The 44,271-nt window shown below is 66.5% G+C and carries 45 protein-coding genes and 1 riboswitch; of the genes, 34 read left to right on the top strand and 11 right to left on the bottom strand.

Translation table 11 applies throughout. The features are described 5' to 3' along the window. The 3 genes from PMI40_RS10565 to PMI40_RS10555 all read right to left on the bottom strand — a co-directional run. On the bottom strand, positions 1-233 hold a 233-nt coding region (locus PMI40_RS10565), incomplete at its 3' end, for a hypothetical protein (protein WP_008114996.1). After that, on the bottom strand, positions 220-1,908 hold the full coding sequence (locus PMI40_RS10560) for an ATP-dependent DNA ligase (RefSeq protein WP_008114994.1): 1,689 nt from the start codon (positions 1,906-1,908) through the stop codon (positions 220-222). The genes PMI40_RS10565 and PMI40_RS10560, both read right to left, overlap by 14 nt. Further along, on the bottom strand, positions 1,901-2,944 hold the full coding sequence (locus tag PMI40_RS10555; protein ID WP_008114992.1) for a ligase-associated DNA damage response exonuclease: 1,044 nt from the start codon (positions 2,942-2,944) through the stop codon (positions 1,901-1,903). Before PMI40_RS10555 ends, PMI40_RS10560 begins: the two co-directional genes overlap by 8 nt. Positions 2,945-3,168: 224 nt before the next feature. On the opposite strand from PMI40_RS10555, the gene PMI40_RS10550 reads away from it, so the two are divergent. From PMI40_RS10550 to PMI40_RS10540, 3 genes are all read left to right on the top strand, one after another. Then, the gene (locus PMI40_RS10550; RefSeq protein WP_008114990.1) at positions 3,169-4,101 is read left to right on the top strand and encodes an HDOD domain-containing protein; all 933 of its coding nucleotides are present in this window, start codon (positions 3,169-3,171) and stop codon (positions 4,099-4,101) included. Positions 4,102-4,254: 153 nt separating this feature from the next. Further along, complete coding sequence (locus PMI40_RS10545; protein ID WP_008114988.1) at positions 4,255-4,992, top strand: transporter; 738 nt, start codon at positions 4,255-4,257, stop codon at positions 4,990-4,992. Positions 4,993-5,164: 172 nt separating this feature from the next. Then, complete coding sequence (locus tag PMI40_RS10540) at positions 5,165-5,371, top strand: hypothetical protein (protein WP_008114986.1); 207 nt, start codon at positions 5,165-5,167, stop codon at positions 5,369-5,371. Between the two features lie 100 nt (positions 5,372-5,471). Here the strand turns inward: PMI40_RS10540 and prpF are convergent, their stop codons facing one another. From prpF to PMI40_RS10525, 3 genes are read right to left on the bottom strand one after another with little or no spacing between them, the layout of a single operon-like run. Beyond that, positions 5,472-6,662: a 2-methylaconitate cis-trans isomerase PrpF gene (gene prpF, locus PMI40_RS10535; protein WP_008114985.1), complete on the bottom strand. Its 1,191-nt coding sequence runs from the start codon at positions 6,660-6,662 to the stop codon at positions 5,472-5,474. A gap of 26 nt (positions 6,663-6,688) precedes the next feature. Beyond that, the gene (gene acnD, locus PMI40_RS10530; protein WP_008114982.1) at positions 6,689-9,298 is read right to left on the bottom strand and encodes a Fe/S-dependent 2-methylisocitrate dehydratase AcnD; all 2,610 of its coding nucleotides are present in this window, start codon (positions 9,296-9,298) and stop codon (positions 6,689-6,691) included. A 28-nt stretch (positions 9,299-9,326) separates the two neighbouring features. Continuing rightward, positions 9,327-10,034 carry a GntR family transcriptional regulator gene (locus PMI40_RS10525; protein WP_008114980.1) on the bottom strand — a complete coding sequence of 236 codons (708 nt, stop codon included), beginning with the start codon at positions 10,032-10,034 and terminating at the stop codon, positions 9,327-9,329. Between the two features lie 249 nt (positions 10,035-10,283). Here PMI40_RS10525 and PMI40_RS10520 point away from each other — a divergent pair, with 249 nt between their 5' ends. From PMI40_RS10520 to PMI40_RS23805, 11 genes are all read left to right on the top strand, one after another. After that, positions 10,284-11,021, top strand: coding sequence for an IclR family transcriptional regulator (locus PMI40_RS10520; RefSeq protein ID WP_008114978.1), 738 nt, complete (start codon positions 10,284-10,286; stop codon positions 11,019-11,021). A gap of 112 nt (positions 11,022-11,133) precedes the next feature. Beyond that, positions 11,134-11,892, top strand: a complete 759-nt coding sequence (locus tag PMI40_RS10515; protein WP_040501893.1) for a glutamine ABC transporter substrate-binding protein — start codon at positions 11,134-11,136, stop codon at positions 11,890-11,892. Between the two features lie 107 nt (positions 11,893-11,999). Then, a complete protein-coding gene (locus PMI40_RS10510) occupies positions 12,000-12,665 on the top strand; it encodes an amino acid ABC transporter permease (protein WP_008114976.1) in 666 nt (221 codons plus the stop codon). Next, positions 12,665-13,438, top strand: coding sequence for an amino acid ABC transporter ATP-binding protein (locus PMI40_RS10505; protein ID WP_008114975.1), 774 nt, complete (start codon positions 12,665-12,667; stop codon positions 13,436-13,438). The genes PMI40_RS10510 and PMI40_RS10505 overlap by 1 nt, the downstream gene beginning before the upstream one ends. Continuing rightward, positions 13,428-14,021, top strand: coding sequence for a HutD family protein (locus PMI40_RS10500; protein ID WP_008114974.1), 594 nt, complete (start codon positions 13,428-13,430; stop codon positions 14,019-14,021). Before PMI40_RS10505 ends, PMI40_RS10500 begins: the two co-directional genes overlap by 11 nt. Positions 14,022-14,065: 44 nt before the next feature. Next, complete coding sequence (locus tag PMI40_RS10495) at positions 14,066-15,481, top strand: formimidoylglutamate deiminase (RefSeq protein ID WP_008114973.1); 1,416 nt, start codon at positions 14,066-14,068, stop codon at positions 15,479-15,481. A 15-nt stretch (positions 15,482-15,496) separates the two neighbouring features. After that, positions 15,497-16,297 carry an N-formylglutamate deformylase gene (hutG, locus tag PMI40_RS10490; protein ID WP_008114972.1) on the top strand — a complete coding sequence of 267 codons (801 nt, stop codon included), beginning with the start codon at positions 15,497-15,499 and terminating at the stop codon, positions 16,295-16,297. Between the two features lie 285 nt (positions 16,298-16,582). Continuing rightward, positions 16,583-17,020, top strand: coding sequence for a universal stress protein (locus tag PMI40_RS10485; RefSeq protein ID WP_008114971.1), 438 nt, complete (start codon positions 16,583-16,585; stop codon positions 17,018-17,020). A gap of 187 nt (positions 17,021-17,207) precedes the next feature. Then, on the top strand, positions 17,208-18,392 hold the full coding sequence (gene nhaA / locus PMI40_RS10480; RefSeq protein WP_008114970.1) for a Na+/H+ antiporter NhaA: 1,185 nt from the start codon (positions 17,208-17,210) through the stop codon (positions 18,390-18,392). A gap of 419 nt (positions 18,393-18,811) precedes the next feature. Continuing rightward, a complete protein-coding gene (locus tag PMI40_RS24525) occupies positions 18,812-18,940 on the top strand; it encodes a hypothetical protein (RefSeq protein WP_008114969.1) in 129 nt (42 codons plus the stop codon). A 135-nt stretch (positions 18,941-19,075) separates the two neighbouring features. Continuing rightward, positions 19,076-19,252, top strand: coding sequence for a hypothetical protein (locus PMI40_RS23805; protein ID WP_008114967.1), 177 nt, complete (start codon positions 19,076-19,078; stop codon positions 19,250-19,252). A gap of 164 nt (positions 19,253-19,416) precedes the next feature. On the opposite strand, the gene bioB is transcribed toward PMI40_RS23805, so the two are convergent. Next, positions 19,417-20,400 carry a biotin synthase BioB gene (gene bioB, locus PMI40_RS10475; RefSeq protein ID WP_008114964.1) on the bottom strand — a complete coding sequence of 328 codons (984 nt, stop codon included), beginning with the start codon at positions 20,398-20,400 and terminating at the stop codon, positions 19,417-19,419. 144 nt (positions 20,401-20,544) lie between these two features. Between bioB and PMI40_RS10470 the strand changes: the two genes are divergently transcribed. The 13 genes from PMI40_RS10470 to PMI40_RS10410 all read left to right on the top strand — a co-directional run bounded on the left by PMI40_RS10470 (position 20,545) and on the right by PMI40_RS10410 (position 32,550). Next, a complete protein-coding gene (locus PMI40_RS10470; RefSeq protein ID WP_008114962.1) occupies positions 20,545-21,192 on the top strand; it encodes a GntR family transcriptional regulator in 648 nt (215 codons plus the stop codon). Between the two features lie 367 nt (positions 21,193-21,559). Continuing rightward, positions 21,560-22,285 (top strand): GntR family transcriptional regulator, encoded by a 726-nt coding sequence (locus PMI40_RS10465; protein WP_008114961.1) that lies wholly within the window; start codon positions 21,560-21,562, stop codon positions 22,283-22,285. After that, positions 22,282-23,031, top strand: coding sequence for an ABC transporter ATP-binding protein (locus tag PMI40_RS10460; RefSeq protein WP_008114959.1), 750 nt, complete (start codon positions 22,282-22,284; stop codon positions 23,029-23,031). The genes PMI40_RS10465 and PMI40_RS10460 overlap by 4 nt, the downstream gene beginning before the upstream one ends. Beyond that, a complete protein-coding gene (locus PMI40_RS10455; RefSeq protein WP_008114956.1) occupies positions 23,031-23,858 on the top strand; it encodes an ABC transporter permease in 828 nt (275 codons plus the stop codon). The genes PMI40_RS10460 and PMI40_RS10455 overlap by 1 nt, the downstream gene beginning before the upstream one ends. Further along, positions 23,851-24,834, top strand: a complete 984-nt coding sequence (locus PMI40_RS10450; protein WP_008114954.1) for an ABC transporter substrate-binding protein — start codon at positions 23,851-23,853, stop codon at positions 24,832-24,834. Before PMI40_RS10455 ends, PMI40_RS10450 begins: the two co-directional genes overlap by 8 nt. A gap of 36 nt (positions 24,835-24,870) precedes the next feature. Further along, entirely contained in the window at positions 24,871-25,875 is a 1,005-nt protein-coding gene (locus PMI40_RS10445) for a zinc-binding dehydrogenase (RefSeq protein ID WP_157221491.1), read from the top strand. An 18-nt stretch (positions 25,876-25,893) separates the two neighbouring features. Next, a complete protein-coding gene (locus PMI40_RS10440) occupies positions 25,894-26,319 on the top strand; it encodes a PaaI family thioesterase (protein WP_008114950.1) in 426 nt (141 codons plus the stop codon). A gap of 2 nt (positions 26,320-26,321) precedes the next feature. Then, on the top strand, positions 26,322-27,113 hold the full coding sequence (locus tag PMI40_RS10435; protein WP_008114948.1) for a VOC family protein: 792 nt from the start codon (positions 26,322-26,324) through the stop codon (positions 27,111-27,113). After that, complete coding sequence (locus tag PMI40_RS10430) at positions 27,110-28,612, top strand: class I adenylate-forming enzyme family protein (protein ID WP_008114946.1); 1,503 nt, start codon at positions 27,110-27,112, stop codon at positions 28,610-28,612. The genes PMI40_RS10435 and PMI40_RS10430 overlap by 4 nt, the downstream gene beginning before the upstream one ends. A 21-nt stretch (positions 28,613-28,633) precedes the next feature. Next, complete coding sequence (locus PMI40_RS10425) at positions 28,634-29,704, top strand: ABC transporter substrate-binding protein (RefSeq protein WP_008114943.1); 1,071 nt, start codon at positions 28,634-28,636, stop codon at positions 29,702-29,704. Then, positions 29,701-31,008 carry an acyl-CoA thioesterase/bile acid-CoA:amino acid N-acyltransferase family protein gene (locus PMI40_RS10420; protein ID WP_008114941.1) on the top strand — a complete coding sequence of 436 codons (1,308 nt, stop codon included), beginning with the start codon at positions 29,701-29,703 and terminating at the stop codon, positions 31,006-31,008. The genes PMI40_RS10425 and PMI40_RS10420 overlap by 4 nt, the downstream gene beginning before the upstream one ends. Beyond that, positions 31,005-31,775 carry an ABC transporter ATP-binding protein gene (locus tag PMI40_RS10415; protein ID WP_008114939.1) on the top strand — a complete coding sequence of 257 codons (771 nt, stop codon included), beginning with the start codon at positions 31,005-31,007 and terminating at the stop codon, positions 31,773-31,775. Before PMI40_RS10420 ends, PMI40_RS10415 begins: the two co-directional genes overlap by 4 nt. After that, the gene (locus PMI40_RS10410) at positions 31,756-32,550 is read left to right on the top strand and encodes an ABC transporter permease (protein WP_008114938.1); all 795 of its coding nucleotides are present in this window, start codon (positions 31,756-31,758) and stop codon (positions 32,548-32,550) included. The genes PMI40_RS10415 and PMI40_RS10410 overlap by 20 nt, the downstream gene beginning before the upstream one ends. Here PMI40_RS10410 and PMI40_RS10405 read toward each other — a convergent pair. The 3 genes from PMI40_RS10405 to PMI40_RS10395 all read right to left on the bottom strand — a co-directional run bounded on the left by PMI40_RS10405 (position 32,547) and on the right by PMI40_RS10395 (position 36,154). Then, on the bottom strand, positions 32,547-34,409 hold the full coding sequence (locus PMI40_RS10405; RefSeq protein WP_157221490.1) for a hypothetical protein: 1,863 nt from the start codon (positions 34,407-34,409) through the stop codon (positions 32,547-32,549). The genes PMI40_RS10410 and PMI40_RS10405 overlap by 4 nt on opposite strands. Before the next feature lie 296 nt (positions 34,410-34,705). Further along, positions 34,706-35,599 carry a DMT family transporter gene (locus PMI40_RS10400; protein WP_008114934.1) on the bottom strand — a complete coding sequence of 298 codons (894 nt, stop codon included), beginning with the start codon at positions 35,597-35,599 and terminating at the stop codon, positions 34,706-34,708. 24 nt (positions 35,600-35,623) lie between these two features. After that, entirely contained in the window at positions 35,624-36,154 is a 531-nt protein-coding gene (locus PMI40_RS10395; RefSeq protein ID WP_008114933.1) for a GNAT family N-acetyltransferase, read from the bottom strand. A 263-nt stretch (positions 36,155-36,417) separates the two neighbouring features. Beyond that, a riboswitch (yybP-ykoY riboswitch) is annotated at positions 36,418-36,590 on the top strand. Between the two features lie 4 nt (positions 36,591-36,594). On the opposite strand from PMI40_RS10395, the gene mntP reads away from it, so the two are divergent. From mntP to PMI40_RS10375, 4 genes are all read left to right on the top strand, one after another. Further along, positions 36,595-37,158 (top strand): manganese efflux pump MntP, encoded by a 564-nt coding sequence (gene mntP / locus PMI40_RS10390; protein WP_008114932.1) that lies wholly within the window; start codon positions 36,595-36,597, stop codon positions 37,156-37,158. Between the two features lie 246 nt (positions 37,159-37,404). Continuing rightward, a complete protein-coding gene (locus PMI40_RS10385; protein ID WP_008114929.1) occupies positions 37,405-38,592 on the top strand; it encodes an MFS transporter in 1,188 nt (395 codons plus the stop codon). Positions 38,593-38,750: 158 nt separating this feature from the next. Then, positions 38,751-40,013: an MFS transporter gene (locus tag PMI40_RS10380; RefSeq protein WP_008114927.1), complete on the top strand. Its 1,263-nt coding sequence runs from the start codon at positions 38,751-38,753 to the stop codon at positions 40,011-40,013. Beyond that, entirely contained in the window at positions 40,010-41,002 is a 993-nt protein-coding gene (locus PMI40_RS10375; protein ID WP_008114925.1) for a GlxA family transcriptional regulator, read from the top strand. Before PMI40_RS10380 ends, PMI40_RS10375 begins: the two co-directional genes overlap by 4 nt. Before the next feature lie 7 nt (positions 41,003-41,009). Here PMI40_RS10375 and PMI40_RS10370 read toward each other — a convergent pair whose 3' ends face one another. Beyond that, positions 41,010-41,933, bottom strand: coding sequence for a LysR family transcriptional regulator (locus tag PMI40_RS10370; protein WP_040501886.1), 924 nt, complete (start codon positions 41,931-41,933; stop codon positions 41,010-41,012). A 58-nt stretch (positions 41,934-41,991) separates the two neighbouring features. Here PMI40_RS10370 and PMI40_RS10365 point away from each other — a divergent pair, with 58 nt between their 5' ends. From PMI40_RS10365 to PMI40_RS10355, 3 genes are all read left to right on the top strand, one after another. Then, complete coding sequence (locus tag PMI40_RS10365) at positions 41,992-42,630, top strand: LysE family transporter (protein WP_008114921.1); 639 nt, start codon at positions 41,992-41,994, stop codon at positions 42,628-42,630. Between the two features lie 132 nt (positions 42,631-42,762). Continuing rightward, a complete protein-coding gene (locus PMI40_RS10360) occupies positions 42,763-43,710 on the top strand; it encodes a sugar ABC transporter substrate-binding protein (protein WP_008114919.1) in 948 nt (315 codons plus the stop codon). A 64-nt stretch (positions 43,711-43,774) separates the two neighbouring features. Beyond that, the coding region (locus tag PMI40_RS10355) for an ATP-binding cassette domain-containing protein (protein ID WP_008114917.1) at positions 43,775-44,271 on the top strand (497 nt) is incomplete at its 3' end.

Here is a 44,271-nt window from a genome sequence, read left to right as displayed (position 1 = left end):
CCGCCCGGCCGCTTTGGCGGCGGCCCACCGAGCTTGGGTGCGGCACGCAGCAGGGCACCGAACCATACCGCATAGGTCTTGCCGGCGCCGGTGCTGGCATGCAGCAGTCCGCTCTTGCCGGCCGCCGCGGCGCGCCAGACTTCCTGCTGGAACGCGAACGAGGTCCACTGGCGCTGGGCAAACCATTGCTTGACCGCGCTGCGGCCGGTGACGGCTTTTTCAGGACTGTCCACGCTCGCCTCCCGGTGTACGCGCGGCCAGCATGGCGCGCAGCGCCTCGAGCGTGTCGGCCTGGTCGACGCTCTTGTCTGGGCGCATGCGCAGGATGCGCGGAAAACGTACCGCCACGCCCGCCTTGTGGCGCGTCGAGGCCGCGATGCCTTCGAAGCCGATCTCGAACACCAGGCTGGGACGTACGCTGCGCACCGGTCCGAACTTCTCGATGGTGCTGTTGCGGATGATGCGGTCGACCTGCGCGATCTCGGCATCGGTGAGCCCCGAATAGGCCTTGGCAAACGGCACCAGGCGGCGCTGCGTGCCGCTGTCGTCGGGGCTGTCGTCCCACACTGCGAAGGTGTAGTCGGTATAGAGCTGGGCGCGCCGGCCGTGGCCCGACTGCGCGTAGATCAGCACGGCGTCGATGCTGTAGGGATCGATCTTCCACTTCCACCAGACACCGACGTCGCGCGTGCGGCCGACACCGTAATGGGCGTCGGCCGCCTTGAGCATCATGCCTTCGACACCGCGTTGGCGCGACTGTGCGCGCAGGGCCGCCAGGGCATCCCAGTCGGTCGCCGCGATCTGCGGCGCCAGCAGCAGCGAGGCGTTGCCGTGCTCGGCCAGCAGCTGTTCGAGCAGCACGCGTCGTTCGGCCTGGGGCCGTTGGCGCAGGTCGCGGCCGTCGAGCTCGAGCAGGTCATAGGCAATCAACGCCGCCGGCAATTCGGCCAATAGCGCCGCCGACAGCTTGCTGCGGCCGATGCGCTTTTGCAGCAGCGCAAACGAGGCCGGACGCTCGGCGGCATCGACGCCGGCCTCGCGGATGACGATCTCGCCGTCCAGCACCACGCCCTCGGGCAACGCCAGGGCGGCCAGTTCGGGAAAACGTTCGCTGATCAGTTCCTCGCCGCGCGACCAGAGCCAGTTGACGCCGTCGCGTCGCACCAGTTGGGCCCGGATGCCATCGTATTTCCATTCGACCTGCCAATGCGACAGCGGGCCCAGCGTGCGCGGATCGTCCAGCAAGGCGTGCGCCAGGAAGAACGGGTAGGGCTGGCCACCCAGCCGGCGTTGTCCCTCGCCGCCATCCGGGGCCAGCAGCGCCTGCAATCGCGCAGCGTCGGGGCGGGCCCGGTTATCGGTCCAACCGACCAGGCGCTGCGCCAGCAGCTTGGGATCGAGCCCGGCCACCGCGGCCAGGGCGCGCGTGACCAGCAATTTCGACACGCCCACGCGCAGGCTGCCGCCGATCAACTTGGCGTGCAGGAAGCGCCCCTGCCAGTCGAGTTCGTCCCAGGCCCGGAACAGCCCGATACGGATGTCTTCCGGGGCCGCGCCTCGCAACGGCGCAATGCGCTCGGTGACCCATACCGCCAGCCCCAGCTCGGGATGAGGCGTGGCCGGTGGCGGGGCCGGGGGCAAAATATGGGCAATGGTTTCGGCCAGGTCGCCCACGGTGTCATAGCATTCGTCGAACAGCCACTCGTCGATCTGGGCGTATTGCATGGCGCAGTGCCGCAGCCATTTGCTGGGCACTGCCTGGCGCGGCTTGCCACCGGCCAGGAAATACACGGCCCAGGCGGCGTCGTCGGGATTGGCGTGGGCAAAGTATTGCTGCAGCGCGGCCAGCTTGCGGCTGGTCGAGGTGGTGCCATCGAGCTCGGCATAGAGCCGCGAGAACTCACGCATGGGCGCCCTCGGGCACGGCATCGTCCTCGTCGCCGTATTCGGTATTGAAGGCGCCGGCGTCCAGGCCGTTCTGGCGTAGCCAGCGCACCATGGGCGCGACCTGGCCGTGGGTGACGATGACCCGTGGCGCGCCGGTGGCGGCGATGGCCTCTTGCAGCGCCGGCCAGTCGGCGTGGTCCGAGAGCACGAAGCCACGGTCGACGCCGCGTCGGCGGCGCGTGCCGCGCAGGCGCATCCAGCCGCTGGCAAAGGCGTCGCTGTAGTCGCCGAAACGGCGTATCCAGGTCGAGCCGGCGGTCGAGGGCGGCGCCAGTACCAGCGCGCCGGCAAAGGCGGCTGCCCCGCGCCGACCGGCCTGCGCGCCCAGTTCGGTGGCCTGCGCCACGCTCAGCGTGGGGGGCAGGGCCACCCCGGCTTGGCGATACAGCCGGTTGAGCGGTTCGACCGCGCCATGGCAGACGATGGGCCCGATATCGGCGTCGATGCCATGCAGGATGCGCTGCGCCTTGCCGAACGAATAACAGAACAGCACGCTGGCACGCCCGGCGCCGGCATTGGCGCGCCACCAGCGATTGATCTCTTCGAATACCTCGGCTTGCGGCTGCCAGCGGTAGATTGGCATGCCAAAGGTCGATTCGGTGATGAAGGCGTCGCAGCGCACCGGCTCGAACGGGGTGCAGGTGCCGTCGACTTCGAGCTTGTAGTCGCCCGAGGCGACCCACACCCGGCCCTGGTGCTCCATGCGCAACTGGGCCGAGCCCAGCACGTGGCCGGCCGGATGCAGCGACAGGCGCACCCCGTTGTGGGTCACGCCCTGGCCGTAGTCGAGCGTATCGAGCGCGATCTCCTGGCCCAGGCGGGCGCGCAGGATGCCGGCTCCGGGCGTCGCGGCCAGGTAACTGGCGTGGCCGACGCGGGCATGGTCGGCGTGGGCGTGGGTAATGACGGCGCGCGCCACCGGTTGCCACGGATCGATGTAGAAATCGCCCGGGACGCAATACAGTCCCTGCTTACGTACTACTACCATGTCGTCCATGCTGCGGCGGCTCCCAGGCTCGTGATACCGGCCAGCTTAGCGCGGCAGTGGGCCGGCGGCAGTCAGCGCAGGCCGTGTTCATTTGTCAGGAAAACGCTCTTCGAAACGAACGGACGAGTCGAAATTTAATGTTGCGCATCGCAAAAAAAGAAGGGATTAGGTATCCTAGCAACACTTTTGGCGTTTGCCAGCCGACAACCCCCGACCTCCAAGGCGATTCCAGCATGTCGACCTATATCGAAGACAAGACATTCCGTGAGCTGCAGGATTCCGAAGTGCTGCCAGCACCGTCGGGCGTGCGCCTGAACATCATGCAGATGTGCCAGCAGGAAGATATCTCGCTGCCCGAGCTGGTCTCGCAGGTGCAGGGCGACCCGGTACTGGCCGGACGCCTGATCCAGATCGCCAATATCCCCAACATCAACAAGGGCCGCATGGTGGCCGCCGTCAACGTCGAATTGCTGCTGATGGTCGGGCTGCACGCGGTGCGCCAGATGGCGCTGGCGATCTCGCTGACCGAATCGGCCCGTCGCGGCGACTGCAAGGAATTCGACTACGACGCCTTCTGGGCCCGTTCCACCGCCATGGCCTGCGCTGGCCAGGCGCTGGCCGAGATGCTGCAACAGGCGCCGCCGGCCGAGATGTTCACCAACGGCTTGCTGGCCGGAATCGGTCGCCTGGGGCTGGCATCGGCCCGTCCCAAGCGCTATGGCGAGCTGCTGCTCGACAACCCCAGTGGCGAAGTGCTGCTGGAGCGCGAGCAGGCCGCATTCGGCTTCGATCACCTGGCGCTGGCGGCGGCCATGATGGAAGACTGGCACTTTCCCCGGCTGTTCTGCAACGCGGTGCTGTATCACGAGCGACCCACGGCGTCCGGGGTGGAAGAAGGCGACCGCCAGCAGCAGCTGGTGCGCATGCTGGAACTGGCCGGGGCCCTGGCCGACGTCTGCGTGGCCAATGCCGCGGCCAGGCCACAGCGGCTGTCGCGCCTGCTGGCCCTGGCGGCCGACTTCGACTTGCCGTTGTCGAGCGTGGAGTACCTGTGCGGACGGGTTTCATGGGACTGGAGCGACTGGGGCGCCATGCTGCATATCCCGACCCAGGTCTTGCCCGATATCGGCCAGGAGCTTGCCGAGGCCGCGCGCGCATCGGGCTGATACCCGCCGGCGCAGCGAGCCCGGGCTCGCTTTTTAATGCCGCGTTCGAGTCCTGCGCCTTCATTGTTGGATTAACGCCAAAACCCCGTATTTCGTCTTTTGTCCGGGCGGCCCGGATGCTAGTATCCGCCCGGTTTGAGCTATGGGGGATACATGAAAAAGACATCTTGCGCCGCCTGGCTGCTGTGCGCAGCCATCGCCCCGGCCTATGCCGCCCACCCACTGGTGACCGACGACACCGGCGTACAGGGCGAGGGCCATCATCAACTTGAAATGAACACCGACTGGTTGCGTCAATTCGGCCAGTTCAGTCATGTCGGCGCCTTGACCTACACATACGGCGTCACCGACAAGCTGGACCTGTTCGCCAATGTGCCGCAGTTCTTCGCCTCGCCCACCGGTAGCGGCATGGGCGATGCATCGCTGGGCGCCAAGTGGCGCTTCCATGATGCCGACGGCCTGTCGCTGGCGCTCAAGCCGGAGTTCTTCAGCACCAGCGGCAACCCCGAGCGCGGGCATGGTACCGGGCGCAGCAGCGCCGCCCTGGACCTGCTGGGGTCCTACCAGGTCAACGCCTGGACCTGGCACGCCAACCTCGGCATTAACTACAACCGCTACGCCCGGCTGGACGACGAGCATTCGCATCGGCGCACCGTATGGCGTATCTCCGGCGCGGCCTGGTATGCCGTCAATGAACAGTGGAAGCTGGTGGCCGACGTCGGCGTGGCGCAGAACAGCGAACATGCCAACCGCACCTGGCCGGCCTACGGGTTGCTGGGCGTGATCTGGTCGCCCAACGACACGATCGATCTCGACGTCGGCTACAAGGCCGGCTTGAACAAGGCCGAAGTCACCCGCCAGCTGGGCCTGGGGATCACGCTGCATTTCTGATGGCCGTATCCGGGCAGGGCGGGGCAGGGACGCCAGGCCGCGGCGGCGTGCCACTGGGCGCGGGCATTGCGGTCTTGCGCTGCAACATCGGAAATGCTGGCAAGCGCGACCGAATCTGTTATCTTTTCCTTCGGCACAGGGCCATTACCAATGGATATCAAGGAGATAACACATGGATCTGGTGGAAAAATTCGATGCCAAGGGCAAGACCGGCGAACCCTATCACGTCGAGGTGTACCAGACGCAGAAGGATGAAGTCGACGATGTGGCCGCTGCGGACCGACGCAGCTATCGGTTGACCGACGGCCGCAGCGTCGATCCCCTGACCAATGAAAAATTCAGGATCGTGCAGACCGGCGAGAAGATCTACCGGGTATAGGCAACGCCTGGCACCTTGTTCAAGGCCGGCAGTCACTGCGTGACGCCGGCCTTTTTGTATCGTCCCCCAGCGCAGATTCGCCCGCGCCCCGCTGGCCGGGTCAGAACGCGTCGCCCGGTATCCGCACCCAGCCTTCCATCAATACGCGCGCACTGCGGCTCATGATGGCCTTGGTCACCTGCCACTGCTGGCCCTGCTGGCGCGCCTCGGCCCCCACCCGCAGGGTGCCCGAGGGATGCCCGAAGCGTACGCTGTTGCGTTCGCCGCCGCCGGCAGCCAGGTTCACCAGGGTGCCAGGGATGGCCGCTGCGGTGCCGATGGCGACCGCCGCCGTGCCCATCATCGCATGGTGCAACTTGCCCATCGACAGTGCCCGCACCAGCACATCGACATCCTTGTCGGTGACGGCGCGGCCGCTGGACGACACATAGTCGCGGGGCGGCGCCACGAAGGCGACCTTGGGCGTGTGCTGGCGCTGGGCGGCTTGTTCCAGCGCGCCGATCAGGCCCATGCGCATGGCGCCATGGGCGCGAATGGTTTCGAAGCGCTGCAAGGCCTGCGCATCGCCGTTGATGGCTTCCTGCAGCTCGGTGCCGGTGTAGCCGAGCTCATCGGCGTTGAGGAAGATGGTGGGGATGCCGGCATTGATCATGGTCGCCCGGAAGCTGCCCACGCTTGGCACCTCCAGCGTATCGACCAGGTTCCCGGTGGGAAACATGGCGCCGCCACCGCCTTCTTCCTCGGCCGCCGGGTCCATGAATTCAAGCAGTACCTCGGCCGCGGCAAAGGTCACGCCGTCGAGCTCGAAGTCGCCCGTCTCCTGCACCTGGCCGGCGGCCATCGGCACGTGGGCGATGATGGTCTTGCCGATGTTGGCCTGCCAGATCCGCACCTGTGCCACGCCATCATGCGGCACGCGTTCGGCATCGAGCAGGCCGGCGCCGATGGCGAACGGGCCCACGGCGGCCGACAGGTTGCCGCAGTTGCCGCTCCAGTCGACGAAGTCGCTGTCGATGGCGACCTGGCCGAACAGATAGTCGACATCGTGCCCGGCGCGGGTGCTGCGCGAGACGATCACGGTCTTGCTGGTGCTGGAGGTGGCGCCCCCCATGCCATCGATCTGCTTGCCATACGGATCGGGACTGCCGATGACCCGTTGCAACAGCCGGTCGCGCGCGCGGCCGGGCACCTGCGCCGCTGCGGGCAGGTCGTCGAGCTTGAAGAAGACACCCTTGCTGGTGCCGCCGCGCAGGTAGGTGGCGGGGATGCGAATCTGGGGGATGGACGACATGGCGTGCTCCGTTGGACGGGTGTGGGTCAGGCGGCGTGGCCGCGGGGCTTGGACGCTTCCAGGAAATCCTGGGCGAAGCGTTGCAACACACCACCGGCTTCATAGATCGACACCTCTTCGGCCGTATCCAGGCGGCAGGTGACATCGACCTCGATACGCTCGCCGTTCTTGCGCAGTATCACCAGGGTCAGGTCGGCGCGCGCCTGGCGCTGGCCGACCACGTCGAAGGTCTCGCTGCCGTCGATGCCGTAGGTATTGCGGTTCTCGCCCGGCTTGAACTCGAGCGGCAGCACACCCATGCCGATCAGGTTGGTGCGGTGGATGCGTTCGAAGCCCTCGGCTACGATCGCCTCGACCCCGGCCAGGCGCACGCCCTTGGCGGCCCAGTCGCGCGAGGAACCCTGGCCGTAGTCGGCACCGGCGATGATGATCAGCGCCTGCTTGCGTTGCATGTAGGTCTCGATGGCTTCCCACATGCGGGTCACATTGCCCTCGGGCTCGATCCGGGCCAGCGAACCCTGGCGTACGCTGCCATCGGCCTTCCTGACCATCTCATTGAACAGCTTCGGATTGGCGAAGGTGGCGCGCTGCGCCGTCAGGTGGTCGCCCCGGTGGGTGGCGTAGGAATTGAAATCTTCTTCCGGCAGCCCCATCCGGTGCAGGTATTGGCCGGCGGCACTGTCGAGCAGGATGGCATTGGACGGCGAGAGGTGATCGGTGGTGATGTTGTCGCCCAATACCGCCAGCGGCCGCATGCCCGTGAGGGTACGTTGGCCCGCCAGCGCGCCTTCCCAATAGGGAGGACGACGGATATAGGTGCTCTGCGGGCGCCAGTCGTACAGGGGGCTGACGCCGGCATCGCGTTCGACGCGGGCCGCGAACATGGGGGTATAGACATTGCGGAACTGCTGCGGCTTGACTGCCGCCTTGACCACCGCGTCGATCTCTTCGTCGCTCGGCCAGATATCCTTGAGCCGGATCTCGCGGCCGTCGGCGGCCAACCCCAATACGTCCTGCTCGATATCGAAGCGGATCGTGCCGGCAATGGCATAGGCCACCACCAGCGGTGGCGAGGCCAGGAAAGCCTGCTTGGCGTAGGGGTGGATGCGACCATCGAAATTGCGGTTGCCCGACAATACCGCCGTGGTATAGAGATCGCGCTCGATGATCTCTTGCTGGATCGCCGGGTCGAGCGCGCCGGACATGCCATTGCAAGTGGTGCAGGCGAAGGCGACGATGCCAAAACCCAGTTTTTCCAGTTCTCCGGTGAGGCCGGCCTCGTCCAGGTACAGTGCGACCGCCTTGGAGCCGGGCGCCAGCGAACTCTTGACCCACGGCTTGCGGGTCAATGCCAGGCGATTGGCATTGCGCGCCAGCAGCGCTGCGGCAATCACGTTGCGCGGGTTGCTGGTGTTGGTGCAACTGGTGATGGCGGCGATGATGACGGCGCCATCGGGCATCTTGCCCGCTTCGTTCTCGACCACCCCGGCAATGCCCTGTGCGGCCAGTTCGGATACCGGCAGCCGCTTGTGCGGATTGCTGGGCCCGGCCATCGTGCGCACCACGCTCGAGAGGTCGAACCGCAGCACGCGCTCGTACTGCACCCCGGCCAGGCTGTCGGCCCACAGCCCGGCCACCTTGGCATAGGTCTCCACCAGTCGTACCTGCTCGTCCTCGCGCCCGGTCAGCCTGAGGTAGTCGATGGTCTGCTGGTCGATCGAGAACATGGCGGCGGTGGCGCCGTACTCCGGTGCCATGTTGGAGATCGTCGCGCGGTCGCCCAGCGTCAAGCTGGTGGCACCGGCGCCGTAGAACTCGAGGTAGGCGCCCACCACCTTCTGGCGGCGCAGGAACTCGGTCAGCGTCAGGACGATGTCGGTGGCGGTGATGCCGGGCTGGGCGCGCCCGCTCAACTCGACACCGACGATGTCGGGCAGGCGCATCCACGAGGCGCGACCCAGCATCACGTTCTCGGCCTCCAGGCCACCCACGCCGATGGCGATCACGCCCAGTGCATCGACGTGCGGCGTATGACTGTCGGTGCCTACCAGCGTATCGGGAAAGGCCACGCCATCCTTGGCGTGGATCACCGGCGACATCTTCTCGAGATTGATCTGGTGCATGATGCCGTTGCCGGGCGGGATCACCTCCATGTTCTCGAACGCTTGCCGGGTCCAGTCGATGAAGTCGAAGCGGTCTTCGTTGCGGCGGTCCTCGATGGCCCGGTTGCGGGCAAAGGCGTCGGGCATGTCGCCGCCGCACTCCACGGCCAGCGAATGGTCCACGATCAGTTGCACCGGCACCACCGGATTGACCTTGGCCGGGTCGCCGCCCATCTCGGCGATCGCATCGCGCAGCCCGGCCAGGTCCACCAGCGCGGTCTGGCCCAGGATGTCATGGCACACCACGCGCGCCGGAAACCACGGGAAGTCCAGGTCGCGCCGGCGCTCGACCAACTGCCGCAGTGAGTCGGCCAGGCTCGCCGGGTCACAGCGGCGTACCAGGTTTTCGGCCAGCACCCGGGAGGTGTAGGGCAGGCCATCCCAGGCCATGGGCGAGATGGCCTCGACCGCGGCGCGGGCATCGAAATAATCCAGCGCGGTACCGGGCAGTTGCTTGCGATATTGGGTATTCATGGCGGTTGGCTCTTGGGCAAGGGTGGGATCAGGCCTGGTCGCAACGCTGGCCGGCGTGTGCGATCTGGGCTTCGATATTGCGGCGCGAGGCGCCGATATGGCGACGCATCAGCAGGTCGGCCAACTCGCCATCGCCGTCGGCCAGCGCATCGAGGATGCGGTGGTGTTCGGCGAAGGCCTGGCGCGCACGGTTGGGAACGGCGGAATACTGGATGCGATACATGCGTGCCAGCTGGTACAGCTCGCCGCACAGGATGCGGCTCAGGATCTGGTTGCCGCTGGCCTGGATGATCTTGTAGTGAAAGTCGTCGTCGCCTTCCTGCTGGTAATAACCGCGCCCGGCCTGGAAGGCCTCGTCCTTCTCGTGGGTCTCCAGCACCCGGCGCAGTTCGTCGAGTTCGGCCCGCGTCATGCGCTGGGCGGCCAGGCGGCAGGCCATGCCTTCCAGCGATTCGCGGATCTGGAACAGTTCGACCAGGCCATCGAGCGTGAGCGACACCACCCGCGCGCCCACATGCGGCACCCGTACCAGCAGGTTCTGGCCTTCCAGCCGGTGGATCGCCTCGCGCAACGGCCCGCGGCTGATGCCGTAGGTGCGTGCCAGTTCCGGTTCGGAAATCTTGCTGCCCGGCGCGATCTCGCCTTGCACGATGGCGCTTTGGATCTTGCGGAAGACATGTTCGGACAGTGTCCCTGCGTCGCGCATTGCATCGGGTAAGGCGATTAATCGTGTCATGTGTCGACAATCCGGGCGGGTTTGGTGTCGCAATCATAGCACCGGCGTGAAAAAGCAGAATAAGTGTCGACAACTAAATTTTTTGCCGGGTAACCGGTTAAAAAATAGCATGGGAGAAATTCCGCACTAGGTGAGAAAATCTGTCTCTCTCTGAGAAATTTAGAAACAACACTCCATATTTTTCTAATTTATTTCCCAATAAATGAGAAATAAAAACCTAAAATGAGAAAATAACTTTATATTTGACCCATGGACTCTCCTCAAACCTCAACCATCGTCGATCGCGTCCTGCATGTGCTGGCAGGCGTGGCGCGCGCCGGCAAGCCGGTCAGCGCCAAACAGATCGCCGCCATGGTGCAGCAGCCGGTCAGCACCGTTTACCGCCACCTGGCGTCCCTCAAGAAGTGGGGACTGTTGCAGGAGCACATGAATTCCGGCACCTTCGAGCCCGGGCCCACCGGCGTGCAGCTGGCCTGGGGCTTCGACCAGAACTCGAACCTGATCAGCCAGAGCCGCGAAGAGATCAGCAACCTGGTCGAGCGCAGTGGCGAAAGCGTCGGTCTGCTGGTCTATACCAATGGCGAGATGGTCTGCATCGCCATGGAAGAAAGCACGCAGCCGCTGCGCTGTTCGTTCACCAAGGGCCGGGCGCATTCGCTGCACAAGGGAGCGTCGGCCAAGAGCCTGCTGGCGTTCATGCCGCGCAAGTTGCAGCAGAAGCTGCTGGCCGAGCAATTGGCCGATCGCCCGCAGGAAATCGCCGCGCTCGAGGCGCAACTGGACGAAATCCGTCGTCGCGGCTATTCGATCAGCGAAAGCGAAGTCGACCTGGGCGTGTGGGGCGTCTCGGTGCCATTGCTCACGCCCAATGCGCGCCTGGAAGGCACGCTCACGTTGATGGCCCCGGCATTGCGCGTGGGTACGCGCGAGCCGGAATTGATCCGCATGGCGGTCGAGACCGCGCAGCGCATCTGTAATCGTTTCTAAGCGGGCGGCGGGGCGCGCTCGACGCGGCCCGCGCAATGCCTTATCGTCGTCGTCGCCTGAAACTCATCCGGCGTCGTTCCAGTTCGCGTCATCTCTCTTCGAGGAACCCATGATGAAAATGTCCCAATTGCTGCGTACCTGTACGGCAGTGTTCGCCCTCATCACCGCCACCGTCGCCATCACGCCCGCCGCGCATGCAGCCGACGTCATCCGCGTCGGTACCGACGCCACCTTCCCACCGATGGAGTTCGTCAAGGACGGCAAGCGCACCGGTTTCGACATCGAATTGATCGAGGCACTGGCCAAGACCATGGGCAAGAAGGTGCAGTGGGTCGACATCGACTTCAAGGGCCTGATCCCGGGCCTGATCTCCAACCGCTTCGACATCGCCGCCTCGGCCATCTACATGACCGACGAGCGCCGCAAGGTAGTCAATTTCAGCGATCCTTATTACCGCGGTGGCCTGGCCGTGCTGGTGCGTCGTGACGACAACAGCATCAAGCTGCCGGCCGACCTGAACAATGGCAAGAAGGTCTCGGTGCAGGTCGGCACCAAGTCGGTCAGCTTCCTCAAGGAAAGCTACCCCGGCGCCGAGCGGGTCGAGGTCGAGAAGAACCAGGCCATGTTCGACCTGCTGGCCACCGGCCGCGTCAATGCCGCCGTCACCGGCCGTCCGGCCGCCGTCGAATACGCCCGCACCCAGCCGCTGGTGCGCGTGCTCGACAAGGGCCTGACCACCGAACTGTATGGCTACGCCATGCGCAAGGGCGACACCGAACTGGCCGAGCAGCTCAACCGCGCGCTGGCGACCCTGCGCGTCAACGGTACCTATACCGCGCTGACCGACAAGTGGTTCGGCAAGAGCGAGTAACACGTCCTGCCCGCCGCCGGCTCGCCCGGGCCGGCGGTTTTTCCTTCTCCTTCACTGCATGATCGATCGGCCTCGCATCGAGGCCGCATCCGTCTCTGGAGCCCCCTATGGATTTCGACTTTTCGCCCGTCTGGGCTAGCTGGCATGCGCTCGCCACGGGTACCGCCGTCACGGTGGAGATCACCGCCGCGGCGCTGGTGCTGGGATGCCTGCTGGGTTTGCTGGTGGGCCTGGGACGGCTGGCGCCGCAACGCCGCTTCATCTATGGCATATGCACCGTCTACCTGACGCTGGTGCGTGGCACGCCGCTGCTGGTGCAGCTGTTCATCTGGTTCTTCGGCCTGCCGCATTTCGGTATCTTGCTGCCCGCCTATGTGTGCGGCATCCTGGGATTGGGCATCTACAGCGCCGCCTATGTGTCCGAGATCGTGCGCGGCTCGATCCAGTCGATCGAGCGTGGCCAGATGGAAGCGGCGCGCTCGCTGGGCCTGCCCTACAAGCTGGCGATGCGGCGCGTGATCCTGCCGCAGGCCTTCGTGCGGATGATCCCGCCGCTGGGCAACGAATTCATCGCCCTGATCAAGAACTCGGCGCTGGTGTCGCTGCTGACCATTGCCGACCTGATGCACGAAGGCGAGAAGATCATCAGCACCTCGTATCGTTCGCTGGAGGTCTACCTGGTCATCGCCGTCATCTACCTGGTCCTGACCAGCGTGACCACGCTGATTTTGCGTCGTATCGAGAAAGTCCTGCGTTCGGAAGGGAGAGTGTGATGAGCCAAGCCATTATCGACGTCCGTGGCCTGAAGAAATCGTTTGGCCAGCACCAGGTGCTGACCGGCATCGATTTCGCCGTCCAGCCCAGCCAGGTGGTGGTGGTGATCGGCCCCAGCGGCTCGGGCAAGAGCACCTTCCTGCGCTGCCTCAATGGCCTCGAGACGGCCGAGGGCGGCACCATCGTCGCCTGCGGCCATCCGGTGGTGCAGAACGGGCAGATGATGCCCGAGGCCAAGCTGGATACCCTGCGCACCGAGGTCGGCATGGTGTTCCAGTCGTTCAACCTGTTTCCGCACCTGACGGTGCTCGACAACATCACCCTGGCGCCGATCGCGCTACGTGGCCTCAGCCGGCGCCAGGCCGACGAGCAGGGCATGCAATTGCTGGCCAAGGTCGGTCTCGAACACAAGGCCAGGGTCTATCCGGGCACGCTGTCGGGCGGCCAGAAGCAACGCGTGGCGATCGCCCGCGCGCTGGCCATGCAACCCAAGGTGATGTTGTTCGACGAGCCCACCTCGGCGCTCGACCCGGAACTGGTGGGTGAGGTATTGCAGGTGATGAAGAATCTGGCAGGCGAGGGCATGACCATGCTCATCGTCACGCATGAAATGGGCTTTGCCCGCGAGGTGGCCGATGTGGTGGTGGTGATGGACCACGGCAATATCGTCGAGGCCGGTCCGCCATCGCAGATCTTCGGCGCCCCGCGCGAGGCGCGTACCCGCAGCTTCCTGCAGACCATGCTGGCGCGCGAGGTGGCCCATGGCGCCTAGCACCCTGGTGGCTGCCAGTGGCAGCCTGGGTGCGCTGGCGGCGATGCCCTGGAAGAACGGCGGCGGCGCCACCCGCGAGTTGCATGTGGAACCGCCCGGCGCCGATTACGCCGATTTCGTCTGGCGCGCCAGCGTGGCCGATGTGGTGCAGGACGGCGCGTTCTCCAGCTTCGAGGGCATCGATCGCACCATCGTGCTGCTGGGCGGTGCCGGTTTCGTGATGCACGCCGAGGGCCAGCCTTCGCATGACTTGCGCACGCCCTTCGCGCCGCACCGCTTCACCGGCGAAGCGCGGGTGAGCGTGGTATTGGATGGCACCCCCTGCCAGGACTTCAACCTGATGGTGCGGCGCGACCAGGCGCAAGCCGAACTGCAGGTGTTGAGGCAGCAGGACGCGCGCTTGCTGCCGCCCGACACCGTATTGCTGTATGTGGCGCAGGGCCAGGCGCAGCTGTCGGACGCCGGCCGGCAACTCCCGCTGGGCAGCGGTGAATTCGTCCGCCTGCACCAAGGCCAGGCCATGCCCGCGCTGCACTGCGCGGCCGACGCGGTGGTGCTGGCGGTGCGTGTGCAACGCCGCTGACACCATTTCGCAGTGTCCAGCGTAGAACCCGATATAAGACAATCATGACCAATCCGATCCCATTCCAGGCCCCCGGCCATCGTCTCTTTTGCGCCGATGCGCTGCTGGCCGATGGCTGGCGGCGCAACGTGATGTTGCGCTGGGACGCCAGTGGCGAGCTGGTCGAGGTGAGCGCCGACTGCGCCCGCGGCGACGCCCCGGCCGCGGCCGGCCCGGTGATCCCCGGCATGCCCAACCTGCATTCCCACGCCTTCCAGCGCGCCATGGCCGGCCTGACCGAGACCATGGGCAGCCCGACCGACTCGTTCTGGAGCTGGCGCACGCTGATGTACCGCTTTGCCCAGCGCCTGCAGCCGCATCACCTGCAGGCCATCGCCCGCCACCTGTATATCGAGATGCTCAAGGCCGGCTACACCTCGGTATGCGAATTCCATTATTTGCACCATGCCCAGCTCGGCCAGGCCTACGCCGACCCGGCCGAGCTGTCGCTGCGGGTGGCACGCGCGGCGCACGAGGCGGGCATCGGCCTGACCCTGCTGCCGGTGCTGTACCAATATGGCGGTTTTGGCGCCAAGACCCCGCTGCCGCACCAGGCCCGCTTCATCTCGTCGCCGCAATGGATGCTCGACTTGCGCCAGCGGCTGCAGCAGGTCATGCCGGAAGACGCCAGCCGTCGCTATGGGGTGGCGCCGCATTCGCTGCGGGCGGTCGACGCCGCGGGCCTGGCCGAGCTGGTCGGTGGCCTGCGCGCCCAGGCCGGCGGCGACGACGCGCCGATTCACATCCATATTGCCGAGCAGACCGCCGAAGTCGACGATTGCGTGGCCTGGTCGGGCCAGCGTCCGGTGCAGTTGCTGTTGTCGCAGCAATCGCTCGACACCCGCTGGTGCCTGGTGCATGCCACCCATATGTCGGACGACGAATACGCCGCAGTCGCGGCCAGCGGTGCCGTAGTGGGGCTGTGCCCGACCACCGAGGCCAATCTCGGCGACGGCCTGGTCGACGCGCCACGGCTGCTGGCCGATGGCGCCAACTGGGGCATCGGCTCCGACAGCAATATCGCCATCAGCCTGCGGGCCGAGTTGCGCCTGCTCGAATACGGCCAGCGGCTGCATCATCGCCGCCGCAATGTGCTGGCCAGCCAGTCCATGCCGGCGGTTGCCGATCGGCTGTTCGGGCAGGCCGTGGCCGGTGGGGCGCTGGCCACCGGGCGCCGTGTGGCCGGACTGGCGCCCGGGCAGCGGGCCGACTTCGTGGTGCTCGACGGCGACGACGTCAACCTGGCCGATCGCGCCCCGGCGCAGTTGTTGTCGGCGCTGGTATTTTGCGAACACGATGGCCAGCCGATACGCGATGTGTATGTCGGCGGCCGCCTGACGGTCAGCCATGGCCGTCATGAACTCGAACAGCAGGCCGGCGCCGACTATCGCGCCGCCGTGGCCGACCTGCTCAACGACTGACAAGGGAGTAACCCAATGAAACCAGAAGTGTTCAAGCTGCAGCAGGGCACCAGCCCGCTGCTGATCTCGATGCCACACGTGGGCACCCAACTGCCGGATGACCTGAAGCCGGTCTACAGCGACACCGGACTGCAGGTCGACGACACCGACTGGCACATCGCCGAGCTGTACGACTTTGCGCAGTCGTTGGGAGTATCGACCATCCGCCCCGTGTATTCGCGCTACGTGATCGACCTGAACCGGCCGGCCGATGGCCAGAGCCTGTATCCGGGCCAGAACACCACCGGCCTGTGTCCGCTGACCACCTTCGACAACGTGCCGCTGTATCGTCCCGGCATGGAGCCCGATGCCGCCGAGACCGCGCGTCGCCTGCCGCTGTACTGGCACCCGTATCACAACGCGCTGGCCGCCGAGTTGGCGCGCATCAAGGCGATCCACGGCTATGCCTTGCTGTGGGACGCGCACTCGATCCGTTCGCTGATCCCGCACCTTTTCGAGGGCGAGCTGCCGGTGTTCAACTTCGGTTCGGCCAGTGGCGCATCGTGCGCGCCGGGCGTGGCCGAGGCATTGCTGGCGCAGGCGCAGCAGCTGGCGCCACACTATCCGGCGGTATTGAATGGCCGCTTCAAGGGCGGCTACATCACCCGCGCCTACGGCCAGCCAGCCAATGGCGTGCACGCCGTGCAGCTGGAACTGGCGCAACGCAGCTACATGCAGGAGCAGGCACCCTATGCGCTCGACGCCAGCCTGTCGGCGCAATTGAAGCCAGTGCTGGAAGTGCTGATCAAGCAGTTCCTGGCGTTCAAGCCCGCGTAGCCTGCATGCCGGGCCGATAGCGCGCCGCGCGCGTCGGCCCGCAACACCTTTCCCGGCGGCACCCGCAGCGCGATACCGGCATGCCGCCGCGGTACCCGCGCGCCGGTACCATCCCGCACCGGCTGTCGAGCATCGGGCCGGGTCCTGTTGATCCAGCGCAAACCCGCGCCAGCCGTCTCCATCACTCCATCCCCGCTTGACCCACATCAATTTGCGCCACGCGGCGCCGGCCTACGATGAAGCCATCGGATCGCGTGCATCCGAGCACTCAAGGAGGGCTCCATCATGTTCAAGAAAATCCTGCTTGCCACTGACGGCTCCAGGCTGTGCAACGAATCGATGAAGGCCGCCATCGCGCTGGCCGGCCAATGCGGCAGTCGACTGGTCGGCCTGTCGGTGGTCGCCAGGCTGCGCGCCATGTCGGTCACCGAGGCCAATTGCGGGGTCGACCCCCAGCAGCCCGGCCAGGCCGGGCGCGATCGCGCCCTGGCCAGTGTCCGGCTGATTTCGGAATTGGCGCGCCAGCAGGGTGTGCCGTGTACCGTGCAGGTGGCCGAGGGCGGACAACCCTATGAAGAGATCATGCGGGTGGCCGAGCGCGAGCAATGCGATGCCATCTTCATGGCCGCGCCTGCCAGATCGGCATTGCAGCGCGTGCTGCTGGGCAGCCAGACGCAAAAGGTGCTGGCGCAGAGCAGGGTGCCGGTGCTGGTGTTGCGTTAATCCGCAACCGGCCGGCATGCAGCGGGGCCAGGCCGGGGCCCGACGATTTTTTGGCGTGGGTGGGGTCGTTCTCGTGGAGGGGGCGGCCCCTTTTTTTTCGTGACGACAATCCCGCACAAGTTGGAGAAACTCATCGCTGTTGGTACAGTCTGCCGTGGGTCCGATTCATCTCTTCCTGGAGCAGCCATTGAGCAACCAACCAACAACATCCAGAAAAGGCAATGCCTTTGCCCGCTTCTTCGCCCATGAGGCCGCCGGCGGCCTGGTGTTGGCAGCGGCCGCCGTGCTGGCGCTGATCGCCAGCAATTCGGGCTGGCGCGAGCTTTATCAAGCCTTCATCCGCACCCCCGGCACGCTCGATATCGGCGGCCTGCTGGTGCTGAGCAAGCCCTTGCTGGTCTGGGTCAATGACCTGTGGATGGCGGTGTTCTTCTTCCTGGTCGGCCTGGAGATCAAGCGCGAGTTCGTCGAAGGCGAACTGGCCTCGCGCCGCCAGGCCTTGTTGCCGGCGGCCGCGGCGCTGGGCGGGATGATCGTGCCGGCCGTGATCTACGCCCTGGTCAACCTGGACGACGCCCGGGCGCTGCGCGGCTGGGCGATCCCGGCGGCCACCGACATCGCCTTCGCCATCGGCATCGTGATGCTGCTGGGGTCGCGCGTGCCGACTTCGCTCAAGGTGTTCCTGACGGCCGTGGCCATCATTGACGACCTGGGTGCCATCGTCGTGATCGCCCTGTTCTATACCGATAGCCTGGCGCCCGGCATGCTGGCCGCCGCCGGCGGCGCGGCACTGCTGTTGCTGGCGATGAACCGCGCCGGCGTGCGCCGGGCCGATGTCTACCTGCTGGTGGGCCTGGTGATGTGGGTCTGCGTGCTCAAGTCGGGTATCCACGCCACGCTGGCCGGGGTGGTGACGGCGCTGGCGATCCCGCTGCGGCATGCCGATGGCCGGCCATTGGCCGGTCCGCTCGAGCATGGCCTGCATCCCTGGGTCGCATTCCTGGTATTGCCGCTGTTCGCCTTCGCCAACGCCGGGGTGTCATTGCAGGGCATGTCGCTGGCCAGCCTGCTCGACCCGGTGCCGCTGGGGATTGCCGGCGGCCTGGTATTGGGCAAGACCATCGGCGTGTTCGGTGCCAGCTGGCTGATGATACGCAGTGGCCTGGCCAGTGCGCCGGGAGGCGCCAGCACGCGGCAATTCGTGGGTGTGTGCGTGTTGTGCGGCATCGGTTTCACGATGAGCCTGTTCATCGGCGGCCTGGCCTTCGAGGGCCTGGGCGCCGACTTCGAGATTCGGCTCAAGCTTGGGGTCTTGTGCGGATCGGTGCTGGCCGGGTTGCTGGGTACGCTCATCCTGTGGAAACGCGCCTGACGCATGGCCCTGCGTCGCCGGGCGCGACGCAGACGAAACTTTTCGTATTGCGATGCAAGATGGGGTCGGGGGCGCCATGGCAGGTCCGCCAGCTGCAGTTCCGCGAGGAAATTCGTAAATCTTTTATCTGCGCAATAGAATTGTCGAGATACTTTTTCTCGAATAATTGCTGCTTTGCACGATAGTTGGTTCTTTACTTCATCATTTTGCTAGAGCAATATGACTCTGGACCTCAGGTCTGGTGCGGGATTCGGGAAATTCCGTGGCCCATTTCGATGGCGCAAAGAATAACAGGGGAGCCGTTTGTTCAGCGTCGAGCGCTGCAAAGGCGAGAAACATAACAAGACCATTTATTTCTTATTTGATATTCCGGTGTCTCTGCTTTTACTGCGACACATAAAAAATAGGTGGAGACGCTCATGAATCTCATAGAACTCATCATGTCCTACGGGGCCCAGGCCCTCATCTGGTACGTGGCTTACGTGCTGATCGGCAGTTTTGCCTTTGGTGCCTATGTCTGGCGCAGCACGTCCAGCTTCAGTCACTGATCCGGTCTGGCATCCGGCGCACCGGTGGGCGCGCCGGCAGGGGTGATGCCGCGTGTCGTCGCACGCGGCATCGGTTGTGGCCGTCATGCGCCTGGGGCGCGACGTGCGTACAGCCATTATCGAGGGGAGGCAGCCATGAAGATCATCATCGATTGGCTCATCGAGTACGGACCCGGCGCGCTGTTGGCCTACGCCATCTACGTGCTGGTCGCGGGTTGCGCCTTCGGCGTCTACCTGTGGTATCGCATCTGGCACCATGAACACGATCCACGGTTCAAGCCACATGATATCGGCCCTCGAGGGCTCGATTGATCGCGTCATCCGGGCGCCATTGCCGCGATGACCGCTTCCTGTTTCGCAGGTGGCGAATCCGCCGGGTAGTCATCCGACCGCCATGCGCAATTCTCCTGGTCGCCGCGCACCGGGCTTGACCCGATCCCCGCCGACGTCGGGTACATCGATCGACCGCCATCGCCTCAGCGAGCAGGCACGCTCATCGGTCGCAACCCCAGGCGCTCGAACAGGTCGCGGTCACGATCGGCCTGCGGGTTGGGCGTGGTCAGCAACCGCGCCCCGGTAAAGATCGAATTGGCGCCGGCGGCAAAGCACAGTGCCTGCGTCGCATCGTCCATCTCTTGCCGACCGGCCGACAGGCGCACCATGCTATCGGGCATGCAGATGCGGGCAGTGGCCACGGTGCGCACCAATTCGAGCGGATCAAGGGCCGGCGTATCGGCCAGGGGCGTACCGGCAATCGGCACCAGCTGGTTGATCGGCACCGACTCGGGCGCCGGATCGAGGTTGGCCAGTTGCGCAATCAGCCCGGCGCGCTGGCGGCGGCTTTCACCCATGCCGATAATGCCGCCGCAGCACACCCGCATCCCGGCCTGGCGTACTTCGCGCAACGTGGCCAGGCGGTCTTGGTAGCGTCGGCTGGTCACCACGTTGGCGTAGAAATCGGGCGCCGTATCCAGGTTGTGATTGTAGTAATCGAGCCCGGCCGCCTTGAGCGCATCGGCCTGGTCGGCGTCGAGCATGCCCAGCGTCATGCAGGTCTCCAGACCCAGGTCACGCACTTGCGCCACCATCTCGGTCAGCGCCGGCATGTCACGCTGTTTCGGATTGCGCCAGGCCGCGCCCATGCAAAAGCGCGTGGCGCCATCGGCCTTGGCTTGGCGGGCTGCCTGCAACACCTCGGCCGGCGCCATCAGGCGGGTGGCCTCGACGCCGGTGCCAGCATGGCGCGCCGACTGCGAGCAGTAACCGCAGTCTTCCGGACAACCACCGGTCTTGATCGACAATAATGTCGACAATTGCACTTCGTTGGCGGTGAAATGCCGACGATGCGTGCTTTGCGCCTCGAACAGCAAGTCCAGCAACGGACGCGCCATCAATGCCTGCACCGTGGTCGTGGTCCAGCCAGCGGGGGCGGGGCGGGTGACGGGAATTGCTTGATCCAAGTGACATCCTCATGGCGCCATATCGCGCCGAAATTATCTATAAATAAATTGCCAGTCCGGGCCGATGCAGGCAGGGGCGACGTTTTTTATTCTGTAGTTGCCAAAAGATGCAGAACAACACCTAAATTTATAGATAATCTATCGATGCAAGACTTGTCCCAGGCACCGACGACGGCCCCCACCACGGCCGATCGCATCGCAGAGTTGCTGCGGGTGCGCATCGTGCGCGGCGAGATCGAAGGCGGCGCGGCCCTGCGCCAGGACCACATTGCCAGCGAGTTCGGCACCAGTCACGTACCGGTGCGTGAAGCCTTCGCCCGACTGGAGGCAATCGGCCTGGTGGTGAGCCTGCCACGGCGCGGTGTGCGGGTGACCACGCTGAGCCAGGCTGCCATCAAGGAAACGGTGGAAATGCGCGCCGCCCTGGAACCGCTGGCACTGCGCCACAGCGTGCCCCACCTCGGCGCACAGCAGGTGGCGCAACTGGAGCAGGCACATGCGCGCTGTTCGCAGGCCGATTCGCTGGTCGAGTGGGACGCGGCGAACTGCCGCTTTCACGATATCCTGTCCGGCCAGTGCGGCATGCCGCGTCTGCTGGCCAGCCTGAAGCAACTGCAACTGACCAATTCACGCTACCTGTTTGCCGCCGGCTTGCAGCGCGGCTGGCAGCCGCGCTCGGACCAGGATCATCGCCTCATCATCGACGCCCTCAAGGCGGGCGACGCCGAGCGCGCCATGCAATTGCTGGGACGCCATATCGGCACCATGGAGCGCATCGGATTTGCGACCTAGCCGTCGTGCCCTGGCCGCGCCGGCGACATGATGTCGAAGCCATCGGCGCCGCCATCCCTGCACCAGGCTTGGGTCAGGTCGGCGATGTCGGCCAGGCTGCCCCATTAACCGCAAGGCCTCGAGTTTCTCCTGCATGACTGGCGACGCCGCCAGTTGATCGACCCCGCCAAGTCCCCATTTCGTTGCCGTCCCGCCGCCCGGGAGAGCGGGCGGCTGGGCTGCTCACGCTATGCGGTTTGCGAATGTCCTTGCGACAAATGCTTCGTTGACCCACCTGGGTGCGCTCAATAAGCTGACAGGCATGTTCTGGGTGTCGCAAACACCGCCTGTGAGCATCTCACGGGAATTCACTAAGGTTCTTATTCGCATGTCCAACGCTACTGCGTCCGCTGCCGCACCCGATACCGATTCGCTGGCCAACGTCGCCTATGCGGCGATCCGGCGCGACATCCTGTCGTGCCGGCTGTTGCCTGGCGTGACCGTGACCGAACCGGAACTGATGGACCGCTATGCGCTGGGCAAGAGCGGTTGCCGCATCGCGCTGGCGCGACTGGAGCATGAAGGGCTGGTGCGCTCGCGGCCGCGCAAGGGCCACCGGGTCGCGCCCATCGTGGTCAAGGATGTCGAGGAAGTATTCGCCCTGCGCGCGCAGCTCGAACCGATGGCCGCGCGCCTGGCGGTAGGGCGGGTCGATACGGCGTTGCTGCGCCAGCTCGAGGCGGCCTGCCGGGTCGAGCTGGCCGCGCCGCTGCACGAGCGCATCGATGTCTTCATGGACGCCAACAAGCGTTTTCACCTGGCCATCGCCGAGGCCGCCGGCAACGGCCGCCTGCTGCGCACGCTGTCGTCGCTGATGGATGAGATGTCGCGCCTGGTGGCATTGGGCTTCAACGTGCAGCGGGTCAAGCCCGAGATCAAGCACGACCACAATGCGATGATCCAGGCCTTCGACGAGGGCGACGAAAAACGCGCCGAGACCATCGCCCGCCGCCACATCGAGACTTTCCGCGACCAGACCATGGAAAAGGTCTACGCCAGCCTGTCGCAGGCCGGCGCCTACCTGCCGATCGGCACCCTGGAGCGCGGCCAATGAGCGGCGCCATCCTGCAGGCCCAGGGCCTGGTCAAGCGCTATGGCAGCGCCGAGGTGCTGGCCGGCATCGACCTGCAGGCCGAGACCGGGCGCGTGCTGGCCGTGGTCGGTCCGTCCGGTTGCGGCAAGAGCACCTTGCTCAATATCCTGTCGGGCCTGCTGGCACCGGATGGCGGCCAATTGCTGGTCGATGGCGTGCCGGCACGCCGCTTCGGCCAATGGCAGCGCATCGCCTACATGTTCCAGGAAGACCGCCTGCTGCCCTGGCGCAGCGTCATCGATAACGTGGCCTTTGGCCTGGAAGCGACCCGGCTGTCGCGCCGGCAACGGCGCCAACGTGCGCAGTCGGCACTGGCGCGGGTGGGGCTGGCCGATGTGGCGCAGTCCTGGCCGCACGAACTGTCGGGTGGCATGCGCAGCAGGGTGGCACTGGCACGCAGCCTGGCGGTGCGTCCCGACGTGCTGCTGATGGATGAGCCGTTCTCCAAGCTCGACCCGCAGACGCGCAGCCAGATGCACGAGCAACTGTTAAGCCTGCACGCGGCCAGCGGCACCACCGTGGTGTTCGTCACCCACGACATGGAAGAGGCGGTGGTGCTGGCCGATCGCATCGTGCGCTTGCGGCCCAACCCGGGCCGGGTCGCCGAAGTGGTCGACCTGGCGTCGCTGGCGCGTCCGCGCGACCCGGTCTCGCCGCTGGTCGCCGAACGGGTGCGGGCGCTACGCGAAGCAATGGGAGCCGGTTGATGGCACGGCGTTGCGGATGGTGCTCGCTGCTGCTGCAGCGGCTGGTGCTGGCAGGCTTGTTCGTGGTGCTGTGGACGCTGGCCGCGCGCAGCATGCCTTCTTTCGTGTTGCCGGGACCATCCAAGGTGCTGGCCGCGCTGCAGGCGCTGTGGCACAGCGACACCTTCGGTCGCGATGTCTGGGCCACCTGCGGCCGCGTGCTGTCGGGTTTTGCCCTGGCCACCGTGGCCGGTTCGCTGCTGGGCCTGGCCCTGGGCGCCAGCCGGGCGCTGGCGGTGTTCTTCGAGCCGCTGCTGGCGGTGTTCAATACCGTGTCCTCGGCGATCTGGGCCATCTTCGCCATCATCTGGTTCGGCATCTCCGACGCCACCACCATCTTCGTGGTCTTCATGACCGCCATGCCCTTGATCCTGACCAGCGTATGGCAGGGCGCCAAGTCGGTCGAGCCGCACTATGTCGAGCTGGCGCGCAGTTTTCGCATGTCGTGGCTGCAGGTGCTGTGCAAGGTCCATGCGCCCAGCATCCTGCCGCATTTCTTCTCCGGTGCGCGCCTGGCGTTCGGCTTTGGCTGGCGCGTGTCGCTGGTGGCCGAGACCATCGGCTCGTCCGACGGCATCGGCTACCGGCTGCGCCAGGCGGCCGACCTGGTGCAGACCGACCAGGTGTTCGCCTGGACCGTGCTGCTGGTGGGCCTGATGCTGGTGATCGAAGGCGGCGTGTTGAAGCCTGCCGAACGTCGGCTGTTTCGCTGGAAGAACGCTTCCCGGGCGCGCGGTGCGACCACTCCCTCCCTTTCCCAACGTACCAAGGATGATCTTCATGCGTAAAACATTATCGGCCGCGCTGCTGGCCGTGGCGGCCCTGTCGTCGATCGCCGCCCATGCCGCCGACCGCGTGCGCATCGGCTACTGGACCAGCGGCGTGAGCCTGGGCTACGGCGCGGTGCTGGAAGCCGGGCAGTTCCTGTCCAGGCGCGGCATCGACGCCGAGTTCGTGCACTTCCCCGATGTCAATGCGCCGTTGCGGGCGCTGGCAGCCGGCTCCATCGACCTGGCCTTCGGCGCACCGCTGGCAGGTGTCTTCGGCACTGCCGCCCAGGGGGTGCCGCTGCGCATCTTTGCCGCCACCCAACCGGCCGACGTGCAATTCGTGGTGCCGGCCGATTCACCGATCCGCAGCCTGGCCGAGCTCAAGGGCAAGAAGGTCGGCATGTCGCCGGCCGGTTCATCGGTAGCGGTCATCGCGGGGGCGGTGCTGGCCGGTAACTACCAGATCAGGGCCAGCGAATTCTCGCTGGTGGGCGGCAACGAATCGCGCCTGGCGCAGTTCCTGGCGCAAAGACAGGTCGACGCCGCCGCGCTGCGTTCGGTCACCGTGGCGCAGATCGAGGGCGAACTCAAGTTGCGCCGCCTGGGCAGCTTTGCCGATGAGTGGAAGAAGCTGACTAGATCCGATGCGGTGCCCTATATCGGCGTCGGTGCGGTGCGCGCCGAGCTGGTCGACAAGCAGCCCGAGGTGGTGGCGCGGGTGATCGCCGCGCTGCGCGACACCCTGGCCTGGGGCGATGCCCATCACGACGAGGTAGTGCAGATCCTGCGCCGCCAGGCCAACCTGCCCGAGGACGACGCCCGCGCCTACGTAGCCTTGTGGAACACCCTCAACCGGGTCGGTTTCGAGCAGGCCGACATCGATACGTTGCGCCGCCAGCACCAGGTCTTTACCGAATCCGGCCTGGTCAAGGGCGAGTTGCGCGACGACCTGTTCGCCAGCCGTCCCTATGCGCTGTCCAAGAACCTGAAATAAACCAGAAAGGCAACAATCATGAGTACTCCTTCCCAAATGCGCGCGCTGCAACTGTCGGCGCACGGCACCCTGGACCAGCTGCGGGTGGTCACCGACAAGCCGGTGCCCGGCGCCGACCCCGGTCACGTGGTGGTGCGCGTGGGCGCCTCGTCGTTCAACTATCACGATGTCTTCACGGTGCATGGCATGCCCGGCATCAAGGTGCCGTTCCCGGTGGTGATCGGGCTCGACCTGGCCGGCACGGTGGTGGCGGTGGGCGAGGGCGTCGTCGGCTGGCAGGCCGGCGACCGGGTGCTGGTCAATCCGCTCAAGCCCGGCGTGGGCCTGATGGGCGAGATGACCGATGGCGGCATGGCCGAATATGCGCGCGTCGATGCGGCGCAACTGATCGCGTTGCCCGATGCGGTCAGCTTCGAGCAGGCCGCGGCGCTGCCGGTGGCCTACGGCACCGCGCACCGCATGCTGATCACGCACAATACCGTCAAGGCGGGCGACCGCGTGCTGGTGCTGGGTGCCAGCGGCGGGGTGGGCACCGCCACCGTATTGCTGGCCAAGCTGCTGGGGGCCGAAGTGATTGCCGCGGCCGGCAGCGCCGAGAAGGGCGAACGGCTGCTGGCGCTGGGCGCGGACCACGTGATCAACTACAACGAGGTCGATTTCTCGCGCTGGGTGATCGAGCGCTACGGCAAGCCGCAACGACGCACCGATGACGGCGGGGTCGAGGTGGTGGTCAATTTCACCGGCGGCGACACCTGGCTGCCGTCGATCAAGAGCCTCAAGCGCGGCGGCACGCTGCTGGTCTGTGGCGCCACCGCCGGTCATGCGCCGCAGGAGGACCTGCGCTACGTCTGGAGCTTCGAGTTGAACATCAAGGGTTCCAACAGCTTCTACAAGGACAACCTGGAGGCCTTGCTGCAACTGGTGGCCGATGGCAAGCTCGATCCCGTGATCGACCGCGTGCTGCCGCTGGAACAGGCAGCCGAGGGCCTGGCGCTGATTCGCGACCGCGCGGTGCTGGGCAAGATCGTCGTCACTCCCTGAACAAATCAAGGATTCATCATGAGTCAGACCGAAGTCATTCCCAGCGCCGAAGAAGTCCAGGCACGCCTGCTGCGCGGCCCCTATCACCAATGGCTGGGCATCGAAGTGCAGCAAGTCGGCCCCGGCAGCATCGACCTGAGCGCGCGCTTTCGCGAGGAATGGGTAGTCAATCCGGAAGGCGGCTACATCCATGGCGGCATCCTGGCCGCACTGGTCGACCTGAGCGCCGACTGGGCGCTGGTGGCCACCACCGGCCGCGGCGTACCGACCATCGACGTGCGCGTCGACTACCATCGCCCGGCACGCGGCAACCTGCGTGCCGAGGGGCGGGTGGTCAAGACCGGCCGCCAGTTCTCGGTGGCCGAAGCCAAGGTATTCGACGCCGAAGGCCAATTGGTGGCCAGCGGACGGGGTGTCTACGCCATGCCGGCGGCGAAGGCCTGAGCATGACCACCGCCGCCCTGGACCACCTGGTCATCAATACCCATTACGACATCGACGCGGCACAAGCCCAGCTCGAAGCGCTGGGTTTCATCGTCACACCGCGCGGCTATCACACACTGGGGTCGGTCAACCACCTGGTGGTGCTGGCCGGCGGCTACCTGGAACTGATCGGCCAGCCGCGCCAGGGCAAGATCGTGCGCCAGGAAATCCTCGACAGCCCGCTCGGCATCGACGGCCTGGTCTACGCCGTGGACGACGCCCAGCACTGCCACGACGCCTGGCGTGCGCAAGGCCTGCAAGCGCAGCCGGTGCAGTTCTTCTCGCGCCCGGTGGACATCGACGGCCAGGCCCAGGATGCCAGCTTTTCCACCGTACGGCTGGTCCCTGGCCAGTTCGCCGCCGGGCGCGTCTATGCCTGCCACCACCTCACGCCGGAGCTGGTCTGGCGGCCCGAATGGATGGGCCATCCGAATGGCGTGCAAGGCATCGCCAGCTTGCTGGTGGTCAGCGCCGACCCCGGCCAGGCTGCCGCCAGCTATGCCCGGCTGGGCCAATTGGGTGCCGGCTTCGCGCTGGAATTTACCGACCCCGCCGGCCTGGCCGAGCGGTTCGGCGAACTGGCCCGGCACGCGCCGACGCGCCCTGAATTCTTCGGCGCCATCGGCTTCGTCGGCGCCGATCTCAAGGCCATCGCCGAGAATGCCCGCCAGCTGGGCCTGCCGTTGTTGCAAGAGCCGCAGCGCGTCGTACTGGCGCTGCCGCAGTTCCAGTCGCTGCTGGAGTTCTCGGCATGAGCCAGGCCAACCTGGGCCGGGTGATCGAGCGCACGGCCGATCCGCAGCGGGTGGCCTTGTTCGGCATCGACGGCGATGGCCAGGCGCGCCAGGTGAGCTACGGCGAGCTGGACGCCCAGGCCGATGCGCTGGCGCGCGGCCTGCTGGCAGCCGGGCATCGTGCGGGCGAGCGCATCGCGCTGCTGGCATTGAACTCGGTCGACTATATCGCCGCCTTGCTGGGCATCATGCGCGCCGGGCTGGTGGCGGTGCCGGTCAACCTGAAGTTGCCGGCGGCGCAGTTGAACTTCATTGTCGCCGATAGCGGTGCGACCCGTATCCTGTGCGACCAGGCCCGCCTGGCACAGGCGCCGCAGGCAATCCCGGCGCACGCCTTCGGCACGCCGGGCTACGCGGCGCTGCTCGACCCGGGGCCGTTGGCCGCATTCGAACCGGGGCCGCAGGACCAGGCGCTGCTGCTCTATACCTCGGGTTCGACCGGTCGCCCCAAGGGTGTGCGCCTGAGCCACGCCAGCCATCGCTGGGTGATCGACACGCGCATCAAGGCCACCCCGGTGGGCCAGGAGCGCTTGCTGATCGCCGCGCCGCTGTATCACATGAACGCGCTGGCATTGGCCTTGCTGGCGCTGGCCAGCCACGCCACGACGGTATTGCTGCCGCAGTTCTCGGCGCGCGCCTACCTCGATGCCATCGACCGCTATCGCTGCACCTGGCTGACCGCCGTGCCACCGATGATCGCCATGATGTTGCGCGAGCAGCAGCTGCTGGGTGCCACCGACCTGTCGTCGGTGCGCGTGGTGCGCATGGGCTCGGCGCCGGTCAGTCCCGGCCTGCTGGCGCAGATCCGGCAGCTGCTGCCCACGGCGCGCGTCATCAATGCCTATGGCACCACCGAAGGCGGGCCGGTGGTATTCGGGCCGCACCCCGACGGCATCGCCACCCCGATGCACTCGGTCGGCGTGCCGCACCCACAGGTCGAGCTACGCCTGGTCGATGGCGAAGGCGGCGAAGTCGCTGCCAACGTCGATGGCGAACTGCAGTTGCGCAGCGCCGGCATGATGCTGGGCTACCATCGCCGGCCCGAGCTGCGCCCGTTTACCGACGATGGCTACTACGCCACCGGTGATGTCTTCCGGCGCGACGAACAAGGCTTCCACAGTTTCGTCGGTCGGCGTGACGACATGTTCGTCTGCGGTGGCGAGAACCTGTATCCGGGCGATATCGAAAAGGCGCTGGAACGCCATCCGGCGGTGCAGCAGGCCAGCGTGGTGCCGGTGCCGGACGACATCAAGGGCGCCAAGCCGGTGGCTTTCGTGGTGCGGCGCGCCGGCCCCCGGCCCGCCAGCGAAGACGAGCTCAGGCAGTTTTCGCTGCAGCACCTGGCGGCCTACCAGCACCCGCGCCGGGTCTGGTTCGTCGATGCCTTGCCGCTGACCACCACCCAGAAGATCGACCGCCGCGCACTGGTCGAACAAGCACAGCGCCTGCTCGGCGCCTGAACACCCCACCAGGAACAGACCATGAAGAAATCCATGTATGCCATTGCCGGCGCCGCGTTGGCGCTGGTATCCAGCGCCAGCCATGCGCTCGACGAGGTCACCGTAGCGCTGGCCATCGCGCCCGCCGTGCACGACGGCGCCCCCTATGCCGCCGCCCAGGAGCTGGGCCTGTTCAAGGACAACGGCATGACGGTCAGCACCATCATCTTCCAGGGCGCCGGGGCATTGCTGCCGCAGCTGGCCGGCAAGCGCGTCACCTTCGGCTATCCCACCTCGGAGCCGGTGATCGCCAGCTATTTCTCGGGCAAGGACCCGTTGCCGCTGCGTTACTTCTACAACGGCGTGCCCAGCAACACGATGGAATTCGCGGTGCTGGCCGATTCGCCCATCCATACGCTGGGCGAGCTCAAGGACAAGAAGATCGGTGTCGGCGCCTTGACCTGGGGCACCATCCCGGGCGGGCGTGCCGCCTTGCGCGCGGCCGGGCTGGAGCCGGGCAGGAATGTCGAATTCGTGGCCGTCGGCGCCATGGGGTCGGGTTTCCAGGCACTGCGCACGCGCCAGGTCGATGCGCTCAACTTCAACAGCAGCTGGCATGATTGGCTGGAGTTCGCGGGGGTCAAGATCCGGCGCATCGCCTATCCCGACGACTTCCAGGAAACCGCCGGCAATGGCTTCATCGCCCACGTCGATACCTTCCGCGAGCAGCCCGACCTGATCCGCCGCTTCGGCCGTGCCTACACCGAAGCCCAGGTCGTGTGCGAGGCCAACCCGCGCTATTGCGTGCGCGCGTTCTGGCGCCAGAACCCGTCGGCCAAGCCGGCCGGCGACGAAGAGAAGCAACTGGCCGATGCCGCCGAACTGCTGAGCCGTCGCTTGAAGCGCGTGCTCTACCTGCCGTCCGGACAGCCGCGGGTGCCGGGCCGGTATGACCTGGCCGCGATCAGGAAGGGGATCGCGGCGATGGCCCGCTACGGCGAATACCCCAGCGCCAACGTCCCGGTGGAACAGATCTTCTCCAACGAATTCGTCGCGTCCTTCACCGAATTCGACCGTGCCGCGCTGGTCAAGCGCGCCAAGGCGGCCCAATGAGCGATGCACCCGAGTTGCTGGTGACGCCGGCCAGCGCGCTGGTGGACCGGCCGCGCCGCATCGGATTGAGCGGTTTCACGCCGCGCGCGCAGGTGCTGTTGCGCAGTACGCTCGCGCATCCCGATGGCAGCCGCTGGGAAAGCGCGGCCACCTTCGCCGCCGATGCCCAGGGCCGGGTCGACCTGGCGCGCCAGGCGCCGCTGCGGGGCGACTGGCAACTGCCCGATGCGTCAGCGCCGCTATGGTCGCTGCGGCGCCTGTCGGCGCCCGCAAGCCCGGCCCTGAGCGAAGGGCTGGCGCCATTGACGGTGACCCTGCACGCGGCAGACCAAGCGGGCCGGCAAGCCACTGCGCAGCTGGAGTTGCTCTTCGTGGCGCCGGGCGTGACGCGCCGTGAGGTGGTCGAGGACGGACTGGCGGGGGCCTTGTTCACGCCCGCCGGGCCGGGGCCGCATCCGCTGGTGCTGGTGCTGGCCGGCTCCGGCGGCGGCCTGCACGAGCAACGCGCGGCGCTCTACGCCGCGCATGGCTATGCGGCGCTGGCGCTGGGTTACTTCAAGACCCCGGGGCGGCCCGATCATATCGGCGACATGCCGCTGGAATACTTCGAGACCGCGCTGCGCTGGGCCCGCCGTACGCTGGCGCCGCGCCACGACTTCGTGGCCGTGTCGGGCGTGTCGCGCGGCGGCGAACTGGCCTTGCTGCTGGGTGCGACCTATCCGCACCTGGTCTCGGCCGTCATCGCCTACGTGCCCAGCGCCTACCTGCACGGCACATTGCGCGCCGGTCGCCCCGACCAGGCGCGCGATGCCACGGTATGGACGCTGGCCGGCCAGGGCTTGCCCAATGCCTGGAAGGACAATCCACACGCCGATTGGACCCGCTTCGATCACCCCGCGCAGGCCGGCCTGCCGATACGCCAGGCAGCGGCCTTCCAGAGCGTCATGGGCGACGTCGAGCGCTTGGCCGCGGCGCGCATCGCCGTCGAGCGGATTCGCGCTCCGGTGCTGCTCGTCAGCGGCACCGACGACGGCTTCTGGCCCTCGACCCAGTACGCCGAACAGGTAGTCGACACCCTGCAGGCGCGGTCGCACGCCTGGCCGGTCGAGCACGTGGTGGGGGTCGGGGCGGGCCACGCCATCGGGGTGCCGCAATTACCGGCAACCTTGATCGCCAAGCCGCATCCGGTCTCCGGCGTGGTGCTCGACGGCGGCGGCACGGCGGCCGCCAACGCCCTGGCCAGCGAGCGGTCCTGGCGGCGCGTGCTGGGCTTCCTGGCGCGCGCTGCGGGAGCACGGCGATGAGCCGCGCTGCCCTGGAAGCGGTCGACGTCGGGCTGACCTATCCGACCCGGCGTGGCAGCACGCAAGCCCTGTCGCAACTCAACCTGCGGGTCGGGCAGGGCGAGTTCGTGGCCCTGCTGGGTCCATCCGGTTGCGGCAAGTCGACCTTGCTGCGCCTGGCCGCCGGCTTGCTGGCGGCCAGCGAGGGCAGCGTGCAAGTGGCCGGGCGTCCGATCGCACGGCCAGACCGGCGCACCGGCGTGGTGTTCCAGAAGCCCAACCTGCTGCCGTGGAAGACCGTGCGCGGCAATGTGCTGATGCCGGCCCACACGCTCGGACTGGACGCCGCCGAAGCGGCACGGCGCGCCGATGAACTGCTCGAACTGGTAGGGCTGTCGGCCTTTGCCAATGGCTACCCGCAAGAGCTCTCGGGTGGCATGCAGCAACGCGCCGGCATTGCCCGCATGCTATTGCCCGACCCCGAGCTGCTGTTGATGGACGAGCCCTTCGCCGCCCTCGATGCGCTCTCGCGGGAGCACCTCACGCTGGAGTTGCAGCGCATCTGGGGCAGTCAGCGCAAGTCGGTGCTGTTCGTCACGCACAGCATTGCCGAGGCGGTGTTCCTGGCCGATCGCGTGCTGGTGATGTCGCCGCGGCCCGGCACCATCGTCCAGGAGCTGCGCATCGACCTGCCGCGCCCGCGCTCGCTGGACACCTTCGACAACCCGGCGTTCGTGGCTGCCACGCGCCAACTACGCGAGTATTTCAATGAAAACCTGGTCCGGTAGATTGGCGAGCGTGCTGCCCGGCATCCTCTATCCGCTCATCAGCCTGGCAGTGATCGTCGGCATCTGGTACGGCGCGGTGCGCTGGGGCCGCGTGCCCGATTACCTGCTGCCGGCACCGGCCGATGTGTTCGGCACGCTGGCGCGCGGCTTGTGGAGCGGCGAACTGTGGCCGCACATTGGCGCCACGCTCGGCAACACGGCAGCCGGCTATGCCATCGGCTGCGCACTGGCCGTGGCAATGGGGGCGCTGCTGGCCGAGTCGCGCACCTTCGAGCGCTTCGTCTACCCGTTGCTGATCGCCTTGCAGGCCACGCCCAAGGTGGCGCTGGGGCCGTTGATCCTGGTCTGGTTCGGCTTCGGGGCGACCTCCAAGATCGTGCTGGTGGCGCTGGTGTGTTTCTTCCCGCTGTTCGTCAACACCGTCAACGGCATCCGCCGCACCGATCCCGACCTGCTGGAAGCCTGCCGCGCCTTCAGCGCTTCGCGCTGGTATCTGCTGGTGCATGTCAAGTTGCCGGCGGCGCTGGGCGACATCTTCGCCGGCTTGCAGATCGGCGTATCGCTGGCGCTGATCGGCGCGGTGGTGGGCGAGTTCCTGTCGGCCCAGCGCGGGCTGGGCTATCTGATTGCCTCGTCCTCGGTCAACATGAGCCTGTCGACCATGTTCTCCGGTGTGCTGTTGCTGGCGCTGGTGGGCCTGTGCGGGGCGCAGCTGGTGCGCTGGCTGCAGGCCCGGGTGGTGTTCTGGCAGCCGTTGGGCCGCGAACGCGACTAGCGGCGGTCCACGAAGTCGAGCTTGTCGTTGATGCCAAGTTGCTCTCCCTGCAGCCTGCGCCGGGTTTCGTCCAGCCCATGCAGGTGGGCGGCGTAGGAAGACGGCGGCCATCCCTGCTGCTGCGCCTGTTGCCGCAGCTTCGCCATATCGAGCGTAATGCTGCTTAGCTGCGATGACACCTGCTGCAAGCGGCTTTGGTAATGCAGTCGGATCGGTATCGTCTGTTCATCGCCCAGCTTCGGGGCCGGCGCCGACGACAGCGAGACGAAACCGCGCTGCATGATGGACTCGACCTTTGCATCGAGCATCTGGTGCAGGGTGTCCTCGCAGAATTGCTGGCGTCCGCGGGATTGCTCGATCGCCAGTTTGGTCTTTTCCAGATCCTTGTCCGCCTGCGCTACGACCGGCGCGTGCACCCGTTCGGCATCTTGCAATTCGTTATAGGTGCGCTGGGCAGTTGCCCTGACCATGTCGTTGATGGCCAGGCCAGTGCGTTGCATGACTTCCTGCTGGCCCATGAACTGCTCGTGTGCCGCCTGGTGAGCCTGGCGGGCCGAGGCCAGTGCGCGGCGCGCCTGGATGACGTGGTTTGGTTCCCGGGGCAGTCGTGTGCTTTCCTTGTGCTTGGCCACCAGATTGGCCAGGCTGTTGGCAGTCTCTGGCAGGAACTCCATCTGCGGTGGCTGCTTGCCGGGATAGGCGCGTTCGATGATGGACGCCGTGCGCTGGTCTTCGGCCCGCAACATCTCGCCGATCATCTTGTCGACCTGGCCGCGGAAGTTTTCCAGTTCGTGCATCTCGGGGCGATTGCCTTTTTTTGCCAGGCTCATCGCACGGTCGGTCTGGTTGCGCAGGTCGTGCAGCGCCGTGCGCAAGGGTTCGTAGCGCTGCAGCATAAAGCCGCCGATCATTTCGCTCGACAGCGTCAGGCCGCGCTCATTGGTCGGTATCCGGGCGGGGTCGACTTCTTTTTCCAGGCCCATGATCTCGGACTGCAGGATGCCCGCCCGCATCGACAACTGGCTGTGTTGCTCGGTTTTATCGGCAATCTGTTGCTCCAGTTGCTGCACCAGTTGCCGTTGCCCGCTGACGTCGGGGGCGCTCGCATGGTGAAGTCCGGCGCGCACGGCGTCGAGATGCGCGCGCTTGCTGTTGATCTCCTGCTCCAGCCCGCCCAGCCGGGGCAGCGCGTCGGCGAGCTGGTTACGCTTGACTTGCAGCTCCAGTGGCTTGGTGTCCTTGAGGTAATCGCGCAGCGTATCGCGCGTCTGCTGCGAATCCATCATCTGCTGCGCCACCCAGGCGGAGGTCGGGTCCTCTTTTACCGGCACCAGCGAATGGGCCTGCAAGGTGTATATCGCCAGCTTCTGCTGGTTGCATTGTTTGGCCAGTTGCGTGGCCATCGAATCGATGGCGCTGTCCGACCAGCCGCGTGCTTGCAATTCGGTGGCCAGTTCGGGGTCGGTCTCGAGCGCGGCGACAAACTTGTTGGCCTGTCTTTCCAGGGAAGACAATTCGGTCAGCCGGCGCTCCAGTTCCTGTTCCGAGTCGACGCCAAGGCGCCGGGTCTGGGCCACGAACCTGGCCGGCAGCGGCGCATAGGCGGTGCCGACGCCGGCGGCATTGGCGTGGAAGAAGTCGATCGCCTGCCCGGCACGCTTCACGGCAGGCCGGTCTGGCGCAGGCTGGTGCCAAGGGGCGGCGCTCGCAAGGGGCGCGCCGGACAGGCCGGACAGGTCGACCGCCTGGTACTGTGCATGCGCTGCGGACGAAATGAGTGGGTGGGTGCTGGTGCCGTGGCCGGCAGTGTCCAGGAATAATTCATCGTCCCGTACCGGCAATGCATTGGACCGTCCCATGTGGGCGGCGAGGTTACCGCGACCGCGTTCAGCGGCGCGCGCAATGGCATCTTGCGGCAGCGGCTTGCGCAGTATCGGTTGCCGGCCCGGGTACGGTTCAGGGCGCTGCCGTACTGCACCGTCTGGCTGTTCATAAGCGGTGTGCAGCCCACCCGGCGTCACTTGAAAAGTGCTCTGGACCATGCTTTCCCCCTTCATCTGTCAGCGGCGCGACGCCACCTGGCCGGGCCAGGCGGCGGTTCGATCAATGGGTGACCTGCGCCAGGCCAAAGTTCCAACCCGACACCGGTGCCACCTCAGGTGCCTGCCGGCTCGCCGTTGGTGCTGTTGAACGAAGCGGCCAGCGACACGCCCACGCCCAGTGCGGCCAGGCCCATGCACAGTGCACTGACGATGAAATCGGCCTGGGCCGAGGCCTGCGTGGTGAACGACATCAGGTAGGCAAACAGCGGCGCCACGGCCAGGATGGCGCCAGTGCGCGCGGTGCCGATCAGCGGCAGCGCCTTCAGGGTCAGGATGAAGCTCACGCCGCTGGCGGCGCCGCAGGCCAGGCAGGCCAGCAACCAGGCCGGTTGCGGCACCGGCTCGCCCAGCAGCAGCGCAATGAACGCCAGTGCCGTGCCACCGGTCAGGCCGCGGATGGCGGTCGCCGTATCGTGCGGCAGATGCACGACAAGGCGCATCAGGTTGAGGTCGACCGCCCAGCAGGCATAGGCCAGCGCCACCAGCACGATGCCGCCCAGGTTGCCGGCGAACTGGTCGGCGTTGACCAGCGAAAAGGCCAGCACGCCGACCAGGATCAGGGTCACGCCGATCCAACCGGCAGTCGGCTGGCGCTCGCCGAACAGCAGCCAGGCGATCAACACCGACAGCAGGCCTTCGACGTTGGTCAGCACCGACGCGGTCGAGGCATTGGTGCTTTGCAGGCCGAACATCAACATCAGCGGCGCGGCCACGGCACCCAGCACCAGCGCCAGGGCGAAGCAGGCCTTGCTGCCACGCGAAGCCGGGCCCGGCGCGCTGCAGGGCAATGGTTGCACGCGCCGCACGGCCAGCGCCACCAGGCCGGCGCCCAGGCACAGCGTGGCGGCCACCCACACCGGCGTGACGGTGGCCAGCAGCCATTTGGACAGTATCGTATTGGCCCCGAGCAGCATGGCGCCGAACAGGGCAAGCAGGATGCCTTGCATGAGAATCTTTCAGAAAATGGATGCTCAGGCCAGCGCGTGCGCGCCGCGCACGGTTGGGTCCAGAGCAAGGAAGTTGTCGGTGCTCTCCCGCATTATTCGAAAGCCGCGGGCGAGGTAGTTGTTCAGCGCCGCCGGATGATCCAGGGAGCAGGTATGCAGCCAGAGCTCGGCGGTGCCGGATGAAAATCCATGTTCGATGGCCTTTTCGAGGGCCAGCCGGCCCAGGCCGCGGCCGATGCATTGCGGTCGCAGTCCGAAGTTGACGATCTCCAGCGAGCCGTCGTGCTTCTTCAGTTCCAGGTAGCCGATGGGCTGGCCTTCGTGCTGCAACGCATAGATGTCGATATCGGGATGGTCCAGGTAGTCCTGCCAATCGGCGCTGCTCCAGGCGACCCGGTAGATATCCCAGTAGCAGGCCCGGCCCACTTCCTTGTACAGCGCCGCGCATGATGCGGGCTCGTCGATGCGCACGGTGGTGAGCGGATTGATGGTGGAGTGCTTGCCAGGCAGGCGCCGGGCGTCCGATTTGAGGTTCAGGAAAGTGGTCTTGATCATGATGGCGCTTGTGCGGCATGCGGTTTGTTCTAACGATGATCCTGAGTGCCTTCCCCGCAGGGCCGGTTCCTGTCGAGGACGGCAGGTGAGGGAAGTTGAGCAAACCTGCCGGCCCGGGCGTACCGGCCGACGCGAGCGTGATCATGGGAAGTCCAATGGCTGGTGGCCGCTTGCAACAGGCGGCAGGGCGGCGGGTGCGGCGGCGCCAACGGACGGCAGCGCGAAAAAAAATGTTGGGTCCGCGCTCGAGCTCGGGTAGAATGCCGGTTCTCTTTGGGGAGTAGCCAGCTTCCGAATCACTCGGAAGAGCCCGTGTCAACATTCTCGACTTTCTGTCGTGGCACGGGTAGCCAATGCGGTAGGCGAGACCATTGACGTTTCCATGCCTTTGGTCGGGCGTGTGGCGACGTCATGGATTTCGCCCGACCCGGAACCACCCCATGAATTTCCCTGCCTTATTGCTCCTCGCGCTTGCGATGTCTACCGACGCCTTTGCGGCCGCCATCGGTAAAGGCGCCGCCATGCAGCGTCCGCGCTTCATTCAGGCCCTGCGCATCGGCCTGCTGTTCGGCGTGATCGAAGCCATCACGCCACTGATCGGTTGGCTGATCGGCTCGATCGCTACCCAATGGGTCGCCGCCTGGGACCACTGGATCGCTTTCACACTGCTGCTGGTGCTGGGCGTGAGCATGGTGCGCGAAGGCCTGAGCAACGGCGACGACGACGAACCCGCGCCGGCGCAGAACCAATCCGTGATCAAGCTGGCCCTGACCGCCGTGGCCACCAGCATCGACGCCATGGCCGTCGGCGTGGGGCTGGCCTTCGTCAACGTCAGCATCGTCGAGGCCTCGCTGCTGATCGGCCTGGCCACCACCACCATGGTCACCATCGGCATCCTGCTGGGACGTGCGCTGGGCGGGCTGATCGGCAAGCGCGCCGAGATCCTCGGTGGCGTGGTGCTGATCGGGGTGGGCGTCGCCATCCTGTATGAGCACCTGGGATAAGCACTTCTGCATGAAGCCGCGTTCGGACCGAGTCGGTCCGCAGGAGCTTGTCGACGCCGCACCGATACGGCCGCACCAGCGCCTTCGATGGGTGGCCAAGGCAGCGACCCGGTTCGAACGGATTCCAGATGGGGTCAGACGCGTCCGACTGGACGGCATCCGGGTTGGGCCTGGTTCTTGCCGGGCGCATATGCCGATGTCATTACTGCGCTACCATGACACCCTTTTTCAGTATCGAGAGTCTTCATGTCAAGCATCAAGCCGGCGCAGGCCGCCGGCAGTTCCGCCTCCATCCCCGTGCTGGCCGTGGCCGCCTTCATCATCGTCACCACCGAGTTCCTGATCGTCGGCCTGTTGCCGGCCTTGGCCCGTGACCTCGCCATCTCGGTGGCCAGCGCCGGCCAGCTGGTGACCCTGTTCGCCGTGGTGGTCATGCTGTGCGGCCCCTTGCTGACGGCCTGGCTGGCCAATGTCGATCGCAAGCGCCTGTTCATTGCGATCCTGCTGTTGTTCGCCTTCTCCAATGGCCTGGCCGCGGTCGCCTCCAACATCTGGGTGCTGGCCATCGCGCGGCTCTTGCCGGCGCTGGCGCTGCCGGTGTTCTGGGGCACGGCCAGCGAAACGGCGGCGCAGATCGCCGGGCCCGGCAAGGGTGGGCGTGCCGTCTCTACCGTGTACCTGGGCATTTCGGCGGCGATGCTGTTCGGTATTCCGCTAGGCACGCTGGCCTCGGACGCCATCGGCTGGCGCGGCGCCTTCGGCTTGCTGTCGGCCTTGTCGCTGCTGATCGCGCTGTTGATGGCGGTGACCCTGCCGCACGTACGCGCCACGACCCATGTGCGCATGGCCGAGCAGGCACGGATCCTGAAAAGCCGCTTCTTCCTGGCCAATGTGGCGCTGTCGATCCTGGTCTTTACCGCCATGTTCACCGGCTACACCTACCTGGCCGAGATGCTCGAAAAATCGGCCGGCATCGCCCCTGCGCTGGTGGGCTGGTGGCTCATGGGCTTTGGTGCCGTCGGCCTGGTCGGCAACTGGCTCGGCGGGCTGTGGGTGGACCAGAAGCCACTGGCGACCACCGCTGCCTTCAGCCTGGTGCTGGCCATCGGCATGACCGGCACCACCGCGCTGGCCACCGGCGCACAGCTTTGGTTCGCCATGGCGCTGGCGGTGTGGGGCGTGGCCAATACGGCGCTCTATCCGATCTGCCAGATCCGGGTCATGAAGGCCGCATCCGAGGCGCAAGCGCTGGCCGGCACCATCAACGTCTCGGCCGCCAACGGCGGCATTGCGCTGGGCGCGGTGGTGGGCGGCTTCAGTATCTCGAACTGGGGTCCGGCCAGCGTCGGCTATGTCGCCGCGGTAGCGGCGGTGGCCGCTGCACTGGCAGCGGCATGGATCACCAGGCTGGCGCCCCGGGCGCCTTCAGCCTGAGCGTGGCAGCGGCGTCGAGGCCCGTTCCGCCAGCGCCGGGGGCCGTGACGCGCATGACCGGGGGCCGGTGGCCTGGCAGGAATTGACGCCAGTGTGTCATTGACGCCAAACGGGGGCGGATCGACAATTCCCGCTCCCTCCCTCACCGAGCCGCGCCCATGTCTTCCGTCCTGCCGCTTGCCGACAGCCCCGCCGCGCCCGATCCGGGCCGGCGCAACGCCGCAGTGCTGGCCGTGTGCCAGGGCCTGTACACCTGCGCCATCTCGATCGATCTCACGCTGACCGCACTGACCGGCTGGCAACTGGCGCCCGACAAGGCGCTGGCGACGCTGCCGTTTGCGCTGATCACGGTGGCCGGCGCGGTCGTGACCTGGTTCGCGGCCTTCCTGATCCAACGGCTGGGACGGCGCCTGTCGTTTGCGTTGGGCGCGGCCAGTTGTGCCGCTGGCGGATTGATCTCGGTATGGTCGGTATGGCACGGCGATTTCTGGCTGTTCTGCGGCGGTACCGCGCTGGTCGGGGTGTTCCAGGCCTTCGCCCAGTACTATCGCCTGGCGGCCGCCGACGCCGTCGCAGCCGAGTACAAGAGCCGGGCCATTTCCGTCGTCCTGGCCGGTGGCGTGATCGCCGCCATCGTCGGCCCGGCACTGGCCGCATGGAGCCGCGACCTGTTTGCCCAGGCCATGTTCGCCGGCGCCTACCTGGTGGTGGCAGCCATGGGCGCGCTGTCGGTGCTGGTGCTGCTGCTGGGTTATCGCGACACGTCACCGGTCGCCCCGGCGCCGGCCGTAGGGCAGGGCGCCGCCGCGCGCCCGCTGGGCCGCATCGTGCGCTCGCCGGTGTTCCTGGCCGCGCTCGCCAACAACGTGGGCGGCTCGATGGTGATGATGTTCATCATGACCGCCGCGCCGTTGGCGGCGGTCGCCTGTCACTACAGCATCGACGACGGCGCAGCCATCATCCAGTGGCACCTGGTGGGCATGTACGCACCATCGTTCTTTGCCGGCCACCTGATCAAGCGCCTCGGCCTGGGCCCCGTGTTGCTGGCCGGCCTGGCGCTCAACCTGGGGTGCGCGCTGAGCGCCATGGCCTCGACCAGCCTGCCGGCGTTCTATGTGGCCCTGCTGTTGCTGGGCGTGGGCTGGAACTTCATGTTCGTCGGTGGCACCACCTTGCTGGCGCAGGCCTACGCCCCGGCCGAGCGCGCCAAGACCCAGGGATTGTCCGAATTGCTGCGCTATGCCAGCACTGCCCTGGCCACGCTGGGCGCCGGTCCCTTGCTGGCGCGCGCGGGCTGGCAGAGCCTGAACCTGGCCATCGTGCCGGTGCTGGCCATCTGCGCGGTAGCCACCGTGGCCTGGATGCGCGCGCAACGCCAGCCGGACCAGGTGATGCCGTCGCAGACAGGAGGTGCGGCATGACCTCCTCCGGCGCGCCGCATCGGGTCATCCTGCTGGCCTATGAGGGCATGAACCTGCTCGACCTGTCCGGGCCGTTGCAGGTATTTGCCACCGCCAATCGGCTGCATGCCAGGGGCGAGCTGTACCGGTTGCAGGTGGTGTCGGCTGCGGGCGGACTGGTGCGGACCAACGCCGGCCTGCCGGTGGCCACCGAATCGCTGGCACGACTCGATGCCGGCCTGCCGGGCACCGGCATCCATACGCTGATTTCGCCCGGAGGCAGCATCGGCGACGACTTTGTCATCGATACCGCGCTGGTGCAGTGGCTGCGTCGTCACGCCGCAGCGGCGCAGCGGGTTTGCTCGGTCTGCACCGGCGCATTTCACCTGGCGCAGGCGGGCTTGCTGGACGGCTTGCGGGTGACGACCCACTGGCACTGGGCCGAGCGCCTGCAGCGGCAATATCCGGCGCTGCAGGTCGATGCCGAGCCGATCTTCATCCGCCAGGGGCGGATATGGACGTCGGCCGGCGTGACCGCCGGCATCGACCTCGCCCTGGCGCTGCTGGAGCAGGACCTGGGCCACCAGCACGCCATCGCCACGGCGCGCCAGCTGGTGATGTTCGTCAAGCGACCGGGCGGGCAGTCTCAATTCAGCGCGCCGCTGGCGTGGCAGACGGCGGGCGCCGGGCGGTTCGCCGAGCTGCATGCCTGGATCGCCGCCAACCTGGGGGCCGACCTGCGGGTCGACAACCTGGCGCGCCGCATGCACATGAGCCCGCGCACGTTTGCCCGGGTCTATGCCGCCGAACTGGGGCGTACCCCGGCGCGCACGGTCGAATCGATGCGGCTGGAAGCCGCCCGCCGCGCCCTGGAGGAAACCGCCTGGCCGCTCAAGCGCATCGCCACCGAGTCCGGCTACGGCGAAGAACAGAACCTGCGCCGCGTGTTCCAGCGCCAGCTGGGCGTGAGCCCGGCCCAGTATCGCGAACGGTTCTCGGCACGCCATTGAGCACCGGTCACTGCCCCTGCGAGCGCAGCCAGGACAGCAAGGCGGCGCCATTGGTATCACCGGCGACAGGTTCGCGCGAGAGCAGGCAGTAGGACGATCCATCCTCGACAAAGCCCATTGGCGCGACCAGGATCCCGGCGGCGATCTCATCCCGGACCAGGTGCCAGGGGCCGATTGCCACCCCCAGGCCCGATGCGGCGGCCTGCAGGCTGAAGTAGAAATGATCGAATGCATGTTGCTTGCCGCGACAGGCGCGGGCGCCCACCAGTGCACGCCAGTCGTTCCAGGCGTGCGGCCGGGTCCTGGTGTGCAGGCACGGTGCGCCGGCCCGCAGCGTGGTGCCGTCGGCGGCGGCGTCGAAGAACAGGTCGAGCTTGTCGGCGCGGCAGACCGGGCCGATCCTCTCCGAAAAGAGCGGTTCGCAGAACAGGCCGTCAGGCCGTTCGAAGTCGTCGCGCCGGATCGCCAGGTCGATCCCGTTATCGAACGGCACCGGGCCGCCGCCAGCGTCGAACTGCACATTGAGCTCGGGATGCAATGCCTGGAAGGCCGGCCAGCGCGGTATCAGCCAGCGCATCAGCAGCGTCGGCTCGCACGACAGGGTCCAGCGCGACGATCGATCCGCCTGGCGTCGCAATTGCAGGGCGGCGCTGCGGATCAGGCCGAAGCCTTCACTGGTCGCGCCCGCCAGTCTGCGGCCCGCCTCGGTCAGCAAGACCCTGCGCTGGCGACGCTCGAACAGCGCCGTGCCGAGGTCGTCTTCCAGCGTGCGCACGGCCCGACTCACCGCGCCATGCGTCAGGTGCAATTCCTCGGCAGCCCGCGTGAAGTTCTCCAGCCGCGCCGCCACTTCGAAACAGCGCAGCGCCATCAGTGACGGCATCCTGCCGGCGTGATGTGAGCCCGGCTCACCATGATGGTCAGTATTCATCGTTAGTCATCCCGCTCGCTCGGCAATAGAATCAGGCCTCATTCTAATGGAGCCGCGCATGACCGAACTGTTCGCTGTCATCACCATCAGCTTGCTCGCGGTGGTCAGCCCCGGGCCGGATTTCGCACTGGTCACCCGCAACAGCCTGGCCAGGTCGCGCGCCACCGGCGTGTCGACGGCGCTGGGCATCGGCAGCGGCGTGCTGGTGCATGTCGGCTATACCCTGTTGGGACTGGGCTGGTTGCTGCACCGCTGGCCATGGCTGCTCGATGCGCTCAAGCTGGCCGGGGCGCTGTACCTGGTCTACCTGGGCGTCCGGATGCTGCGCAGTGCGGCTGCGCCCCTGGCCGCCGGGCACGGTGGGCACAGCGGGCAGGGTGGGGCCTGCTGGTCCGGCGGCCAGGCCTTTCGCACCGGTCTGCTGACCAATGTGCTCAACCCCAAGACCTCGGTGTTCATCGTCAGCCTCTTCACGCAGGTGGTCGGCGCGACCACGCCGGTGGCCATCCAGCTGGGCTACGGGCTGTTCATCGCACTGGCCCACGTGGCCTGGTTCAGCCTGGTGGCCATCCTGTTCGGCAGCCCTGCAATGCGCCAGGCCATGCACGCATCGGCGGCCTGGATCGACCGTGTGTTCGGGGTGGTGCTGGTGGGGTTCGGGGTGATGCTGGCCGCGACCAATGTGGTGGCGAGTTGAATGGCGGTACTGCACTGCAGCTTGTTCTCGAATATTGTCCGGTGCTATGCTCTGGTCCGCGCAAACGTTTGCGCGATATTAACGGTGCGCAACATCGTTGAAAAGCCAACAACATAGAACATGGAGACAGAAATGAAAAAGCTGACCCGCCGCCAATTTGCCGTCGCCGCCGCACTGGCCTGCTCGGTCGTGTCCTGGCCGGCGCTGGCGCAGACGCCGGCCAAGCCCAAGGTTGCGCTGGTCATGAAGTCGCTGGCCAACGAATTCTTCCTGAACATGGAAACGGGCGCACGCGAGCACCAGAAGGCGCACGCCAGCCAGTACGACCTGATCGCCAACGGCATCAAGGACGAACAGGACACCGCCAACCAGATCAAGATGGTCGAGCAGATGATCGTCTCCAAGGTCAGTGCGCTGGTGATCGCGCCGGCCGACTCCAAGGCCCTGGTGCCGGTGGTCAAGAAGGCCATCGACGCCGGCATCATCGTGGTCAACATCGACAACAAGCTCGATGACGCCGCCCTCAAGGAAAAAGGCATCGCGGTGCCGTTCGTGGGGCCCGACAACCGCCGCGGCGCCAAGCTGGCCGGGGACTACCTGGGCAAGCAGCTCAAGCAGGGCGACAAGGTGGCCATCATCGAAGGGGTGTCGACCACGGTCAATGCCCAGCAGCGCACGCTGGGCTTCCAGGATGCGATGAAGCAGGCCGGCGCCAACGTGGTCAGCGTGCAATCGGGCCAATGGGAAATCGACCAGGGCAACAAGGTGGCCGCGGCCATCCTCAACGCCCACCCCGATATCAAGGCGATCCTGGCCGGCAACGACAACATGGCGCTGGGCGCGGTGGCGGCGATTCGCGCCTCGGGCAAGGCGGGCCGCGTGCTGCTGGTGGGCTATGACAACATCAATGCCATCAAGCCGATGCTCAACGATGGCCGGGTGCTGGCCACCGTAGACCAGTTCGCCTCGCAGCAGGCGGTATTCGGCATCGAGACCGCCTTGAAGGCGCTGGCCGACAAGAAGCCCCAGAACACCCTGGGCGGCACCGTCGAGACCAAGGTCGCGCTGGTCACCAAGTAAGCCATGCCGGTGGCCCGGCACGCACCGGGCCATGCGGCATGCGGTCGTTCCTACCCCTGAACCTATGTCTGCCCATTTCGAAACCCCACCGTTGCTCACCCTGTCGGGCATCGGCAAGCGCTATGCCGGGCCGGTGCTCGAACACATCGACCTGCAATTGCAGGCGGGCCAAGTACTGGCCCTGACCGGCGAGAACGGCGCCGGCAAGAGCACCTTGTCAAAAATAGTCTGCGGCCTGGTCGAGGCCAGTGCCGGCCGGATGCTGCTCGACGGCCAGCCCTACCAGCCGGCTTCGCGCCAGCAGGCCGAAGCGCTCGGCATACGCATGGTGATGCAGGAACTGAACCTGATTCCTACCTTGAGCATCGCCGAGAACCTGTTCCTGGAGAAACTCCCGCAACGCTTCGGCTGGATCGACCGCAAGCGCTTGTTTGCCGATGCGAAGGCGCAGATGGCGGTCGTCGGCCTGGACCAGCTCGATCCCTGGACCCCGGTGGGCGAGCTCGGCCTGGGCCACCAGCAGATGGTCGAGATCGCGCGCAACCTGATCGGCAGCTGCCG

This window comes from Herbaspirillum sp. YR522 (genome assembly GCF_000282575.1).
Lineage (GTDB): Bacteria > Pseudomonadota > Gammaproteobacteria > Burkholderiales > Burkholderiaceae_D > Herbaspirillum.
The sequence above is the reverse complement of the archived record's forward strand: the minus strand, read 5'-3'. Positions and strand labels throughout refer to the sequence as shown.

Excerpts from the sequence above, each read along its gene's own strand:
- PMI40_RS10560 (WP_008114994.1), bottom strand. The coding sequence starts at position 1,908 with ATGCGTGAGTTCTCGCGGCTCTATGCCGAGCTCGATGGCACCACCTCG.
- PMI40_RS10555 (WP_008114992.1), bottom strand. The coding sequence starts at position 2,944 with ATGGACGACATGGTAGTAGTACGTAAGCAGGGACTGTATTGCGTCCCG.
- PMI40_RS10550 (WP_008114990.1), top strand. The coding sequence starts at position 3,169 with ATGTCGACCTATATCGAAGACAAGACATTCCGTGAGCTGCAGGATTCC.
- PMI40_RS10545 (WP_008114988.1), top strand. The coding sequence starts at position 4,255 with ATGAAAAAGACATCTTGCGCCGCCTGGCTGCTGTGCGCAGCCATCGCC.
- PMI40_RS10540 (WP_008114986.1), top strand. The coding sequence starts at position 5,165 with ATGGATCTGGTGGAAAAATTCGATGCCAAGGGCAAGACCGGCGAACCC.
- prpF (WP_008114985.1), bottom strand. The coding sequence starts at position 6,662 with ATGTCGTCCATCCCCCAGATTCGCATCCCCGCCACCTACCTGCGCGGC.
- acnD (WP_008114982.1), bottom strand. The coding sequence starts at position 9,298 with ATGAATACCCAATATCGCAAGCAACTGCCCGGTACCGCGCTGGATTAT.
- PMI40_RS10525 (WP_008114980.1), bottom strand. The coding sequence starts at position 10,034 with ATGACACGATTAATCGCCTTACCCGATGCAATGCGCGACGCAGGGACA.
- PMI40_RS10520 (WP_008114978.1), top strand. The coding sequence starts at position 10,284 with ATGGACTCTCCTCAAACCTCAACCATCGTCGATCGCGTCCTGCATGTG.
- PMI40_RS10515 (WP_040501893.1), top strand. The coding sequence starts at position 11,134 with ATGAAAATGTCCCAATTGCTGCGTACCTGTACGGCAGTGTTCGCCCTC.
- PMI40_RS10510 (WP_008114976.1), top strand. The coding sequence starts at position 12,000 with ATGGATTTCGACTTTTCGCCCGTCTGGGCTAGCTGGCATGCGCTCGCC.
- PMI40_RS10505 (WP_008114975.1), top strand. The coding sequence starts at position 12,665 with ATGAGCCAAGCCATTATCGACGTCCGTGGCCTGAAGAAATCGTTTGGC.
- PMI40_RS10500 (WP_008114974.1), top strand. The coding sequence starts at position 13,428 with ATGGCGCCTAGCACCCTGGTGGCTGCCAGTGGCAGCCTGGGTGCGCTG.
- PMI40_RS10495 (WP_008114973.1), top strand. The coding sequence starts at position 14,066 with ATGACCAATCCGATCCCATTCCAGGCCCCCGGCCATCGTCTCTTTTGC.
- hutG (WP_008114972.1), top strand. The coding sequence starts at position 15,497 with ATGAAACCAGAAGTGTTCAAGCTGCAGCAGGGCACCAGCCCGCTGCTG.
- PMI40_RS10485 (WP_008114971.1), top strand. The coding sequence starts at position 16,583 with ATGTTCAAGAAAATCCTGCTTGCCACTGACGGCTCCAGGCTGTGCAAC.
- PMI40_RS24525 (WP_008114969.1), top strand. The coding sequence starts at position 18,812 with ATGAATCTCATAGAACTCATCATGTCCTACGGGGCCCAGGCCCTCATC.
- PMI40_RS23805 (WP_008114967.1), top strand. The coding sequence starts at position 19,076 with ATGAAGATCATCATCGATTGGCTCATCGAGTACGGACCCGGCGCGCTG.
- PMI40_RS10470 (WP_008114962.1), top strand. The coding sequence starts at position 20,545 with ATGCAAGACTTGTCCCAGGCACCGACGACGGCCCCCACCACGGCCGAT.
- PMI40_RS10465 (WP_008114961.1), top strand. The coding sequence starts at position 21,560 with ATGTCCAACGCTACTGCGTCCGCTGCCGCACCCGATACCGATTCGCTG.
- PMI40_RS10460 (WP_008114959.1), top strand. The coding sequence starts at position 22,282 with ATGAGCGGCGCCATCCTGCAGGCCCAGGGCCTGGTCAAGCGCTATGGC.
- PMI40_RS10455 (WP_008114956.1), top strand. The coding sequence starts at position 23,031 with ATGGCACGGCGTTGCGGATGGTGCTCGCTGCTGCTGCAGCGGCTGGTG.
- PMI40_RS10450 (WP_008114954.1), top strand. The coding sequence starts at position 23,851 with ATGCGTAAAACATTATCGGCCGCGCTGCTGGCCGTGGCGGCCCTGTCG.
- PMI40_RS10445 (WP_157221491.1), top strand. The coding sequence starts at position 24,871 with ATGCGCGCGCTGCAACTGTCGGCGCACGGCACCCTGGACCAGCTGCGG.
- PMI40_RS10440 (WP_008114950.1), top strand. The coding sequence starts at position 25,894 with ATGAGTCAGACCGAAGTCATTCCCAGCGCCGAAGAAGTCCAGGCACGC.
- PMI40_RS10435 (WP_008114948.1), top strand. The coding sequence starts at position 26,322 with ATGACCACCGCCGCCCTGGACCACCTGGTCATCAATACCCATTACGAC.
- PMI40_RS10430 (WP_008114946.1), top strand. The coding sequence starts at position 27,110 with ATGAGCCAGGCCAACCTGGGCCGGGTGATCGAGCGCACGGCCGATCCG.
- PMI40_RS10425 (WP_008114943.1), top strand. The coding sequence starts at position 28,634 with ATGAAGAAATCCATGTATGCCATTGCCGGCGCCGCGTTGGCGCTGGTA.
- PMI40_RS10420 (WP_008114941.1), top strand. The coding sequence starts at position 29,701 with ATGAGCGATGCACCCGAGTTGCTGGTGACGCCGGCCAGCGCGCTGGTG.
- PMI40_RS10415 (WP_008114939.1), top strand. The coding sequence starts at position 31,005 with ATGAGCCGCGCTGCCCTGGAAGCGGTCGACGTCGGGCTGACCTATCCG.
- PMI40_RS10410 (WP_008114938.1), top strand. The coding sequence starts at position 31,756 with ATGAAAACCTGGTCCGGTAGATTGGCGAGCGTGCTGCCCGGCATCCTC.
- PMI40_RS10405 (WP_157221490.1), bottom strand. The coding sequence starts at position 34,409 with ATGGGACGGTCCAATGCATTGCCGGTACGGGACGATGAATTATTCCTG.
- PMI40_RS10400 (WP_008114934.1), bottom strand. The coding sequence starts at position 35,599 with ATGCAAGGCATCCTGCTTGCCCTGTTCGGCGCCATGCTGCTCGGGGCC.
- PMI40_RS10395 (WP_008114933.1), bottom strand. The coding sequence starts at position 36,154 with ATGATCAAGACCACTTTCCTGAACCTCAAATCGGACGCCCGGCGCCTG.
- mntP (WP_008114932.1), top strand. The coding sequence starts at position 36,595 with ATGAATTTCCCTGCCTTATTGCTCCTCGCGCTTGCGATGTCTACCGAC.
- PMI40_RS10385 (WP_008114929.1), top strand. The coding sequence starts at position 37,405 with ATGTCAAGCATCAAGCCGGCGCAGGCCGCCGGCAGTTCCGCCTCCATC.
- PMI40_RS10380 (WP_008114927.1), top strand. The coding sequence starts at position 38,751 with ATGTCTTCCGTCCTGCCGCTTGCCGACAGCCCCGCCGCGCCCGATCCG.
- PMI40_RS10375 (WP_008114925.1), top strand. The coding sequence starts at position 40,010 with ATGACCTCCTCCGGCGCGCCGCATCGGGTCATCCTGCTGGCCTATGAG.
- PMI40_RS10370 (WP_040501886.1), bottom strand. The coding sequence starts at position 41,933 with ATGAATACTGACCATCATGGTGAGCCGGGCTCACATCACGCCGGCAGG.
- PMI40_RS10365 (WP_008114921.1), top strand. The coding sequence starts at position 41,992 with ATGACCGAACTGTTCGCTGTCATCACCATCAGCTTGCTCGCGGTGGTC.
- PMI40_RS10360 (WP_008114919.1), top strand. The coding sequence starts at position 42,763 with ATGAAAAAGCTGACCCGCCGCCAATTTGCCGTCGCCGCCGCACTGGCC.